Raw genomic sequence first — 57,671 nt, forward strand, 5'->3', positions numbered from 1 at the left:
TCTGAATTTGGGCGATACTGTAACCTTTAGCGGGTTTGTTGATCCGGTGGCGGCAATGTCTCGGTCGAATCTGTTGGTTCAGCTCTCTGTCTGGGAGAACTGCTCCTACACGCTGTTGGATGCTCGTTCTGCGGGCTTGAAGGTTGTCGCGACCGCCGTGGGGGGCAACCCGGAGATTCTTGAACCGGTAAGCCTGGTGAACCGTGACAGTAAGCAGTTGGTGCAGGATGTGTACCATGCCATGCGTACCCAGCTGCAGTCTTCTGCCTCAGATTCCTTCACCTGGATTTCGAATGAGCAGATGGCCGCTCAAACCGTCGCCTTGTACACCCGTCTTCTTGCAGGAGGAAAATAATGTCTTCTCACGCTCTATCGTCGCAGACGCAGAAGACGGAAGAACAGAAAGAAAGTATGCTCTCCCGTAGCGCGAACTACCTACGCGATAATGCGGGTGGTATTCGTACGCTTGATTTCCTGCTCTTCTTTGCTCTGATTTTTAATATTACGCTTCCGGGTATTAACCTATATCCATACCTCATCGTGATGGCTGTGATTGTAGCAGTCGGTCTTTCACGGAAACCACTCTACGATTTGGGGAATCACAAGAAGATTTTTGTTATTCTTGGATGCGCGATCGTATATCTATTGTGCGTTACAACTTTCCAAGAGCATAGTACTGAGGCTTTCGACTGGACACGCCGTATTCTACGCATTGTGCTTGTGACCCTTCTCGGGTACCTATTAGCCGATGGGCGAATCCATATTCGCTCTGCTGTGAGCGGATACTTCTTCGGTACGATTGTTAACGTTTTTGCATGGTTAGCTGGCGTTGGTACTCAAGGCTATGGCGGTGTGCTGACCGGCTACCTCGGCGATAAGAACGTGGCAGGCATGGTGTACGCTATCTTTGGTGTACTTGCGCTTTTAATTGCCCGCAATCGTGTTGAAGTTATTCTTTCCATCCTCTTTTCCTACGGTACTTTGTGGTTGACCGGTTCCCGAACCTCTTTGGGTGCATATACTGCCGCACTTTTATGGATTTTGATTGCGCCAAAGTTGAATTTCTGGTTTAAAGCTGTATACGGGTATCTCATTTATGTCATTCTGGATATTCTGACCCGTGATTATGCACAAACTGGCGCGTTCTCTGATCGTGCTGGTACTGATGCGCTCCGTGCTCGTATCGACGAAGCTGCTTTGGAGAAAGCCTCTCATACTGGGTTCTTTGGAAAGGGCCTAGGCGAAGCTATTGTTCCGATAGATAATCGTACTTGGATTTTCCATAACTCCTATGTGGGTGCATATGTTGAAGGCGGATGGCCGTGGCTCCTCCTCCTCCTTGCGCTTAGCGTTTTTGTGATTGTTGCTCTGAGGTATTCAAATACTGCTCCTAGCCGCACTAACCTTATTATCCAAGGTGCTGGTGTCGCTCTGCTGGTGTGCTCCTGGCGTTTGGGCGAGGTTTTGTACACCTGGCAGTGGTGCCTTGTTCTTGGCTTGGCAATCCGTGTTGCCCTGGTAGAGAAGGAAGCAATATCCCAGGGTATTGACGTGAAGGGTGCTGATTTGGATCTGGACTCGAAGATTAAAATTGGTAAGAAGTAGAGGTACGATGAGTATGGAAAACTATGATCTTTCTGTCGTCATTTGTGTACGTAATGGCGCCGAGGTTATCTCTCGCCAGCTCAATGCCCTGGATGCCCAGGTAACGGATAAAGCCTTCGAGATCGTTATTGTTGATAACGGGTCTGAAGATAATACCTGGCAGGTTCTTGAGGATTGGAAGAATAATCGGGAACATGCCGCCAAGAATATTGTTCTGGTTCATGGCCCGGAAACTCCCGGTATTCCCGCAGCACGTAATGCGGGTGTTCGCGCTACCTCCGGCCGTGTTATTGCATTCTGCGATGCGGACGATCAGGTTGTTCCGGGGTGGGTTGAAGCATTCTCTACTGTTCAAGAGAACGAACTTGCAGGCGGATGGATTCGTAACTATTACCCCGAGGGAACTACCGGTCCCGATATGTTCCCCAAGGGTCTGATCGCAACCACTTACCTACCCCATATCGGCAACGGTAATTGCGCTATCACCCGCGCTACCTTCTTCCGCAACGGTGGATATGATGAATCTCTGCCCCGCTACGGATACGAGGACGTGGAGTTCTCCTGGCGCCATCAGGAACGAGGCGGTGTCATGCGTTTTATTCCTGAAGCTACCCTGTATTTCACGCCGTCGGAGGGTAAAGCATCAGTTCGCAAGAAATTTGCCCTAGGCACCGGTCGTGTGATGATGGCTCGTCGTTTTCCCAAGTACGACTCGAACCAGTACACCTTCGGATCTACGACGGTAGATTTCTTGAAGAATCTGACTCAGAGTGTACGCGTAGCCGCTCAGAATCGTCCCGCGCTTAAGCGACAGCTGTCCATTACGGTTGCCTCCGCTGGTCGTGTGTGGGGAACCCTGAAGTACTCGGGTAAGAACCACTATCCGCAGCCGAAACTATTGACGGAGAACGATGCCTAAAGAACTGTACATCGCCACGAATAATGGCGATATGGGCGGCGGTGAAATGATGCTCATGGCGCTGGCTCGTCAGGCCCGCTCTCTGGGCTACGCCGTGACCATTGTGGGGCCGGCTCAGCCCAATCAGCTGATCGAAGCCGCCGCCGATGAGGGATTCCGTCGTATTGCTCTGCCCGCCACGAACCGTGTGCAGTATATGGCGTCCCTGCGCGCCTGGCATGCCCGCCATAAGGATAAGCTGCTCTGGTGCAACGGTCTGGTGCCCGCTGTAGCAACCGGGGGGCGTAAGAACCGCATCGTGCACCTGCATCAGCTGCCGCAAGGGCTCAACGCTAAACTGCTGCCCTTTGCACGACGAAAGGCACTGACCACCCTGGTGCCCAGCCGCTTTGTCCAGGAATCCGTGCCCGGCAGCGAGATTTTCTCGAACTGGGTTGCCGGTGTGCACGCGGATCAGCCGGAGGTTCGTAAGAACACCGAGCCGTTGCGTATTGGCTACCTGGGTCGGCTGACCACCTCCAAGGGTATTGTGACCCTGTGCGAGGCGTTTGAACAGCTGCGCAGCGGCGCTCGTGCCTACTCGCTGGTTATTGGCGGCGAACCCGTCTTTGCCAGCGAAGAGGATACCGCCGAGGTCAACCGCGCCCTGGAGACCGTCGCTGAGCATACCGAACGCCTGGGCTGGACTACCCCCGAAGAGCTACTCTCCCGCGTGGATATGCTGGTGGTTCCTTCCATTGCAGTGGAGTCTTTCGGGCTGGTGGTCGCCGAAGCAATGAGCGCTCGTATCCCCGTAATCGTTAGCGACGCTGGCGCTCTACCCGAGGTGCTGGACCTGCCCGAGCGAGTATTCCCGGCAGGTAATGCGCAGGCACTAGCTGAGCGTATTGCTTCTCTGGGTACTCAGATTGACGACCATGCGGAGCAACTACAGGAGAATATTTCCGCCTCTTTCTGGCGCTGGCAGGAGCATTTTTCTCCCGAGGCAGCACGCGAGAATGTGCGTGCAATCCTTGAGCGCTTTCTATAAAATAAGGGTACGCACCCACGGCGGGTGCGTGCCCTGACCTGGGGTTTAGCTCGAACACCCGGTGCACGAAGAATACTCACTCCGTGCCTTTCGATCACTACTCACTCTTTCCAAGGACAGCCATGACCGAGAATACTCACCGCTACAAGGCGGCAGTTATTATTCCCTCCCGAGGCGGTGCAGACCTGCTGCACTACCCGTTGGATGCTCTTGCCGCCCAGACTGAGAAGGACTTCCAGGTTATTGTTGTCCTCGATGGGGATATTGATAATAGTGAAGCGCTGGTTAACCGCTATATTCAAGAGGGCAAGCTCAATCTGAGCACCATTGTCTTCCCCGAAAACCGTGGACGTGTGGCAGCCCTGAACGCCGGTCACCGCGCCGCAAATGCCGATATTCTCATCCGCTGCGATGATGATTTGCAGCCGGCTGAAGACTATGTGGCGAACCATATCCGTCTGCACCGCATCTACGACGGTGTCATTGGAACCCTGAACAATATCTTCCCCGACACCCCCTACTCCCGTGTCTACGGCAACTACCGCGACGCACGCTTTAAGGAGGGAGCTACCTCCGCTAAGCCCGAAGACCGCTGGGTGTACTGGAACGGCAACTCCTCAGTCTCCGCGCGTTTCTTCGAGAAGGTCGGTGGCTTTGACACCGCCTACCGCCGCTACGGCTGGGAAGACGTGGATATGGGAAAGATGATTGCCGACGCCGGCGGTAAAATTACGATCTCCGACGAGGTCGAAGTCAAACACTACGCCGAGGCAACCACCACCGCTGTGCGTGCTCTGCGTGCCCTGCACTCCGGTAGCGCTCGCAGTATCTTTGTTGCTAAGAATGGCGACGAGGCTCACCCGGCACCGAATCCTCAGGGCGCCTGGGGGCTTGCAGTCAAGACCCTGGCTCGTTTCACCAATGAGAAGACCATTAAGCGCCTGGGTGATAGCGTAGATAAGGTACTGCTCAAGCTACCTGAACAGGTTGCCGAGAAGCTCGTGGCTTTGCAGGTGGAGGCGGCTGCCTACGCCGGTGTGCACTACCCCGAGCGCGCCCAGAAAATCTTCTAGCACTCATTTTCCTTCCACTCACTCTCAAGGAATAGAAACACTCATGTCTATATCGCAGCTGCTGGCAAAGGCCGCCAGGGGTGCAGAAACGGCAATCCGCCGTTATGTGCCCCTAGTGCGCCCTGAAGCCAGCGAAGATATCGCCATCGCCCACGATTACCTGACCCAGCGCGGAGGCGCCGAACGCGTGGTGCTCGCCATGCACAAGGCATTCCCCGAGGCGACTATCTACACCACGCTCTACGACCCGGAGGGTACCTTCCCCGAGTTCAAAGACGCGAAGATTGTCACCAGCCCGCTCAATCGCGTGTCCTTCCTGCGCAAGAATCACCGTATGGCTCTGCCTCTGCTGCCCATCGCTTCCTCCCTCTTGAAGGTTCCCGCGCAGCGCGCTGTGGTATCCACCACCGGTTGGGCGCACGGTTTCAATTTTGCGGCGCGCAAGTTTATCTACTGTCACTCGCCCGCCCGCTGGCTCTACCTGAGTGATCAATACCTGGGGGAGAAGAGCACCGGCCCCGTCCCCCTGCTGTTGAAGACTCTTCGCCCTGCGCTAACCGCCTGGGATAAGCATGCAGCGTCCAAGTCTTCCTGCTATGTGGCCAACGCCAGCGTGATTCAGCAGCGTATTCACGATGTGTACGGTAAGGAAGCTCCCGTTTTCCATCCGCCGCACTCGGTGGATATTAATGCTCCCGTAGAGCCCCTGGACGGTCTGGAAGAGTTTACGAAGGATGAGGACTACTTCCTGATTGTTTCGCGTCTGCTGCCCTATAAGAACGTGGATAAGGCTATTGAAGCCTGCAACGCCACGGGCGCTAAGCTGCTAGTGATTGGTCGCGGTCCGGAGAAGGAAAACCTGGAGGCTCTCGCCGGTCCCACCGTGCGCATTGCTTCCGGAGTCAGCGATGCTCAGCTGCGCTACGCGTATCGTCATTGCCGCGCCCTGCTGGCTATCTCCTATGAGGACTTCGGCATTACCCCTCTGGAGGCGGGCGCGAGCGGTAAGGCCGTGATTGCCTACCGCGCTGGTGGTTTCCTCGACACTATTGTGGAGGGCGTGACGGGTGTCTTTATTGATGAGCCCACCGTAGAGCAGCTCTCCGCAGCGATTGAAGCCTTTGACCCCGATGTCTGGGATGACAAGGCTATTCGCGCACATGTGGATCAATTCTCTCAGGAGCGTTTTATCCGCCGTTTGCGTGACTATGTGGCGGCACTGCCCGAAGAAAACTAAATACCAGCTGACAGAGGGGGAGGGCACCGATACACGGTACCCTCCCCCTCTTTATATGTACGGCAGTATCTAGTCTGCGATCTGCAGCAGACCCTGCTCAAGCAGCTGAGGAATGAACTCGTCCAGGCTGCTTTCAATCTCTTCCACCGGCACATCCACCATCTGGCTAATCCACACGGATGCCTCAGGCATGCTGGCGGGCTCTTCAAAAACACCCCACATAATGGATGCGGGCCCGGCCAGCACGGAAATCATATTAGTGTTCAGATCCGCCACATAGCTGGCTGTTTCCGAGTCCTGATTAATATCCTCCGAGTGTACATAGGCAATATGCTCGGGAAAAACATAACGGGTGTTCTTATCAGCCATTCTTGCCCCCTATGCCAAAACGTTCAAAGAATTTTGCGCGAACCTCAGCCTTTGTGGGTTCGTGTCCTAACTGCATGGCCAGGTGGTCACGATTGACCACAAAAATAGCTTTGAGCGTGCGCAGCTTATCACCCAGGGTAGGCGCCGAATAGATACGCCCCAACCACTGCTGATAGGCCGGGATAGGCTGCGAAGCTGACTTCCAGAGCAGGTAGTCTCTATCGTGGCGGTAATTCTCCAGCATACCGGTGGCCGCCGCATACGCCAGGGAAGAATCTAGCTCGGCGGCTCGCTGACGCATTCGCGCCCAATCACCCAGAGAAAGGATAGAGCGCAAATACTCAATATCGGAGCTATATTTAGCCGCAGCCCGGGCACGATGTAGCACCACAATCACGCGGGCATCCAGCACCGAGGGTACCCAGCAGGGCTTGTGCGCAATCATCACCGGCCTGCGGGCAGTCCACAGCTGCTCAAAAACACGGCTATAGCCGCCACGGCGGCCTAATCCGGGAAAGAAGCGGTGAATATCAGTCAGACCCCACACCGGGTGGTAGAGGGTCATCGCGTGCTCAAAGACGGAACCGGTTTCAAAATGAGCCTGGATTTTCCAGCCGTCTTCCAACAGCAGATCTACAAAGCGTTGAACATGGGAGGGTCGCACCAGAATATCGGCGTCGGTGCTATAGCGGTTGGGCCGGTAGACTTCACGATCGAAAGCGTAGCCTTTGACATGCAAAATATCGACGTTGTGACGGTCGGCCATACGCTGAAAATAGGCGTGAGCAAGCATAATCCGAGCTTTAAGCGGGGCGCTAGTATCTTCAGCCACGAGAGTGTCCTTAGGATGAATAAGTGTCTTATCTAAGTATAAAGGGTGGGTACCCGGTTCGAACCAGATACCCACCCCTCATGCAACAGTTCTAGAATAATTCCCTTAGGACTGAGTCTTCTTCTTGCCGTCCTTGGAATAACCATAGTAGGTTGCGTAACCAACATAGCTACTTGCGTAACCGAAACCGTAGTAGGAGTTACCCAGACCGCTACGCGGAGCACGGTTCAGGACCACACCGAAGAGGTTAGCGTTCACCTTGTTCAGCACGGACACAGCCTCGGTCATCTGCTCGCGATGGCTCTTGCCCACAGCACCCACCAGGATCACGCCGTCCACGGAAGTGGAGAGCAGCGACGCATCGGTCACCGGCAGCAGCGGCGGAACGTCCAGGATGACCACGAACTCTTCAGAAAGTTCCTTGATCAGCTGGCGCATCTTATCCGAGCCCAAGAGCTCCGCGGGGTTCGGGGGGATACGACCTGCGGGCAGGATGAAGAGGTTCTCTTCTTCCGCCGCGGGCAGGACAGCGTTAGCGATATCCACCTGGCCTGCCAAAACCTGAGTCAGACCCACCTTAGCGTTGAGCTTAAGCTTCTTGGCCACGGTCGGGCGGCGGAGGTCGGCGTCAATGAGGATGACGGGCTGACCTGCTGCTGCCATAGCGCGTGCCAGGGAGAGCGAGACGGTGGACTTACCTTCACCGGGCACCGAGGAAGTGACAATAAAGGAGCGCGGAGGAGTATCAATATTGACAAAGCGCAGGTTGGTACGCAGCTGACGGATGGACTCCTGAGCAATATGGTCATCGCTCTTGCCTTCGGCAATAGCGTCCTCGGTCAGCTCGTCACTGACGGGCATAACGCCCAGAATGCTGCTCTCGGTTGCCTTAATAGCGTCATCGCGGGTACGGATGCGGCTATCCAAGGCACGGCGCAGGAAGATTGCTGCATAGACTGCTGCAAGACCAGCACCAGCACCGATACCGGCATACTGCATGGCGTTGACCTGGATCAGCGCGGGGGTGGGGCTTGCATTATCCAGCGGAATCACACGGACAGAGGAAGCGTTTCGGACTGCAGAAGAACCTTCAGATTCATTGGCGGTAGAGGCGGAGGAACCGTCAATTTCCGAGATGTATTCAGCGGTTGCACGCAGAGCGCCGTTAGCAAGAGCGCGAGCCTGCTCGGGGTTAGATGCCTTCGCAGTCACCTCGATCAGTGCACCACGACCTTCACCCACACCTGCAGTGAGCGAACCCTGAATAGCACCAACGGACATATTGGCAAGCTCAGGGCTAGAAGCCTTCATCTTCTGCGCAACGGACTGAGAAGTCACAATGGCTGAATAGGACTGCGCACGTTCACGTGCAGCGGAAGAACCGGAGAGGACATCCACGGTACCGGAGGAACCGATCGTCACGTAGCCGGATGCCTTTGCCTGATAAGTCTTCGGCTGCATTGCTGCGTAGCCGTAGCCGAGCAAAGTGCCGACAATAATGCCCGTTACCAGCAGCCATAGATTGGCCCTGGTAAGGCGAACAAAATCTAAAATGGTCATAGTCTGAGAATACTCCAGAGATTAGAGAAGCAAAAGTGTTCGAGTGATGCTAGGAAAGCAGACCCAGCAGGTACTCACCGTAGCCGCTCTTACGCAGAGGCTCGGCAATGGTGCGCAGCTGCTCATCGCTCATCCAGCCGTTACGCCATGCAATTTCTTCCGGGCAACCGATGGACAGACCCTGACGGTTCTGCACGGTGCGGATGAAATTCGTGGCATCAGCGAGTGAATCGAAGGTTCCGGTATCCAACCAGGCGGTGCCTCGCGGGAGAACCTCAACCTTTAGTTTACCTGCATCCAGGTAGACACGGTTAAGGTCGGTGATTTCCAGCTCGCCGCGCGGGGAAGGCTTAATTTCCTGAGCGTGGCGTACTACCGCGTTGTCGTAGAAGTATAGGCCCGGGATAGCGTAGTTGCTCTTGGGGTGTTCGGGCTTCTCTTCAATGGAAAGCGCATTGAAGTTCTCGTCGAACTCAACCACACCGTATGCCTTAGGATCAGCTACGCGGTAGGCAAAGACGGTTGCACCGTCCTTCTGATCGTACTTCGCCAGCTGGGTACCCAGACCCGGGCCGTAGAAAATATTATCGCCCAGCACCAGAGCTACAGAATCATCACCAATAAAGTCAGCGCCCAGAATAAACGCCTGCGCCAAGCCATCGGGGGAAGGCTGTACCTTGTACTGTAACTCAATACCAAAGCGGGAGCCATCGCCCAGTAGACGCTGAAACTGCTCCTGATCCTGCGGGGTAGTAATAACCAGAATCTCACGAATTCCCGCCAGCATCAGAGTGGACAGCGGGTAATAAATCATCGGCTTGTCGTACACGGGAGTGAGCTGCTTGCTAATGCCCTGAGTGATGGGGTGCAAACGAGAACCGGTACCGCCGGCAAGAATAATGCCCTTCATAGTTCTTCTATTGTGTCATGTTTTACCTAGTGAATGCGCGAAAAATAGGTGTGTTATGAGATAAAATCTAAGTTATGTCTCACATTCTGGTTACCGGCGGCGCCGGATTCATTGGCTCAAACTTTGTTCACTACCTCGTCGACAATACCGATCACACCGTGACCGTGCTCGATAAGATGACTTACGCGGCAAATAAAGCGTCCTTGGCGGGTCTGCCTGAGAACCGTGTCAAGCTGGTCGTTGGCGATATTGCTGACCGTCAGCTGGCTGACGAGCTCGTTGGTCAGGCAGATGCCGTGGTGCACTACGCCGCGGAGTCTCACAATGACAACTCCCTGAACGATCCCGAGCCCTTTATTCACACCAATCTGATTGGTACTTTCTCCCTGCTGGAGGCGGTCCGTAAGCACGGTACCCGTTACCACCACATCTCCACCGATGAGGTCTTTGGTGACCTGGAACTGGACGACCCGGCAAAGTTCACCGAAACCACCCCCTACAACCCCTCCTCGCCCTACTCCTCGACCAAGGCCGGCTCGGATCTGCTGGTGCGCGCATGGGTTCGCTCCTTCGGTATTGAAGCAACCATTTCGAATTGCTCCAATAATTACGGCCCCTATCAGCACATTGAGAAGTTCATCCCCCGTCAGATCACGAACATCCTCTCCGGTCTGACCCCCAAGCTCTACGGCGAGGGCTTGAATGTGCGCGACTGGATTCACGCATCCGACCACTCTTCGGCGGTGCACACCATCCTGGAAAAGGGTCAGATTGGCGAAACCTACCTGATCGGTGCAGACGGCGAAGAGAATAACATCACCGTGCTGCGCACCATCCTGCGCCTGATGGGTAAGGATGAGAACGACTTCGAGCACGTGGTTGACCGTCCCGGTCACGACCTGCGCTACGCCATTGACGGTAGCCGTCTGCGCGCAGAGCTGGGCTGGGAGCCCAAGTTCACCGACTTCGAGTCCGGTCTTGCCGACACCATCGCCTGGTACACCGATAATCGCGCATGGTGGGAGCCGCTGAAGGCAGAGGTCGAAGCGAAGTACGCAAAGGCTGGCCAGTAATGACCAAAGAACTGAAGGTCACGACGACCGACATCCCGGGTTTGCTCATTATTGACCTGCCCGTGCACGGGGACAACCGCGGATGGTTCAAGGAAAACTGGCAGCGCGAGAAGATGCTCGCAGCCGGCCTGCCCGATTTCAACCCGGTGCAGAACAATATTTCCTTTAACGCTTCGGTCGGTACCACTCGCGGTATTCACGCAGAGCCCTGGGATAAGTACGTATCCGTGGCAACCGGTCGCATTTTCGGCGCCTGGGTTGATCTGCGTGCCGGTGATTCCTTCGGCACCGTGGTGACCGTTGAACTGGGTCCGGATACCGCTATTTTCGTGCCGCGCGGCGTGGGTAATTCCTTCCAGACTCTGGAAGAGAATACCGCCTACACCTACCTGGTCAATGACCACTGGTCGGCGGATGCAGTGAGCGGTTATAGCTTCCTGAACCTGGCGGATGAGACCGTGGCCATTGACTGGCCTATTGACCTTTCCCAGGCTGAGCTGTCCGAGAAGGATAAGAACCACCCGCGCCTGAACGAGATTGAGCCCCTGCAGACTGATCCGATTCTGATTGTGGGCGCGAACGGTCAGCTGGGCCGTGAGCTGGTTCGTCAGCTCTCCGAGGCAAATATTCCCTATATTGCTACTACTCGCGAGCAGCTGGATATTGCGAATCCGGCTCAGTGGAAGGAAGCCTTCCGCTGGCGTTCTCTGCGCGCGGTGATTAATGCTGCTGCGTACACCGCGGTGGATGCTGCTGAAACCCCCGAGGGCCGCGCGGCGGCTTGGGCTGCGAATGCTCAGGGTGTTGCTGCTCTGGCTGCGGTATGTCAGGAAGCGAACCTGCCCCTGGTGCATATTTCTACCGACTATGTCTTTGATGGATCCCTGCCGGTGGGCGAGGAGTACTCGGTGGAGCACCCCATTGCGCCTCTGAGCGTATACGGTGCCTCTAAGGCAGCCGGTGAGGCAGCTGCGAGTGCCTGGGCTAAGCACTATGTGCTGCGTACCAGCTGGGTTGTTGGCGAAGGTAAGAACTTCGTGGCAACCATGGCTTCGCTGGCTGAGCGCGGCATTGACCCCGCTGTGGTCTCTGATCAGGTGGGTCGCCCGACCTTTACCCAGGATCTGGCGGGTGCTGCCCTGCATCTGCTGCTGAGCGGAGCCGAGTACGGTACCTATCACGTGTCCAATACCGGTCCGGTGATTTCCTGGGCTGATTTTGCGCGCGCTGTGTATGAAGGTACCGGTCACGACCCGGCTCGTGTTTCGGACACCACCACCGCTGAGTACTTTGCTAATGCTGAGGTGTTTGCCCCTCGCCCGGCTAACTCGGCAATGGATCTCTCCAAGCTCATTGCTGCGGGCTTTACCCCGCGTAACCACGCAGATGCTCTCACGGAGTATCTGAACTAATACGAATGTAGGTTAGCCTGTTGGAACAGGCTAACCTATATTTTAGCTATCTTATCCATTAGATGGACATATGATGAAAACAAAAATCACTCACATACTTTCTAAGCACTCATTTCAAGTATTTTTCCTTCTTCTTTTTCTTGAAGTTGTAACATACTGTCACTATTTTGTGGGTTTAACTGCTGTTAATGGTGATATTAACGGTCATTATTTTACCGATTCTTATTTTTGGTGGAATAATGGTGGTCTCTTTAACCCCCCGGAATGGGTACCCTATACGTGGATGGGTCGTCCGGGTGGGGTCAACCTGCAGGATGGATCCTACGTTCTACCTCAAGGTGTCGCAAATCTTATTTCTCCTTGGACTCCTGGGGTAGCTGCAATTCTTTCTGCATGCACGACGGCTTTCGGCGCGTGGGGAATGTATCTGCTGATACGTCGCTTGGGCAAATCGCACGGTCTTGCGCTCATCGCTCTGGTAGCTCAGTTTTACGCTCCGCAGATTTTCTCTAATGCACAGTTCCTAGATTTCCATCGTGGCGCTGCGTATACTCCTTGGATTCTATTGATTTGCTCTCCTTTGTGGTATTGGGAGAAGCGCTGGGGTGTCCCACTTGCGGTTCTAATCCTATGGCAAACTTTCGTTGGCGTGTACCCCGGTATGTTGATTGGTTCAGGCCTTGCTATTCTGGCATGGTCTATTGCTTGGTTCCTTATACAGAAGGAACGTTCGTGGGTTCTGCGATTGTCCATATCGATTGTGTTTGGGGTTGTTCTTTCTATAGCTAAAGTTGCCCCCGCGTTACTGCAGGGCACTGGCGTCCGGGATATAACTCCGCAGCGTATTTCTACCACGGTGGCGAATTTTGGTACGTTCTTCTTCCCCTACGATAATTCAGCGCTCACATCCGATATCTCGATGCGCTCTTTCTTTATCGTGATGCCGGTTCTCTTCGGTTTGCTCTTCTTGACTCGAAAGATGGAGAACCTGGCACCGGTCGTCTCTATGCTGAGTGTATCTATCGTTTTGCTGGCTGGATCAATTTTCTGTGAAGACCTGCTGATGAAGATTCCCGGTATTAACCTAAGCCGTTTTATTGCAAATGACTATAAGCTGGCTTTCATTGAGTCTTTGATGATTCTTGGGCTCTTTGGCCTAGACCGTCTTGTATCTGGGCAGTATTCTGCCAAGGATATACGCATTCGGGCAGTTATCTTCGGTTTTGTTATTTTAGGGGCAGCTCTTACCCTGAGCTTCCCTAGTTCTGCAGTGCGCAAGGCAATCTTTGTAGTTCCTGGTATTGTGTTTGCGCTACTTTTGCTGGTCGTTGCAAAGTACAAGAGTTCTACTTCGAAGAATTTCCTGGCGGGGCTTCTGGTTGTTTCGCTTATCTCCGGTGTATATGGTGCTTACTCTGTAACGAGTACCTGGGCTTCTAGTAAGTCTAAGGTGCAGACCAATATTTTTGGTCAGCCTTTGTCTCAGGTGATGTCTCAAGGGCATCCGTGTAATGGGGTCTATGAACGACGTGGGTCTCGCGTTGTCGTTACTGGAGACCTTGCACATGACACTCTTGGGCTTATTGGAAGTATTACCTGTGTGGAGTCAACAGCGGGGTATGCCAATATTCAGGGCAGCCCGGTGCTGACAGATCAGATGGCGCAGATGACTGGAGAGAATTCTCAAGATTGGATTAAATTCTACAGCGCACCGGGTGCTGTCGTTCCCCTGTCTGATAACTTCCCCCAAGGACTATCTGATAGTTGCCTTAACGAGGGAACCTGTGGTTCTCTTGAATTTAAATCTACTGAGTACAAGCAGCGCGGTGCTGTTTCCTATGATGTGGTTTCTCATAAAGATCAGCTTGTTGTGCTGAATGAATCGTACTATAAGGGTTGGTCTGCTCAGCTCTGTGATTTGTCTGGGCAAAGCTGTCGCTCTGTAGAGACTAGCTCTGGTCCTGGACATGTCATTCAGCTCTCTTTGCCTCAGGGGGAGTACAAGCTAAACCTTGAGTATCATCAGCCGCATAGGACTTTTTTCCTGTCCACTTTCTGGATTGCTCTTCTGTTGCTTCCGATTACTTTCTTTATTCCTGCTCTCAAGCGTAAGGAAGGTTAAAATTTGTTGCGATTTTCTAATCTAGTGTAGTTCTGCATACCCTATCCTGCCGGTATGTCTCATGAACGGCTCGTAGTAGGAGGGCACTGGTTACCCTTTTCTAAGGTATTACCACTCAGATCGGGTGGGCGGGCTGGCTCTGGCCGCGTAACGGTATTGATCAGGTGGGCAATCCCTAAGGTGTAGAACCATACACTCGCTAAATATCTGGGCCAGAAGGTATAAAGCCGGTAAAAGATAGGGGGCGGGGCGGTTATATAACCGCCCCGCCCCCTATGCGTTTAAACCCGGTAAGGTTCTGAAATATTAGCCTTGGAAGGGAGTAACCGAGATGATCTTCGCGCTCATTTCGTTACCATTGGGAGCCGCGTAGGTGACGGTCTCGCCTTCCTTATGACCCAGCAGAGCCGCACCCATGGGCGACTTCTCGCTGAACACACGCAGATCGCTACCTGCAGGCAGGGTCTCCTCAATCTCGCGGGAACCCAGCAGGAACTTCATGGTGCGCGCACCAATCTGTGCCTCAATCACCATGCCCAGAGCAACCACGCCGTTATCCTTGGGCGCGTCGCCCACCTGAGCGGTTTCCAGCAGGTGCTTGAGTTGCTTAATGCGCGCCTCATTCTTGCCCTGCTCATCGCGGGCAGCGTGGTAGCCGCCGTTCTCACGCAGATCGCCCTCATCGCGAGCCTGAGCAATACGATCCACAATTTCCTGACGGTAGGGGCCCGAGAGGTACTCCAGCTCCTTGGTCAGCGAGTCAAAAGCTTCCTGAGTGAGCCATGCGCCGTTTTCAGCCATTAAATCTCCAAAAGGTAGGGCGCCAGAGGGCGCAAGGAACCCCGCAACGGGGTGATACAAAGATACTGCACACCATTTTACGTGCAGGAGAAGACTATATCGAATATTCACCGGCACGTGAACACTTCGCGGCAGTAAATATCGGTATTCGTATGCTCAGCACCGCAGAGAGACAGCAAAGATGACGATTTATGAACCGCTATTACGCCCTAAGACAGCCCTCCTGTAGAAACAGGGGATAAGGAGCCATAAAAGAGTACAATAGCCACAGATACTCCACGAGACACAGCACAGGAAGAGACACCCATGCACGATCTAATCGGCCAGCTTAAAACCCTCAACGCAGCCCTACCCACACGCGACGATGCACCGGCTCTCGCCGATGATTATAGCGGTCTGCGTATCCTAGCAGTGCACGCCCACCCCGATGATGAGTCCTCCAAGGGTGCGGCGGCAGCGGCAGCCTATGTGGCACGAGGCGCCCGCTATATGGTGGTCTCCATGACCGGCGGCGAGCGCGGCGATATTCTCAATGAGCAGGTTGCCTCCAATCCGCGCGCTCATCGCGACTTGCCCGGTCTGCGTCGTAGTGAAATGGCTGCAGCTCGCGAGGCACTGGGTATTGAGCACCGCTGGGCAGGTTTTGTGGACTCCGGTCTGCCCGAGGGTGACCCGCTGCCCCCGCTGCCCTATGGTTGCTTTGCCTCCCTGCCTCTGGAACAGGCGGCAGCGCCCTTGGTGCGTCTGGTGCGTGAGTACCGTCCGCATATTATTCTGAGCTATGACGAAATCGGCGGCTACCCCCACCCGGACCACATTATGAGCCACAAGGTCGCTGTGGAGGCTTTCCAGAAGGCAGGCGACCCGCACGCCTATGTGGGCGAGGGGGAACCCTGGCAGCCGCTCAAGCTTTACTACGATAAGATTTTCAGCCCCGAACGCACCCTGGCTCTGCATGAGCATCTGCTCAAGACCCGCGGTGAGAGCCCCATGGCTCCCTGGGTTGAGAATATTGCCGCTCGCCTGGACTCTGCGCCTAAGCACCGCACTACCACCCGCATTCCCAGCTTTGACTACTTTGAGAAGCGTGATGCGGCTCTGCTGGCTCACGCTTCCCAGGTGGAGCCGCACGGTGTGTTCTTTGCTGTGCCCACCGAGGAGCTCAAGGATGTCTGGCCCTGGGAGGATTACAGTCTGATTGAGTCTCTGGTGCCCACCCCCGCTAAGGATGGGGGAGCGGAGTGGTGCTTTGCCGAGGGTATTGATTACTCGAACCCGAATCTGCATCTGGCTTCTTATAGCATCTAGGCGTCCTATAGTCTCTAGGGTTCCTAGTGCATCGCTTCTCATCATCGCATGATAATAGCGAATGAGCATTCTATAGCCCGCGTATTCTCTATGCGGGCTATAGTTTTGCCTATATTCGGGCAGGGCGCCCTGTATAGAGCGTGCGATAAAATAGAGGACTATGAGCACTATTCTGCAATCCGATATTTGGGCACGTTTCCAGCAAGTCAATGGCCACACCGTTATCCGTCGCAGCGGTGAGGGCTGGTCCTATCTTGCCACCGTAGAAGGCGGCGCCACCGGTAAATACCTCTACGCACCCTACGGCCCGGTTGCTCAGAACGCTCAGGTTTTCGATGCGGCCCTTGCTTCCCTGCGTGAGGAAGCCAAGAAGCAGCACTGCCTCTTTGTGCGCATTGAACCCACCCAGGAGCAGATCTGGGGCATGGAAGCACCGCGCGAATTTTTGGTGTCCCGAGGCGCCCGCCTGGCACCGCGCCAGGTGCAGCCTGCCCACACCCAGATTATTTCCCTGGCGGGTACTGAGGACGAGATCCTCAAGGGCATGAAGTCCACCAACCGCAATCTGCACCGCAATATCCACAAAAAGGGTGTGGTGATTGAATCCTCGCAGAACCCAGCGGATATGCCCATTCTCTTTAAATTCCTGGCGGAGACCGCCGACCGTAATGGTTTTAACCGTCAGCAGGATGATTATCTGAGCCTGGTTGCTGAGACCCTTATGCCTGCGGACGCCGCGAGCCTGTACATTGCCTACCTGGTGACAGAAGACGAGAAGGGCGAGAGCAGCCGCGAACCCATTGCCGCCGCTTTTGTCTACGACTCGGACGATACTCGCGTCTACGCTCATGCTGCCGCCTCTTTTGAGCACCGCAAGCTCTCGGCGGGTATCCCCCTGGTGACCACCTTTATTCTGGATGCCAAGGCTAAGGGACTGAAGTATGTGGATCTCTTCGGTATCGCCCCGGAGAATGAACCCGACCATGAATGGGCGGGCTTTACCAAGTTTAAGAAGTCCTTTGGTGGCGAGTCGGTAGAGTATCCGGGTACCTGGGATGTGCCTGTATACTCCCTGGGCTATGAGGCATATCTGGCGGTGTATAAGGCTCGCCCGGTTATCTCTGAGAAGCTTGGCACTCTCAAGAGCCGCCTGAAGAAGCTGCTGAAAAAGTAGAATAGAGATTCTTTAATACTCCATTTACTCTAAAAAAGGGGCACCCCGTAACGCACGGGGTGCCCCTTGTGAATCTCACCAGAGGAAGAATTACTTAGTGTGAGAGAGAATCTCACGCATGCGGCTAATCTGGTGCTCAGCCTCAATGGTGCGCACGGTACCGCTCTTACCGCGCATAACCAGCGACTGGGTGGTCACAGTGTTCTTGTTATAGCGGACACCGCGCAGCAACTTGCCGTCGGTAATACCGGTAGCTGCAAAGAAGCAATTATCAGTGGTGACCAAATCGTCGGTGGTCAAAATAGCGTCCAGGTCCAGACCGGCTGCCAGTGCCTTCTCACGCTCGGCATCGTCGGTGGGAGCCAGACGACCCTGAATAATACCGCCGGTTGCCTTAATAGCGCAGGCTGCCACAACACCCTCGGGGGTGCCGCCGGTACCCATCATCAGGTCCACGCCGGTACCCTCGCGGCAGGCAGCAATAGCACCCGCAACATCGCCGTCCAGAATCATGCGGGTACGTGCACCGGTGGCACGGATTTCCTCAATGAGCTTGGCGTGGCGAGGACGATCGAGCACGCACACGGTCAGCTGGTTAATGCTCTTACCGGTTGCCTTAGCCACCAGGTGCAGGTTCTGCTTGACCGGCAGACGCAGATCCACCAGATCTGCTGCCTCCGGGCCGGTGACCAGCTTCTCCATGTAGAACACAGCGGAGGGATCGAACATGGTGCCGCCCTCGGCAACAGCAATAACGGAGAGTGCGTTATCCATACCCAGAGCGGTCAGGCGGGTACCGTCAATGGGGTCAACCGCAACGTCGAAACGGGGACCGGAACCATCGCCCACGTTCTCGCCGTTAAAGAGCATGGGTGCCTTGTCCTTTTCGCCTTCGCCGATGACCACGGTGCCGTTGAAGGAGACCTGAGAGAGGCGGTAGCGCATGGCGTCCACGGCGGCGCCGTCTGCCATATTCTTATCGCCTACGCCCACGAGCGGGCCGGCGGCGATGGCTGCGGCTTCGGTGGCGCGCACCAGTTCCAGAGCGAGGTTACGGTCGTTGAGGTGTTCGTATTCTTTGGTCATTGCTCACCTTCGAGGTTAGGCGCCGGCACGCACGCTCTCGGGCTTGAGGCGGCGCTTGAAGGCGCTATTTCTTCCATCATAGCCCTACGGGGGCGCTTGGAGAGGGGAAAAGAGCGAGTTTTGGGCTGTGATGTACTTGTTTTCAGAAACTGGTACTCCCGCCCTGACATGTGTTCAGCTAGGGGATAATGTGGGTTCCGGCGTGCTAGCGACCGGTGGCTACCATTAGAAAGGGCTCGCTTGGCTGCACCCGCGTGTATTGAAAATATAGGTACGGAGAGAAGAAGAGAAAGGGTCGCCCGTACTCTATATGTGTACCGGTTAGAAACCCGCAAAATTGCCCTGTGCTTTTGATAATAAAGGCGCATCAACCTTAAGAAAATACCCTCTACTTCCCCTGGATTTCGCGGAAGATAAGCCGCGCGACACGGGCGGACATAAATATAGCTCAGCACACATTAGCGCTAAAATAGAAGGGTGTTATCGGGCTTTTGAGCCGCGTTTTCTACCGGAATGAGGAACTATGGGTACTTTGAGCGGTCTAACCCAGCCCACCCCCGCGGTGGCATGGAAAATGCTAAAAGAAGGTAATGAACGCTTTGTGGAGGGTCGTCGCGACCACCCCAACCAGGATGCCGAACGCCGCTCCCAGCTCTCGGGCGGCCAGTTCCCCTATACCGTGATCTTCGGATGCGGTGACTCCCGCCTGGCAGCTGAGCATATTTTCGACCTGGGTCTGGGAGATGCCTTCGTGGTGCGTACCGCCGGCCAGGTGATCGAAAACGGTGTGCTTGGCTCCATCGAATACGCGGTGGAGGCCTTTGAAACCCCCATTATTATGGTGCTCGGCCACGACTCCTGCGGTGCGGTGACCGCCGCGCGCGATGCCATTGAATCCGGTGAAATGCCTCCCGGTTTTATTCGTAATCTGGTGGAGCGCATTATCCCCTCGGTGATTTCTCCCGCTCTGCCGCCCAAGGCCCACGTGAACGATATGGTGCGTGAGCACACCCGCCAGACCGCTATTCGTATTACCGAGCAATCTTCGATTATTTCCGATGCGGTGCTCTCCGGTAAGGTTGCCGTGGTCGGTGTCTTCTACCACCTGCACAGCGGCAAGGCGGAGTTGGTCTTTAGCTCCCAGGATCTATCCCTGCCGGATGATTTTGATATGGCGAACCCCTCGACCCAGTCCCTGCCCATTGTTGATAAGAAGCAGCCGAAGATTGTGTTCTCTCCGGTCTGGGGCGAGAATCCTTCCCCCTGGGGTCTGTAAGTCTCATAGCGATATATTCAGCGGGCGTGCCCACCAAGCGGGTGCGCCCGCCGCTCTTTAATCCACCTGTGGAGAGCTAAGAGTATAAAGCCACTCAAAGCCACATTAAAGACCCCAAAAATGTTGCTTTGGAGCGTTTGGACGGTGCCATCCCACAGGTGCGGGAGATGTTCTGAGGTAGCCCTAAAAATTTTCCAAATTTCGGCTCAAATCTATGTGACCTGAGACCAAGAAAAGACTATGCTTGAACTATGGCTGAAAACATTGAATACCGCATTGAACACGACACCATGGGCGAAGTTCGCGTTCCCGTCGACGCACTCTACCGCGCACAGACTCAGCGCGCTGTTGAGAACTTCCCGATTTCCGGTCAGACCCTGGAGTCGGCACATATCCGCGCACTTGCACTGGTCAAGAAGGCCGCTGCAACCGCTAATGAAGAACTGAAGGTGCTCGACGCTGAGCGCGCGCAGGCAATCCGCGAGGCTGCAGACGCCGTAGCCTCCGGCGAATACGACGCGCACTTCCCGATCGATATCTTCCAGACCGGTTCCGGTACCTCCTCCAATATGAACACCAACGAGGTTCTGGCAACCCTGGCAAGCCGCGCACTGGAGTCCAAGGGCATTGAGGTTCACCCCAATGACCACGTGAACGCATCCCAGTCCTCCAACGACGTCTTCCCCACCTCCGTACACGTTGCAGCAACCGAGGCGCTGGTCAACAACCTGATCCCCGCACTGGAAGTACTGGCTGAATCCCTGGAGAAGAAGTCCGTAGAGTTCAAGGACGTCGTTAAGTCCGGTCGTACCCACCTGATGGACGCAACTCCCGTGACCCTGGGTCAGGAGTTCTCCGGCTACGCAGCAACCGTACGCTACGGCATTGAGCGCATTAACGCATCCCTGCCCCGCGTGGCTGAGGTTCCCCTGGGCGGTACCGCAGTGGGCACCGGCATTAACACCCCCGCTGGCTTCTCCGCTCGCGTGATTGAGCTGCTGGCTGCCGAGACCGGTCTGCCCCTAACCGAGGCACGCAACCACTTCGAGGCACAGGCAAACCGCGACGGCCTGATTGAGGTATCCGGCCAGCTGCGCACCCTCGCCTACGGTCTGATGAAGATCTGCAACGACCTGCGCTGGATGGGCTCTGGCCCCAATACCGGTCTGGGCGAAATCTCCATCCCCGACCTGCAGCCCGGCTCTTCCATCATGCCCGGTAAGGTCAACCCCGTGATCTGCGAGGCTGTCATTATGGTTGCCGCACAGGTCATCGGTAACGACACCACCATCTCCCTGTCCTCTACCAACGGCGCATTCGAGCTGAACGTGGGCATCCCCGTTATGGCAGCTAACCTGCTGCAGTCCATCCGCTTGCTCTCCAACGCATCCCGCGTGATGGCAGAGAAGATGGTGGACGGTCTGGAAGCTAATGTTGAGCGTTGCCGCTTCCTGGCAGAGGCATCCCCCTCCACCGTGACCCCGCTGAACAAGCTGATCGGTTACGAAGCAGCAGCAAAGATCGCCAAGTACTCCGTGGCTCACAAGGTCACCGTGCGCGACGCTGTCATCGCTCTGGGCTATGTTGAGCGCGGCGAGGTCACCGAGGCTCAGCTGGATGAGGCTCTGGACGTCACCAAGATGCTCGGCGAGTTCTAAGAATAGGCTCTACACCAAGTATCTAGCCCGCGCTCGGCTCAGCCCTGGTGGCTAAGCCTGGCGCGGGTTTTCTCTACCCTGTGGACCCTAGAACCAATTCACGGAGAACTTTTAGGTAGCGGCTACCTAAAGAGCTCACCTCAGGCGCACAATAGGCGTACAATAAAAAGCCTAAGTCGTGCTAGTTCACCCGGCGCTATTCACCTGCCACTTACGCAGATGCTCATAGCGTACCCGCCACACAGGCCGGGTCGGTGAACAAGAGATCTTCAGGAGAATCATGAACCCTTCTGCCACCAGCAGCTATCCCAAACATCTGGGAGTACTCGTCGACGGCAACCGCCGCTGGGCAAAAGAACGGGGATTGAGCACCAGAGAGGGCCACGCCGCAGGAGCCGCCCGAGTCGTTGACCTGCTGCACTGGTGCGCAGAACTGGGCATTGAAGATGTCACCCTCTATCTACTCTCCACCGAAAACCTCAAGCGCCCCGCCGAAGAGCTCGTGGGGCTCACCGCAGTCATTGAAAACCTGCTCGATCAGCTACTGGCCGCACAGACCGGCCCCATTTACGCGGTGGGTAACCTTTCCCTGCTACCCGATGGCTTGCGTGAGCACCTGGAAAAGACCATTCGCCAAAGCTCCAGCACCCGCGGTGTGCGCATTAACCTCGCCGTGGGCTACGGAGGTCGTCAGGAAATTGTGGACGCCGTCAAGGAATTGCTACGCGATGCGGCCCGCGCCGGAACCGATTTCAAGAGCCTTGAACAGAGCCTAAGCACCGAGGATATTGCCTCCCGCCTGTATACTCGCCACCTGCCCGAACCGGACCTGCTGATTCGCACCTCCGGGGAACAACGCCTCTCGGGCTTTTTGACCTGGCAGAGCGCCTATAGCGAGTTCTACTTCTGCCCGGCTCTCTGGCCCGATTTTAGCCGCGAAGACCTGGTATCAGCGCTCGAGGATTATTCCCGCAGGCACCGCCGTTTCGGCTCCTAAATATCTCTATTCTTCCCGCAGATGTGAAGGACACACCGTGTACTCCTATGGACATGAACTCTTAGCCACCGGCCGCTATGTTCCCTTCGGGATGCTGGTGATATATATGGCGCTCGCCTGCACCTTTGGCATGTGCCTATGGATTGAGGATGTTCGGGAGCACCGGCTGCGCCGTATCTACACGCGCCCCTGGGCAGCCGCTGGCTGGGTGCTGCTACCCATAATCGCTCATCTCGCTGGGGAAACGTCACGTGCTTTTGGAACCCTGGCAGGTTCAGTCTCCCTATGGTGCGCCTATGCCCTGCTTCGCTGGCTGTCAGCGGGGTCCCTGGGCAGGGGAGATGTGACCTTGGCGGCGGCTCTGGGCGCGCCCCTGGGATTTATAGGCGCCTCAGGAAACTCTTTTACCGGTTTCCTTTACCCCCTGCTCATAGCCACCCTGATTACCTTTGTGCTGGGCGGGCTCGCGTCCCTATGGGTGCTTGCGCGCGGTAGGAGCGCTAAAACCCGCATACCCTTTGGCCCCTTTATGATTGCCGGAGCGGCACTGACGCTCATTGCCCTCTAAACACCGGAATTCTTTGCAAGGAGAGATATGCCCACCCCCAAATATATTCTTGATTTACGCGAACATATTGGACACGATTACCTCTGGCTGCCCGGAGCAACCGCCGTGATTCGCCGAGAGAGCGACAGGAAAATTCTGCTGGTACGCCGAGCCGATACTGGAGCGCTGACCCCCGTCACTGGCATTGTGGATCCGGGCGAATCCCCGGCGCTGACCTGCCTGCGCGAGGCGCAGGAAGAAGCCAATGTGCACATTCGTGTGGAACACCTGGTGCAGGTTAAAGCCGACCCCGCCATGGAATTTTCCAATGGCGACCGCTGCCAATTTTTGGACCACACCTTCCTGTGCACCTACCTGGAGGGTGAGGCATGTGTCAATGATGAAGAATCCACGAGCGTAATCTGGGCGGATATGAGCGACCCGGTGCAGCGAGCGCAGCTTTCGCCTCGTATGCTCGACCGTATTGATGCGGCGCTGAATTATAATGGCCACTGCCGTTTTGGGCTGGAGGAAGAACCGCCCGTCTATAGCGACTAAAGACTTAAAAATATATCGGGGGTGCGGTACCTATTGAGTACCGCACCCCCGATATATTTTCAGCTCATACGTGTCCTAAAGATTAGGGAACATATGCCTGAGGCTCAGAAGAAGACTGAACCGGAGCGGGACGGGAAGACTGAACATCGCCGTTTTCTGCCTTGAGCTCGGCAACCTTGGCACGCAGAGCAGCGCCCTTATCTACAGCCGACTGGCGCAGATCCTTGGCGAAGGTACGCAGATCCTCCTGAACCTGAGCGCCGAAAGCATCCGGAGCCGAACCCAGAATACGCAGAGCCAGCAGACCCGCATTGCGCGCACCATTAATGGACACGGTTGCTACCGGCACACCGGCGGGCATCTGCACAATCGAAAGCAGAGAATCCATACCGTCCAGGGTCTTAAGCTGAACCGGAACACCAATGACCGGCAGGGGAGTAACGGAAGCGAGCATACCGGGCAGATGCGCCGCGCCACCTGCACCGGCAATAATCACGCGAATACCGCGCTCAGCTGCCTTCTTACCGTAGGAAATCATATCCTCGGGCATGCGGTGAGCGGAGACAACATCTGCCTCGTAGGGAATACCGAATTCTTCCAGCACGGCAGCAGCCTGCTCCATGACGTGCCAATCGGAATCCGAGCCCATTACAATACCAACAATGGGAGCGGAAGAATCATAGGGGGAAGCCATTACTAATCCTCACTGATAGATTTTTCTTTAAGTCTAAACCCAACGCCCGCATTCCTTGACGAAGCGGGCGTTGAATTCACTGATTTTTATAGGGGGCGACCGTCGCGAATAATCGCGGCAGCATTAGCCGCAGAGTGGCGCAGCTGCTGCAGATCAGCAAGCTTACCGGTGATATTCACGTGACCGATCTTGCGGCCCGGGCGCGGTTCCTTGCCGTAGAAGTGGATCTTCGCAGCGGGCTCAGCACCCATAGCCAGAGGGTAGACGCCGAAAATATCCTCGTTCTCGCCGCCCAGGTAGTTCTTCATAATGGCGACTTCATCCTTCAGGGACGTATCGCCCAGGGGCAGATCCAGTACAGCGCGCAGATGCTGCTCGAACTGACTGGTCACCGAGCCGTCTTGAGTCCAGTGGCCGGTATTGTGCGGGCGCATAGCCAGCTCATTAATATAGAAGCCCGCAGGGGAGCCGGGAACCTCAAAGAGCTCAGCAGCCATGACACCGGTAACACCCAGCTCGGTAGCAATGGTAATAGCAGCATGAGCAGCGGCCTCGGCAATCTCAGCCGGCAGCTCCTGCGCCGGGGCAATGACCTCATCACAAATGGAGTTGACCTGAATGGTCTCAACCACCGGCCACGCGCGCACCTCGCCGCTTTCACGACGAGCTACCAGAGCCGAGAGCTCACGGCTAAAGGGAACCTTCTCCTCAGCCAGCAGGGAGGTGAAATCGGTGCGCTCGGGCAGCTGATCAAACCACACGGAGGCGCGCTCAGCAGCCTCTTGAGGGGTATCGAGCACCAGCACACCCTTGCCGTCATAGCCGCCGCGCGGGGTCTTGAGTACCACGGGCCAGCCAATCTCATCGCCAAATGCCAGCAGCTCATCCAGAGTCTTCACCTCAGCCCAGCGGGGGTTGGGCAGACCCAGACGCTCAATAGCCTGGCGCATCAGCAGCTTATCCTGAGCGTATTGCAGGGCATCGGGAGCGGGCTGAACATTCACACCCTCAGCAATGAGGGTGCGCAGGTACTCACCCGGCACATGCTCGTGGTCAAAGGTAATAACATCCTTGCCGCGCGCAAACTCGCGCAGAGCATCCAAATCCTTGTAGTCACCCACGGGCGCGCTACGCACAGCAGCTACAGCACCCACCGTGGGGGTCTCCGCCAGAATATGCAGATCAAAACCGCAGTTCGTTGCCGCGGGAGCCATCATGCGAGCCAGCTGCCCGCCACCAATTACGCCGATTACCGGTCCAGTTATTGAGTACGTCACGTTCTCTAGTGTACCCGGTGCGAGGGGGTCTGCGGGTACCGGTGACCAGAATACAGATAGCGACATACCGGCTTGAGGACCCTGAGAAAGATAGAAAATACGGTGTGCTTAGCCAGCTGAGTGTACTAAAATCGGTAGGGTAGGTTTTCTTCAGTATGTATTTAGCTGTACACCGTACACTTGCACTATCTGTAGAAAACCCGCACCGGTACCATCCGGGAATCTATCGACGCACTCATCTAAAGAACCGACGCTGGAAAGCTAGCTTTTCCGGCAGCCAGCAGAATGGACACAGCTATGGCAGATAACGCCCCCGAACAGAACACCGTGCAGAACTCAAAACTGCGCCAGATTTGGGATAAATACGCCATAGAGCTGCTCAAATTCGGTACCGTCGGTGGCGCCGCCTTTGTGGTGAACTCCGTGGTCGTGTGGACCCTGATGAACACCATCATGCAGGATGCCCACACCAAGGCAAAGGTTATTGCAAGTATTGTGGCGACCATTTTCTCCTGGCTCGCCAACCGTCTGTGGACTTTCCGCGAAGACCGCAGCGAGAACTGGAAGCGCGAAGCCATTGAGTTTGGCATCGTCAATATTCTGGGCATTCTGGTCGAAGCCGGCTGTGTTGCCTTCTCCACCTATGTGCTGAACCTGCGCACCCCTACGGCTTCCTTTATCTCCGGTACGATTATTGGTACCATTCTGGGTACGATCCTGCGCTACTTCCTCTACCGCTTCTGGGTGTACGGCGCCCACCGCAAGCAGGCTGAGGAAGAAGGCGAAACCGAAGAAGAGCGCATTGGTCGCATTCTGGAGGAAGCGACCGAGATAATGACCGGTTCCATCCCTAAGGTTCAGGCACAGAACGCCTCGCAGAGCGCTCGTGTGCACATTGAAACCGAGGACGAACCCAAGACCATATAAATCGTGATATATCAAAGACCCGCACCCTGAAGAATCAGGGTGCGGGTCTTTGAGTATCTAGAGGCTTTAGAGAACCAGCGCCTGCTCAGCAGTCAGCAGAGGCTCAATCTCACTCGGGCTAAAGTTAGCCGCCGGATCGCAGATAACCACGGCACGAGAAGTGAGCATAATTGCCAAAATAGTTTCCATACACTTCACAATCTCTGCCGGAGTGTCAAAGGACGCCTCAGCCGGCAGAGCGTAGGCAAGAGCCTCAGATGCCGGCAGTTCGTTGGCACGAGCGCACACGCGGCTCCAGAAGACCTCCTGTGTGGTCTCTTCCTCATCCACCCGTGCGCTTACCGGAGCGGGCACGCTCATGAGCACATCAGACTCGCTGCGCACCAGGGCACAATAATCCAGAACTTCCTCAATAGAGCCCTGCTCAAAGAGCTCCAGATGACCCATAAAGCGCATTGCCAGGGGAGAACGATCTACCGCAACGGCATAGGCGGGTAGTGCATCGAGCTGCGGATCAGGAATCTGATCCGGCTCATAGACAATCACAGCAACGGGCTCATTATCAATGGAGCTAATCTGCGCGCCGGCACGTAGAGATGACAAAGCCAGAACCACCGAGCGCCAATGCAGCACCGGCGCGAAATAAACACCCTCTTCATCATTTACCTCAGTCTGGGAGACGAGGAAATTCGTGCTCTTCTCCACCCAGTTCATCAGCACACGACCCGAGAGCTCAATGCGCTCGCCATAGCGCGAATACCAAATCAGCGCAGGGCTTTGACGGGCTGCCAGGGAGGTACAAAAGGAGGCGAAGGATGCGGGGTAGGTACTCATAGTTTTAGTCTACGTGCTCGGAGGTTTTTTTGCTCGGTGCGCGCCCGCACCTGTGCCCGGTGCGGGAAAGAGGGAGCCGGGCTCAAAGCTCTGAGTACTGTGTGCGTGAGCGTCACGGACGTAACAAAGTGTCATATTTTGGCACTTTTAGAAAATTTTGGGCTGCTTCACAGAGTTAATTAGTGGAGCAATCGTGAATATATTGTGAATATATATACAGAAATAGCGAATGCATCTATGATGCAGCTCAAATATCAATCTATAAAAGCTGATATGAGGGAGGGAAGCAACCCAAGAAGGTGCGGTGTGCAATGGGTAAAGATACCCGTCAGAGCGCTAGATATCAGCTGCCGGCTGGTTTGAAGGATAGACTGAGAAGCAATCTCTCGCTAAAAGCCCAGCTAAAGGCAAACTAAGTTTCAAGTACGCAGTGCCCAAGCTCATACCTACACCCAAAGCGTATAAAAGTCCAGTTTGACGCATGGGCGTGTCGCACCTTTATTATCTATATATCAGCTATTTTAAGTGCGCACAGCTCGCGCCTTGAAAGCTCCCAAGGAAGCAGAGAACGAAAGGAAGAGGTAGGGAAGAACCGCAGACGATACGTCCCCACCCAAGAGCTACCATGCAATCCCAGTACTCCCTCGAAGAGCAGGCAACGCTCTTCCTCGCCCTCGCAGACGAGGAAGACGGCGCCACCGAAAAGAAACTCCCCGACCCACCCGATACTCCCGCAGAATACCCCGGCACCGACGGAACGGTCTGGGAGAGCATCCGCGGCATATTCAGCCTGACCGGTGAAGAAAGCAATGACGCTTGGGTCTCCGATGCTCTCTGCGCTCAAACCGACCCCGAAGCCTTCTTCCCCGAAAAAGGCGGGTCCACCAAAGACGCCAAACGCATCTGCCAGATGTGCCCCGTGCGCCAAGAATGTCTACAATATGCAATGGAGAACGATGAGCGCTTCGGCATTTGGGGAGGACTCTCCGAACGTGAACGCCGTCGCCTGCGCAAGCAGAACAACTAGAACCCGTACGGGTACATACGAAAGGCACCCATGACTCAACCACGACTGTGCTCGCGTCAAACCTGCACCCGCGATGCAAGCCTGACCCTGACCTACTCCTACGCAACCAGTACTGCAGTCATTGGGCCCCTGAGCGAATTCCGCGAACCGCATGGCTACGATCTATGCGAGTTCCATGCCGAGCGTCTGACCGCACCCCAGGGCTGGGAAATCGTGCGCACCGACACTCCCCAGCTCTAAAACGTTATATCTACGCGCTCGCTTCAACGCGCAGTGACCGCATATCGGACAAAAATTCAAGCAAGACTTTAAAGAACCTTCCCCCTAATGAGGCGGAAGGTTCTTTATCTATGAGAGACTAAGAGGACACACTCAAACACAAACACGCAACAGAAGGACACGCATGCCCGCACAGCGCCCCGCAAAGACCGGCTGGAATAAACTACGCCCCGCCGTCAGTCGCGCCAGCGCACAAGAACTCATCGAGGCACGCCGCGCCATCGGCCCCAACGCACCCGCAAGCACCGGTACGCACGTCGGCGCCCAAGAAAAAATCTACGCCGAAGCGCCCGATATAGCTCGCGAACCCGATATCCCCACCGGAGCCATCCCCGTGGTTGCCGCGCGCAGTAGCCTTGCCGAACGCGGAGTGGGTCAGCGCGTGCGATCCTACACCAGCGTGAGCACCGGCTTTATCCCTCTGGTGCGAGATGCTGCCTCCGAACCCAAAAGCCCGACTCTGAGCACACTGAACCAGCAGACCCAGGCGCGCAAAGAACAAAATGCTGCCCAGGAGGCGCAGCGCCAGCAAGAAGCCCTCGAAGCGCTCATGCAGGCTCGTGAAGAGGCCAAGGCCTCCAGCAGCCGTTGGAAAACCGAAACCACTCACGGTGCTGTCGCTGAAGAGAACCCGCTGGAGAACCTAAACCTTGCCGGGGATAGCACCCCCGAAGCTCAGGAAAGAGCTGAAGCACGCGCCGAGGCGGTACGAGACCGTCCCCGCTTCCTGCGCCTGCGCTCCTTTGTCATAGGCGCAGCGGTACCGATTCTGACCCTCATGCTCGCTATTCGCGCCATTGCCTCCAGTGCATTCCTCTGGCTGGAATACCGCCGCCCGGGCTTCCCCGCCGATGACTACGGCATGGATCTGACCGAGCGTATGCGCCTGGGCTCCTACGGCCTGGACTATGTAACCAATCTGGCGCCGCGCACCTACCTGGTGGGCATTAGCGACACCGACGGACACCAAGCCTTTACCCCGGCAGAAGTGGCGCATATGCACGATGTCAAACGCGTGCTTTTTGTAGCCACAGCATTCGCCGTACTGGTGCTGGTTGTGGCGCTGCTCAGCTCCATGAGTCTGCGCTATCGCGCCCCCGGCACCATTCGCCGTTCCCTCTTCGCCGGCGCCTGGAGCACCCTGGGAATTATTCTGGTTGGCGGTGTCGCGGGGCTGCTGAGCTGGGAATGGCTCTTTGAAAACTTCCACAAGCTCTTCTTCCCCCAGGGCAATTGGCAGTTTAGCTATAGGGACACCCTGATTCGTCTCTACCCGCCGCAATTCTGGGTGGATGCGGCTATCACTATCCTGGCGATTGTGCTGCTGATCTGCGCCCTGGTTCTGCTGAGTACCTGGCCCACCCGTGCACGCGTGCAGCTTGCCGATATGCGCCGTCAGGAGCGTATTGACCTGAGCCGCCGCCTCAAGAGCGCTCAGGGCGAGGCAGAAGCCAGCGAGGAAGCCTCAGAACCGGTAGAGGCAGAAGCAGCTCTACCCGATCTTGCAGAAGGCGAGATTGTGCCCGAAGCGCCCCTGATTGTTTCCGGCCCGGGAGTGAAAAACTCCTAAGCCACACTCAACACAAAGCCCCGGTCTGTATCAGACCGGGGCTTATACGCGCTCTGGAGACTAAATCCAGAACTTAAACCACATGTGGTTATACCAATAGGTGTAAGGGATGGTCTCGCCACTCCACAGAGGCCAGAAATAAGCGCTAATAAGCAGTACCAGCGCCAGGTATCCAGCAACAGCAGCCACACCCACACGACGATGCTTCACACTCGATACGCTCGTGCCCAACACAGTGCCCAATACACCCGCCAGAATCAGCAGAGCAAAAGGCTCAAAGGAAAGGGCATAGAAGTAGAACATGGTGCGCGTGGGGTACATAAACCACGGGAAATAACCGGCAGCAAAGACCAATAGCAGAGCACCAAAAGCCCACGAACGCTTGATAATCAGCAGCGCCAGAGCCGCAACAACAGCGGGAATAAAAGCCCACCAAATCGCCGGGTTACCAATATTCAAAATCGCCGAAGAGCAGGAATCCACCGCGCAGCCCGCATCCCCCAGTTTAGAAGACTCATAGTAGTAGGAGGTCGGGCGACCCAGCACCAGCCACTGCCACGCCTGAGAAGAATAAGTGTGAGGGCTACTCAAACCGGAATGGAACTTAAAGGCTGAGGCATGGTACTCCCAGAGGGAACGCAAATCCTCGGGCAGCCACATCAGGCCCTTACCCGGGTTCTCTTGAGCCCAATGCCTAAAGTACGCATTCGAAGACTGGAACCAGCCCGCCCACGTGCTGATATAGACCACCAGACCGGTACCAATCAGGGCGAAGAACGCGGGAACACCGTCACGCAGGGCACCGGCAGCCAGCCAGCTCTTATAACCCAGAGCCCGGCGAGCCTGCACATCCCAGATCACGGTCAACAGACCCAAGACGGCAATAAAGAAGAGAGAATTCCACTTCACGCCCACCGCACAACCGGCAGCAATACCTGCGGCAAAACGCCAGAAACGGAAACCCACACCCGGACCAAAGAAACTCTGCGGCAAAGTACCCTTATTGGCCTGTACCAGATCCACGGTGCGCTGGGCCAAAATACGGCGTGAACGCTGACGATCCAGCAAAAGTAGTACAAAGGTAGCCAGCAACCAGAACATCTGGAAAATATCCAGCAGAGCCAAACGCGACTGAACAATCATCAGGCCATCCACCGCGCCCAGCAGAGCAGCAATAGACGCCACCGTCACCGAACGGAAAAGCAACCAGCCGGCAAGAGCAAGCAGAGCCACCGCCAGGGTACCGGTCAGCGCCGCACCAAAACGCCATCCCAGGGGATTATTATCGCCAAAAAGCATCATGCCAAAGGCAATCATCCACTTACCCAGCGGCGGGTGCACCACATACTCGGGCTGATCGGCAAGAATCTCAGTTCCCGGATGACCCGCCACAAAAGCAGCATTGGCCTCCTTAGTCCAGGAGAACTCCACACCGTAGTGCAGATAGGAATAGCCATCCTTTGCATAATAGGTCTCATCAAAGACAATCGCATTGGGAGAAGCAAGATTGACAAAACGTAGGATACCGCCCAGAAGCACAATCAAAGCCGGCGCTAGCCATGCATAGCGCGGCAAAGAAGCCTTAGCGACATGAAGCCGGTCTAAAAGAGCATCAAATTGATACACTACCGGTGCTGTACGGGGCGTTTTCACGGAAGAAGAAATAGAACTCACTCCCTAATGCTAACCTAAGTGCCCGCGCTCCCCGCTCATCTAGAGGGTGCCGGATGGCTAAAGCCAAAAATATTACAATAGAGGAGTGACCGCAGAACAAATCGGCGCAGACACTACCGGCCTCCACGCGCCCGAGGCACTAGAATCATCTGAAACCCACCAAGCAGCACCCGAGACCCGCACTGACGGCACCGGTCAGCTGATTCTGGGCGGAACCCCCATTGGCAACCTGCAGGACGCCAGTGAACGTTTACGCGCAGCCCTAGCTAGCGCCGATATTATCGCGGTAGAAGACACCCGCAAACTGCGCACCCTCGCCGCAGGACTGGGCGTACACACCAGCGGTCGCGTGCTCGTTAACCACGACCACAATGAAGAAGCCCGCAGCGCCCAGCTGGTGGAGGCTGTTGCCGCAGGACAGCACGTTCTGCTGCTCTCGGATGCCGGAATGCCCACTATTTCCGACCCCGGCTATGTTGCCGCCTCCGCTGTAGCCCAGGCGAACCTGCCCGTAACCGTTATTCCTGGCCCTTCTGCGGCGCTCACCGCACTGGCTCTATCGGGACTGCCCACCGGGCGCTTTACCTTTGAAGGCTTTTTGGCACGTAAGGGAAGCGAAAGAAGCCGTCGTCTGCGCTCCCTGGCAGATGAAGAACGCACCATGATTTTCTACGAATCCCCGCACCGTACCGCAGCCACCCTGGCTGATTTTGCGCAAGCGTTCGGCTCTGAGCGTCGCGCCGTGGTGTGTCGAGAACTGACTAAACTGCACGAAGAGGTCATTCGCGGCAGCCTGGCAGATCTGGTGGCCTGGGTCGAAGAAACCCAGATTCGCGGCGAAATTGTGCTGGTGGTTGAGGGCGCTCCTGCCCCTGAAGCGCCCGAGGCTGAAGATGTACTCTCCCAGGTGCTGGCGCGTGTAGAAGCCGGCGAGCGCCTCAAGAGCGCCTGCGCGGCCGTGGCGGCAGAAAGCGGAGTCTCCAAGAGGGACCTCTACGAAGCGGCCCTTGCAGCACGCAATAGCTAATATATTCACCACAGACTTTTGAACTCTAAGGATCCACTATGTGCGATAGCAGCGTAGAACTTACCCAGGAGTATCTGGATTCCCTGGCGGCGCTGAGCGGATACACCATGCCCAGCAAGCGCTCTCTGACCGGCACCCTTTTTGATAACGGGTGGCAGCTTGAAGAAGGCGAAACCCCCGAACCCTACCGTGCCCACCACTACACCGGTATCGCAGAAGAAGCCAGCGGTGAGGGCACCCGACGCCGCTCCACCACCGGCGAGAACGGGCGCAGCCGTAACCTCATCTTCCCTCCCGCCCCGGCGCCCCTGCCCTACCCGATTGTGGATAACCACACCCATATGGATCTGCTGGATGGGGAGGTAGAAATTAGCGCTCGCGATGCCCTGGATACCGGCCAGAAGCTCGGTATCGCGCGCATTGTACAGGTGGGTTGCGATGTGCCCTCCTCGCTCTACGCCGTGGCGGCAGCCCACGCTGACTCTCGCGTGCTGGCGGCGGTTGCCCTGCACCCCAATACCGCCCCCGAGCTGGCAGCGGAGGGTAAGCTCGATGAGCACCTGGCTGTGATCGATTCCCTGGCGGCAGATGCCCGTGTGCGTGCTATTGGTGAGACCGGTCTGGACTATTTCCGTACCGGTGAAGAGGGTCTGGAGGCTCAACACTATAGCTTCCGCGAGCATATTCGTATGGCAAAGAAGCACGGCATTGCCCTGCAGATTCACGATCGCGATGCCCATGAAGATGTGGTGCGTATTCTGGATGAGGAAGGCGCACCGGAGAAAGTGGTCTTCCACTGCTATTCTGGCGGTCCCGAGCTTGCTACAATCTGTAATGAGCGTGGCTGGTATATGAGCTTTGCCGGTACGGTCACTTTTAAAAACTCACTCGCTCTTCAGGAATCTTTGGCGATGGCTCGCCCGGAGCTGATGCTGGCTGAGACGGACGCACCGTTTTTGACCCCGCATCCTTTCCGCGGACGCCCGAACGCCTCCTATATGACGAACTATACGGTTCGTTTTATGGCCGCTCACCGAGGGGATGACCTGGAAGCTCTATGCCGTCAGATTGCTGAAAATTCTCACGCCGTCTACGGAGATTGGGACTAAATGGCTACCGTAGATATTATTGTGGGAGTTCCCGGTGGACCCGGTTGGTACCCCGTTCACGAAATGGCTCAGATGCTGGGACGTTATACCGGGCAAGCCCCGATTCATATTGACCCGAGAGCATCCCTTAAGTCCCTTCCAAAGATTCTGGGGCGTCTTCCTCGAATCCGCGGCGGGAATCGTAGTGCTATTGTGATTGCAAGTGACCCCGGTCAGCTCTACGCTATTGCGCAGCTTCCCTATGCTCTCAAACGCTATAAGGCTATCTACGGTTGGGTAATTGATAGCTTCTGGGATGATCGTATCCCCGCCATTGCGCTGAATAATACCTACACCACAATTTATGTTGCGGATAAGGACGACCTGCCCGATTGGCAGGCTCGCGGCGTCAAAAACCTGGGAGTTCTGCCCTGGGGCACCGACGTGTGGTCTTCGTACTCTGAAAATCTATATATCTCTAAACCTGTAGATATTGTGCGAGTTGGTCGTCAGCCTGAAGTGTATGACAACGATCAAAATAGTGCCCAGCTGGCTGCTGAACGAGATATGAGCTTTATGGGACGCCCTCCCTTCGGAGAGAGTGATGAGCAATCTGCTCAAAACCTCTCGCAGGCGTACTCCAATGCTAAGTACTTATTGGCGTTTAGCACGAAGGTAAGCCCTCAAAAGTACACTCATCCCACCAAGGAATACATTACGGGGCGCTGGACTGATGCTCTGGCTCACGGTATTATCGTTGCCGGTCAGGTGCCGGCAACGACCACCAGCCGCGAGCTGCTCTGGGACGGTGCAACCATCGAGATTGATCCTTTTAATGCTGAGACCGGTATGGATACTCTTGCCGAGCACGTGAGTCGGTGGAACGAAGAGAAGGCTCGTTACAATATGCGCATGGCGCTGGCGAAGCTGGATTGGCGTCACCGGTTCAAGGTGCTGCTGGATAATGCCGGTATTAGCTCCGAATCTTTGGAAAAGGATTTGCGAGAGATGGCTCAGCAGAGCTAAGAAGATTTCCTTGCATTCTACACACCCTAGTACTGGTTTAACAGTGGTGGGATGCTGTAGAATGGGGGATTGTGCTACCGCAGGTAGCGCGAGCCAAGGCGAGGGCAGCACAGACTGCCGTAATCGACGAGGTGGCAAAGGGTAACTCCGGCGCCATACACTTGGCGCATAGAACACTAAAGAAATGGAGACACCTATGTCTGAGATTAAGCTGGTTGCAGAGCCCCGCGTTGACTTCGGTAAGGGTTACGCACGTCGTATCCGCGTTGCAGGCAACATCCCCGCCGTGATCTACGGTAAGGACGCAGAGCCCAAGCACATCATCCTGCCCGGTCACGAGACCACCCTGGCAGTTCGTGACCGCGACGCAGTGCTGGTTATCGAGGTTGAAGGCGAAGAGATCAAGGCAACCGTTCAGGAAATCCAGCGCCACCCCATCCGCCCCGAGCTGCAGCACATCGACCTGCTGTTCGTAAAGTAAGCTCAGCGGACTTTAAACGCGCTCTAGACTCCGGCACCTAAAAATGCAGGAGCTAGATATTAGGGCATAGCCCGCACCCGATAGGCGGGTGCGGGCTATCTCTTTACCCACGCTCTTTTATCCCCAAACTCTCATAACCCTTAACCCTTCAGACACCTCGGCATCTAAGGACACACTATGGCAGATACCTGGCTCATTTTTGGTCTGGGCAACCCCGGCAACCAATACGAAAAAACCCGTCACAATATTGGTCAGATGGCTCTGGACGCCCTCGCCCGCGAAATCGGTGGCTCCTTCCGCAAGCAGGGGACCACCGGCGCGGTCACCTGCGAAGGACGCCTGGGCTACGGCGGCCCCAAGGTTATTCTTGCCAAGTCCCTGGGCTATATGAACACCTCCGGTGGCCCGGTCTCGGCGCTGACAAAGTTCTACGGTATTGACCCGGATCATATTATTATCATTCACGATGAGCTGGATATCCCCTTCGACACCGTCAAGCTCAAAAAGGGCGGGGGAGATAACGGCCATAACGGTCTGAAAGACATTACCAAGGCGCTGGGCACCAAGGACTACTACCGTGTACGCTCCGGCATTGGCCGCCCGCCTGGACGCATGGAAGTCTCCAGCTTCGTACTCAAGCCCTTTAGCAGCACCGAAGCTAAAGATTTGCCCTTCCTGATCGATAATTCCGCCGAGGCAGCTCGCATGATTATTACCGACGGTCTGCTGGCGGCACAGCAGAAATTCCACGCCGCCTAGGGAACTTAGTGAAGGCGCCGCAGGGAGCTACGCTGTGAGCAAGTATGCGCCCGAACTTAGGGAACGCTACTACACGCGGCGCCTCCAAAAGGAATAAGCTAGTAAAATATGCCGTTATTAACTCCAGAGACTATCAGGAAAGGCCGGTCATGACCCAGTACGCAACCCCGAGCAATATCCCGCTCACCGATGAGGTTGTCCGCGCCCTGCGCGCCGACTTCCCCATTCTCTCCACCGAGGTCAACGGCCAGCCCCTGGTATACCTGGACTCCGGCGCCACCAGCCAAAAGCCCATTCAGGTGCTGGATGCCGAGCGCAACTTCTACCTGCACGCCAACTCCGCCGTACACCGCGGCGCACACACCCTGGCGGTTGAGGCAACCGACCTCTTTGAAGAGGCACGCCGCACCGTCGCCGAGTTCGTGGGGGCTGAAGAAGAAGAGATCGTCTGGACCTCTAACGCCACCGAGGCGCTGAACCTGGTCGCCTACGCCATCGGTAATGCCTCCCAGGGCATTGGGGGAGAAAAGGCACAGCGTTTTGCCCTGGGTGAGGGGGATGAAATCCTCACCACCGAGCTGGAACACCACGCGAACCTGATTCCCTGGCAGATCCTGGCTCAGCGCACCGGCGCTACCCTGCGCCACGTACCGGTGACTGAAGACGGTCAGCTGGACTATGACGCAGCAGCGGACCTCATCAATGAGAACACCCGCATTGTTGCCTTCACCCATGTTTCCAATGTCACCGGCGCAATTACCGATGTGCCGCTCCTGGTCTCCCTGGCACAGAAGGTCGGCGCGATCACCGTACTGGACGCCTGCCAGTCCGTACCCCATATGCCCGTAAACTTCCACGAGCTGGATGTAGACTTCGCGGCATTCTCCGGCCACAAGATGCTCGCACCCACCGGTATTGGCGTGCTCTACGGCCGCGCCGAGCTGCTGGAGGCCCTGCCTCCCTTCTTGACCGGTGGTTCCATGATCACCCGCGTGGGTCTGCAGGACGCCGAATATATGCCCGCACCTACCAAATTTGAGGCCGGTACCCAGCGTGTTTCCCAAGCTGTGGCACTGGCTGAAGCCGTGCGTTACCTGCAGCATATCGGTATGGAGAATGTGCTGGCATGGGAGCATCACCTGGCGGCTGAGCTGGTTGAGGGCGTGAAGAATATTGAGGGCGTGCGCCTGCTGGGCCCGGTAGACCCCGCTAAGCGTGCCGGTCTGGTAGCCTTTGCCCTGGACGGCGTGCACCCGCACGATGCAGGCCAGCTGCTGGACACCAAGGGTATTGCCGTGCGCGTGGGTCACCACTGCGCCCAGCCCCTGCACCGTTGCGCCGGTGTGGGCGCCTCCACCCGCGCCTCCACCTATATGTACAATACGACCGAGGATGTGCAGCGCTTTATCCAAGAGCTGAAGACCATCCGCCCCTACTTCGGTCTCTAAGATTTAAACGACGCTAACACTACAGAAGAAGAATTATGTCTCTTGAAGCCCTATACCAAGATATTATTCTGGAGCACTCCAAGCAGCGCACCGGTGACGGCCTGATCGAGGTGCCCGCCGGTCACCGCAGCGCCGATAACCACCAGTACAACCCCACCTGCGGCGATGAAATTAACCTGCGCCTGGTGCTCTCTGATGAGCTCAAGGATGGGCAGCCCGTCGTTGAATCCATCTCCTGGGAAGGCGACGGCTGCTCGATCTCTATGGCTGCCGCCTCCGTGCTTTCCGAGATGGCACCGGGTATGACCGTGGATGAGCTGCAGAGCCACGTGGATGCATTCCGCGAGATGTTGCGCTCGCGCGGTAAGGTCACTCTGGATGAGGAAGAGTACGGCGATATGGCCGCTTTTGCCGGTGTGTCCAAGTTCATGGCTCGTGTCAAGTGCGCTATGCTCTCTTGGGTTGCCGCTGAAGAGGCTTCTCGTGAGGCGCAGACCAAGTAGTCTTATATAGAGATAGATAAAGCTCCCCGAAGGAATGATTCACATTCCTTCGGGGAGCTTTATTGTGTCTCTAGTAGTCTGCGCTACAAAGTCTAGACGGTCTCCAGGCTCTCAGCGCTAATCAAACCCTCGCGCAATACTCGACCGGTCGTCTTTTCATCCTCGAGCAGGCGCATGAGGCGGCTCAGAGCCTCAATAGCATCGTGCTCAGCTTCTAAGAGATTGACCACCTTGCGCAGCTTGGTGCTGGAGGTGTGCTGGGTATAGGGGAAGTAGTGTACGCGAACGCCCACCTCGGCAAAGCGACGTTCCAGAGCCTCACCCTTGGGGGTGCCCTTCCAATCGTCGCCCTTAAAGAACACATCAAAGGGCTTCTTAGACCAGGTGGCAAGCTTATCCGAGGTGGTCTCTACATGTACCTCGTCCACATAATCGCAATGGGAAACAATGGCTGCACGCTCCTCAATAGGAACCACGGGGCGGCGGCCCTTGGTCTTTTCCAGCACATCATCGTGAACAACACCGGCAATGAGGTAGTCGCAATTTTCCTTTGCCTGGCGCAGAATATTCAGGTGTCCGTAGTGGAACATATCGTAGGCGCCGGCAGCGTAGCCAATAATCATGGGGTCCTCGGTGATGGTTGGAAATAATATACGGCGGGATTCGGAAGAGCCGTGATTTTAATGATAGAGGAAAACAGCGCGGGGCGTGTGAGCATAGGGGCTCAGACACCCCGCCTGTCTCCTGTCAATGTCTGGGAGCTTAGCCCTGAATGGACAGCCACTTCTCAGCGGAAGAAGCCAGAACCTTCAGCACACGACCCACCTGAGGCTCAGCGGCTGCGGCAATCTTCTTACCCACCAGGGGGATGGAGCACTTAACCTCGCCGGACAGATCCACGCGGGTCTGCTCGCCCTGCGCTACCAGCTGCTGGGTTGCGGTGGCGCTCACGGGCATGCCGCTGACCTTAACCTCGGAGGTGACGGTGCGGGAACCATCGGCTGCCGGTGCGCTGACCGAATCAACCTGGGTCATCTGCACGCCCTGGGAAACGAACTTCTTAGCAACATCCGGCACGCGGTCTGCGGGAATGGTGCGCACGGTGGTCGCTGTGAACGCGCCCGCCTCATCGCCACTGATCGAGAAGCTATTGAACTCTACAGCAACCTCAGCGCACACAAAACGCGCGAAATCTTCGCTAGCGTAGGCGTGAGCAACCTGCTGCACGGACGCATTGACCAGAGTGGATTCATTAACAGCCATGGGGCCTATCCTTTACATTCAGTCCCGCGGCGCGGGAGAGTCTATACCGTCTCCAAGCATAGCCTCTCAAGCTGTGAACGCGCTGTAAATGCGGGTGCTTGGGCACTCGAAATAGAGGCAGCTTAGGCAGCCGGTGCCAGAGCATTAATACGCGCCATCTCCGCCTTACCATTGCGGTGCGCGCGCCATGCCTGACGCAGACGAGCCATATAGCCTTCCTTGCGGATCTGCTTACCCTCCAGCAGGGCGTTCAGACCTTCGCCCAGCTGACGAGCGGAAATCTCGGGGGAGGGAACATAGGGGTGAGTGCTCTGGAACAGGCTCGGGTTAGCCAAAGCCAGATTGAGCTTATCGAAGAGATCCTGACGGCTATCAACCACTACCGCCTGGCCCTGCTCCTCCATCATGGCGGCGAAGGGAACCTGGTGGTTATCTACAACCTCATCGAACTCGGCGCGGCGGGGAACAACCAGGGGAATAGCGCCCACGCGGCGCGCATCCTTAATGGAGCCCGGGCCGCCCTGGACCAGCACCACGCGTGCGGTGGCATAGTAGTCCAGCAGCTCTCCGGCGGGCAGAAGCTTGAGGTTATCACCGCGCTCAATGGGAGCGGTGTGACCGTGCTGAATCAGGCAACGAACCTGCGGGTTTTCTTCCAGGTAGGCGTCAACCCAGCGCAGCAGGCGGTCGAAATGATGGTAATCGGTACCCAGAGAAACCACCAGGTCGTAGGTTTTGACCGGGATGGCAACGGGTGCAACGGAAGGGGTGAAAATCGGCAGGTCGAACTTGGCGGTATCAACACTGACCTGCGGGAAATTTTGAATAGACATCAGCCTATTCCTCTCTATGTATTTATCGGTGATGATGCACGGACAGAGTTCGGAAGTGTCCGCCGATACCCACTGACAGCCTGGGCAAGCCGGAAGAGCCTGCGGCTACTGAGGGTGCGAAAAGATGATTCCGGGGTGAGTGGAATAATCCCTTCTATCTCGCATTGTACTCTCTGAACACCCAGCTGCAAGTTCGGTTAATGCAGTGGTTAGTAAGGGAGTACTATGCGACATCTACTGTGGTGAAGGCGCCTCATAAAAGATTAACCCTCCACCTCAAGTATAGAGCTTAAAGTGGAGGGTAATCAATGCGTTTCGGCGTAGTGGAGGTAGAGTGGACTGTGAGAGTGACCACAGATACTCGACCAGGTCACAGGCTCCGAAGGTGCCGATGAATCCTAGAAAATCGGGTGAATAACCTGAGCCTCCGGGAAATTCTGCTGAGCCGCAGAAGACTGCACCATCACCTCATCGGCAATCACATACAGCATCTTGCCCGTCATCGTCGGCAAAGTCGGACGATCATAGCACTCAATATACTGGCTCTTGACCCCGCGCAGCTTAGCCACCACAAAAAACGGCACCGCCACACCCGCACCGGCAGAAACCACCGCATCCGGGCGCTCCTTAGCAAAAACCTTGAGAGCCAAAAAGAAATTACGCACAGCGTTCTTCAGATTACGAGTGGTCGGATAATACGCCCAATAGGTACGCTCATCTTTCAGCGCCGACTCAACATCGGGCTGCTGGAAACTAACCCACACCCGCTCATAGGGCTCCCAAGCGGGCATAGTCGCGGTCAAATGCTTAAGATGGCCGCCGCTACTAGAGACCAGAAGAATCTTCTTCTTAGGAGCAGAAGACTCAGAAGCAGAATCAACCGCATCCGGAAGCTGCGGAGAAACCATTCTTATCCCTTCCTCTCATCGGGAATAAACACCAATAAAATATCCGCCCGCTGCAGAGTTCGCAACTGAGAGAGAAGCTCGCGCAATTTAGCGCGGGAAGTACGCCGAGAAATAGGCACCAGCACAGCCCCGGCAGCATCGGCAACGCGCAGAGACAGTGGCAATAGCAAGTTCTCATCCAGCTCCAGAAGCACCGGCATAGGCTGAGCGGACAAAAACTCCTCAGGGCTCACCTGCTCAAACACCTCGCGAGAAAGATCCGCATCAGCAAAACGCGCATAGGAACCATCTAATTCCCGACGCACCCAGGTAAAAAGACGAGGCACCAGAGCAGCAGAAGGCGCATCCTCACTTACCGGCATAATCGCAAGACCCGCCAGGCCGCTAGAGGACAGACGAGAATCAGCCGCACCCACAGCACGCAGCAACAGCTGAGCATCGCGCTCGGCACGCTGAGCGCGGAACTCAAACACCGGCACACCAAACTCCAACGCACGATCCACAAAACGCACACGCGGATTCACACGATCAAAAGCATACGCAAGTACCGCACCCAGCAGCAGACCCAGCACGCCACCGGCAATAGCCAAAGGCACGCGACCCAGGCTCGAGGGCTTAGAAGGAATAGAAGCGGAAGAAACAATACGACCACCCGTAGTAGCGGTCAGTTGCACCTGAGCCTTCTGAGCCGAAGCCTTCTGAGCCTCCTCGGTCTCCTGAGCCTTTGCCGCGGCGCTCGCCTGAGAATCCAGCTGCTTGACACGCTCATCCACCAGAGACTGCACCGACTCCTTACGCACCTGCAAATATGCCTCAGAAAGAGCATTTGCATACTGAGCCGCACGCTCAGCATTGGGGGAGGATGCCTCAAAATCTAGCACGGAGGTCTGAGAAGTACCCGTAACCTTCACCTGGGACTGGATCTTCTTGACCAGATCCGCCTCGGGCACATCCACACCGCGGGTGCGCAAGGCCACCGCCGCACGAGTAGCCACCTGAGCAGAGGAGGCAATACGCGCCTCGGTCGCAATATCCACCTTCAGGGAATTGGCACTCGCCGTACCGTTCGGGTCGGTCACCAGGGGGTAGACCACTACCGTTGCCTTGGCGCTAAATTTCTGGGGCTGAGATTTCGCGTAGGCGAAACCAGCACCCACACCCAGTACTAGGCAGAGAGCTACAATCCAGCTATGGCGCCATACGCGAGAGAGCTGAGCTCTCAAAGACACCGTTGCGTTCTTAGGATCCGCAGAAGATTCCATCATTTCGTCCTTTATCCCACCTTAGGCTTTCGACCCGCGTCGGGAAGCCAAAAAATCACTCAAACCAATATACTCGCGCGCCACCCAACAGAGCGCCGCATAACTGACACAGAAAATCACCGCATAAATGACCAAAGACTTTAGTCCCTGACCGTGCCAACTCAAACACGCCACAGCCAATACGCTTGGAACCCCCGCAGCCAGCAGCAGCGTAGGTGCCATCTGAGCCCAGGAGGTACGGATACCCACCAGCGTGAACACCTGATAACTCGCCAGAGCCGTATCAACCAGAATCGCCGAGCCCCAGGCAATCACAGCCCCCCACATGCCGAAACTGGGCACCAGGGAAAAATTCAGTACCAGGGCAAGCAACAGAGCCGCAAGTTTATTGCTCAGCTGCCATCGGCTCTTACCGCTCATCAGCAGCAGCGATTGCACACCGCCAGCACTCATAGAGAGCATAACCGCCGGAGCGATCACCCATAAAATCGGGGCACCGGCACTAAAATCACGGCCAAAAACGCTCAGCAGAGTGGGGCCAAAAAACGCCAGAGTCAGATAAAAGGGCCACGCCAGCAACGTCAGTACACGAGTGGTCGCCAGGAAAATATCGCTCGCACGCTTAAGATTATCGACCGCCAGAGCCGCACTAATGGCAGGACCCGTAACAATACGGCACGTGTGTTCAATCATAGTGCCCACGCGCACACAGCGGTTAACCGCACCGTAAATACCTGCCGCCACCGGACCGGCAAAAGCACTGACGCACAGCACATCCACCCACTCCAGGGCGGTCTCCACCAGGGCAGCGAAACCACGCGCCGCACTAAAAGACCAGAAGGAACGGAAATTCTCCGCCGCGGCATAGGAACCGGAGGCATCCGCGGGCTTGGGTTCTACAGGTTCAGCGAGAGCCACGCCCATAAAGCGATGGGTTAGCAGCCCAGCAGCAGCGCAGACCGCCAAAACCGGCAGGGTCCACGCTAAGGTCAGCGCAGGAAGTACAGAGACCTGAAGCTGGGAAGCACCCCACGCCACCACCGCAAAAACAGCCACCAGACGCAGAGTCGGCAGCAGCACATTCTGCAGCAGAGTAAAAAGCACCACCCGAGATAAACCACGCAGCGCACCAAAACACAGAGTCATGACCGCAGCCAAAGGAATACAGGGAGCAGCCAGCAGCAGAGCATTATGCGTAGCAACCGGCAGATCAGATAACAGGGCGTAGAGGATCACCCCGGCAGCCAAAGCACACGAAAAAATCTGAACCGGCAGGCTCGCATAGTGCAGCAGACGCGGCAGCTGGCGCACACGACCCACAGCACGCTGCGCCGAAAAAGTACGCACCAAACCCGTATCCGCACCAAAAACCGTCAGCGAAGTAGCCAAGGCAAAAAATGCCATGAGATTAAAAAACTCACCCGCTGCCGCAGCACCGGCACCATTAGAAACCACCAGGGTCGTCACAAAAGCAATAGCCGCACCGTACATAACGCACAGGGACGCCAAGGAACCGCTCTTAGCCAAAGACACAGCGATCCTCCTTCATCTCAGGCGCATGAACCGCACGCACACAGGCGGTAGAAGTCAGCAGCAAAATACTCAGCTGTGCAATATCAAAACTATAGAAAATGAAGACCACAGCCGCGCACACGCTCACACTGTGCAGCCACCACGCCACCACCGGATGCTCACCAAAAGCACGATACGCCGACCAGCCTGACATAATACTGCCCAACACCCACAGCACAAAGAAGCCCAGACCCACAAAACCAAAACAGAACATGAGAGTCCATAAATAGCCCTGAGTACCCATCGACACACCCACACTAGGTGCCATACGGGGAGTACCGTAGCCCAGAATGGGGGACTGCAGAGTGGCCTCCCAAGTCAGCTGGTAGAGGGTTGCGCGACCACCGGTGGAATCAGAATAATCCTGACGACCCAGCACCGCATCTACCGTACCCGAAGCAAAAAGAGCCACAATAGCAGCCACAATAGCAGCTACACCCCAGGCAACCGCACGCCAACGAGCCGCCAAAAACTGACGGAAAAGCACATAAGCGCAGCACACACCCAAGCCAATAAACATACCGCGATTACTGGTATAAATAGCCGGAACCGTAGACAGACCCATAGCAATCAGCAGCAGAATTTTATGACCAATACGGCGCGTGATAGTAAAAATCGCCAGCATCACCGGAGTTAGCAAAGTATAGGCAAGACCCCAACTATTTGCATAGGGGAAAGGGGCCGAAGGGCGCTTATAGGGCTCCGGAGCACCCCAGGGAAACTGAATCTCAGCCAGAGGCGGTTGCATATAATCACGCACCAGAGGATTACGCATGAACCCCGAGGGCACAACAAAACTCATGGGAGTCTGCAAGCGGAACTCGGGGAAAAGAACACCCGCCCAACCGAGCACCACCAAAGTACCCCACAGAGTCGCCAAACCGCCCAACAGACGGCGCAGAGTCAGAGTCTGCGGAGCATTATAAAGATAGAGGGCATACACCCCGGCGCTGGCAATATTAACCCAGCGCAGCCCCCAGGCAATCAGATCCGTGGAGGACCGCAGAGCCAGAGCACAGACCAGCACCCACAGAATCAGCGCACCCCACATCCACAGGGTGCCGGGCACACGAATACCTCCGCGCACCGCCATATACGCCACCATAATCAGCGCAAGAATCGGAGGAGCAATCTGCAACACACCCAGCGCCCACAGCAGAGGAAAACCGTAGAGAAGAGCCAGCAGAGGCCACGCCGGCAAATCCTCCCGGGGACCTGAGCTCAAAACACGAGCCGCCGGTAGAGACAGAGCGGAAGAAGCGGGATGAGCAGAATGCGCTCGCTGGGAAAAAGGCAGAGCTTTGGGCGCGCCAGAAGCCGCCTCGGCACTAGCCGAGACGGTCGAACCCGAGGGCTTATAGACCCTAAAGGGTGGCGTGCTCGCCACCTGGCGCATCATGATAGCTATCCCTTTCTACAGAGAATTTAGAGACCACGACCGGTCTTCTGCACGGCATCCAAGAGCGTTTGCCCCTTAATAGCACCGCTTGCCACAACCAGAGCCGCCCACGCACGCAGCTGACGCGGATCGCGACGAAGAGCAGAACGGGCATAAGCTACAGCCTGGGAACGGTGACCCAAGGAGGCATGAACAAAAGCAACCTGACCGGCAATACGTGCCAGACCGCGTGGATGCTGCTCAAACTCGGGGAACTTACGCAGCATATAGCTCAGGCCATCGGCCATAGCCTGCCACTTACCGGCAAAGAAGGACTGGCGATCCCACAACACACCAATCAGCGGCTCCTGCACCGAATAGACGCTTCCAAAGCGGGTGGCGCGCAGCAATAAATCATAATCCTCGCCATAAGAAGCCGGAAGCTCCTCATCCACCAGACCAATGGGTGTATTAGAGGTACCGACTAAATCCTCGCGACGATATAGCAGCGCCGACGGGTGAATCTCCGTAATACGTGACCCCAAAAAATCCTGGAACGAGGCGCTCTTAGGAGCCAGGCGCACAATATCCTGGCCGTTGGTACGCACACTAATACCCGAGGCAATAGCCACAGCCTGCGGGTGCTGCTGCCATAAAGCCACCTGCTTGCTCAGCTTAGAGGGCATCCACCAATCGTCATCATCGCAAAAACCGATCAGCTGGCCGCTAGCGGCCAGAATACCGCTATTGCGGCCGCCGGCAAGACCACCGGTACGCGTATTGGAAATGATACTCAGCGAACGGTCAGCGGGGATAGTGAGATCCTCAAGGCGGTCGGGCTCCACACGGTCAAAGACCACCAGAACCTCAACATGCCCGGGATAATCCTGAGCAAAAATAGACTCAACGGCGGTTCGCAGCAGCTGCGGGCGTTTACCATTGGTTGCAATAATAGCGGAAACAGAAGGATACATATACACTCCCGGTGGTTGGGTGAGAGACAAAGGATTAGCGCTCAGCGCTGCGGCTTAGCGACACAAATTTACGGCGCATAGATACCAGCACCGTGGCAGCATTCGCTGCAAAAAGCATGCCATAAACCAGCACGAAAAGCGGACCGAAACCCCAGAATACGAAGACCCAGCATAGGGTACCGGCATCCATATGCAGATTCACAAAAGAACGCAGAGTACCGCCCGTAGAAGGTGCTGCAGTCTTGCGGGTGCGGCGCAACTGCTCGGCAAGAATCTGGCTCATAAAATGACCGGCGGTCAGCACGCTAAAAGCCAGAGGAATCCACCACAGAGCCCAAGAGGCGGGCATCCAGGCCTCGGGGGAGAAATGCTGAGGAAAGCGAATAAAACCCACCAGCACCGCCACATGAATACAGGGGGTGCGGATAGAATCCACCACATGATCCAGCCACTCACCGGCAGGGGAGGAGGCGCCCGTTACACGAGCCACCTGACCATCCGCAGAATCTAAGGCATAGCCCAACGCCAGCAATAATGCAGCGAGCAGACCCACAGGAATAGAAGGAGTGGCGAGCATGAGCAGCACAATACCGCATGCCGAGACAGCAGCACTGAGCGCAGTAACACCATTGGGGCCAATACCCAGAGCTACAGCCGAGGCGGCAAAAACACGCGCCACGCGGCGATTGACCCAGCGGGTATAGGCGGGCACACCGGCGCCGGATTTCTGGGCGCCATTAAGCTGCTGAAGAGTCTGTCGGAAAACAGACCCGCGGGAGGATGAAGACATAATGCTCTCTTCACATATCGGTGGTGGGTGCTCAAGGATGGGCTATATCTCGGGCCGGAAGTGAGAATAGCCGATGAGCGTAGAGGAAAGTATATCCTCTACACCCAACTATATAGATATACACCCCGTGTACTCAAGATAAAACGCTCTATGATGATGTGGGCTAAAAACTCACTGACTAGATAATAAACCCTCTCATGTGGCTTTGACGGTGCTCTCAGAGTAGGTGTTCTGGGGGCTGACGGTAGCTGCTGCTTGGGAAGTATAAAAATACTCGTATAGTCGCCTGCAATCAGTACTAAGGTGCCGGTGCGCTCTCTCTACAGAGAGAACACACCGGCACCTTTAGCACGGAGGCTTCAGCTATACCTTAGCCCTCTTCGCGAGCAATGGGCTGCTCGGGCTGAGGCTGATCCTGCGCAGGATATTCCTGCTCAGCGGGTGCATCATCCGCAACCGGAGTTGCCTCGGGCTGAGCCTTTTCAGGAACTGAAGAATGCGCAGTCATACCGAAGCTCACATTCGGGCTGCGGCGCCAATTCGCCTGAACCTGAACAGCAATGACATTCTCACCCTCGTGCAGATACTCCGCGGGTACCGTCACCTGCTCGGTCACACGTTCGGCGAGAATATCCGGAGCAGCAGTGGCGTACATATGCGGGCTCAGGTGGCCTTCGCGCAGGTTCTTACGGAATACCTCATGACCGTTGACATAGACAACAATGCCGTCATCTGCCCAGGTCATCAGCTGCAGATTCGAAGCAGCCTGCTCAGAGTTAAGCTGCACCGAGCGGCGAGCGTAGAAGCCCAGCTCCTGCTTATAATGCTCTGTCTGACGCTCAACCACGGTATTAACCGGAGCATTACCCCAACCCAGAGGCGCCTTACCACTCAGCCACATCTGGTCCTCGGGTAGATCCGCGCGCCACTGATCCTCGCTTGCGCTATTCCAGGAAGCAACAGGCTCAGAAATAGTCGTGCGATAGAACCACTCTTCATCCCCGCTCAAAATACTGGTTACGCTCTGAGTATTGACCGCACGCGGCCCCTCAGCTGCGGGCATCACCGGGGTGCGACCCAGCAGCGAGACAGCAGCCAGGCTAAAGCTCAGATTGGGAGAGCCCGCCCAGTTTGCCTGCACCTGGGCGGCAATCACATTGGAGCCCTCCTGTAGATACTCGGCGGGAACCTCCACAATTTCGGTAGAGATGCCCTTGGAGGAATCCGGAATAGCGTTGGCGTAGGAGTTATAGCGCACCTCGCCCTCGCTCAGATTCTTACGGAAGACCTCGTGGCCATTGACATAGAGTGCAATGCCATCATCAGCGCGAGTAATCAGCTGCAGAGGCACCTGCGACTGAGCCTTGGTTAAGTGGACACTGCGGCGAGCGTAGAAGCCCAGGGAATCCTTAGGACGCTCCAGCTGGGTCTTCAATCCAGATGCATTACCCCAGCCGAAGGGAGCCCAAGCGGGCTTCCACGTCTCATCCCCGCTAAGCTCCTTCAGATTCTGAGTCTTCCAGTCGGAAGGCATATCGGCACTCACCGGGGTGTAGAACCACGCCTCAGAGCCATCCAGAATCACGCGGGTCGCATCCAGTTCACGAAGGACTCCGGGAGCCAGAGCCGGCAGGGTTGCCACCGGAGTGGATGCCGAGTAGTTACCCACAGGATCCGCTGCACGCACAAAGTATCGTGCATTGGGCTCATAGGGCAGACGAATCGAGGTGGAATAGGTCGAAGCAATCACACGATCATTACGCAGAATCTGGTAACGGGCCTTCTGATCGCCGACCTTCTGCCAGCTGAGCTTGTCATAGGCGGTACGGGTCAGACCGTCCAGCTCATGCTCAACCTTCAGATCCCCAGGAGCCTCCGGGGCAGTTGCGTCACGCTGAGCGTAGCGGGCGAAACCGACGGTCTCCTGCATACCGTAGGCACCCAGGGAAGACTTCACATCGCCGCCAACCCAGAGCACACCGCGAGAATCCATAAAGGAAGCCCACACGCCCTGACCGTATTGACCCACCAGCTTCGGATCAAACTCCGGCATATACTGCCCGGACTTCGTATCAAATGCACCCACGAGGCGAATCGTATCAACCTGGTCATTATCAGACCACGGGTTGTTGTAATTGCTCGTACCGTGATAAATAAAATCACCGCAATGGCAGGAACCATACATGGTGTTAGTGTTCGAATCCAAAAGCAGGCCCTGGAAATCGCCACCGGCACGGGTTACAGAACTATTCAAACGATAGGACAGCTCCGAACCGCGATACTGGGAAATAATATGCTCCGTACCGCCAGTCCACACATTCTCACCGTCAAAAGCCACCGCGTGCTGGTAACCCCACTGCTTGCCTTCCTTTGTCAGACCATTCTGAGGCAGAGCAGCACGATCTTCAGCCTTGATGCTACGGTCCGAGGGCGCCCAATCCCAGGGCTGAGAAATATAGACCTTACCGTCCGTATTTGCTTGACCCTTCAACGCCGCAAGACGGAAAGAATGACCCTCTACATCCGTATCCAGCTGCGTAAAATACCCCGCAATATAAATCTCAGATTCATCCGGACGAGCGCTAATAGAGGTCACCAAACCAACCACACGAGGAGTCCAGGTCGAATCCACTCCCTGAGAGGAAATTGACAGGCGCAACAAATTTTCTGCAGCGACCGACGTGTTCTGATCCTTCGCGTGGGTGAAAACACCACCCACATACAGATGATCGCCCGCAATAGAAAGGGAACGCCCCTGAGCAATTGCGTTATTTGCCTTAGAGAGAATCGGCCAGGATGCATCGAGCTCACCGGTGGTCGCATCTACCACCGCAAAACCCTGCAGGTTCTTGCCATTGACATGGGTAAATTCGCCCGCAATAGCCAAACGGTTATTCGGCAGGGCAGCAAGAGCCTTCACCTGACCATCCAGACGCAGGTTAAAGGAACGAACAGGCTCCTGAGAATCCACATTCAGCGCCCCAATATAGGGCATATCAATATGCTCTTCGGTATTGGCAGAGTTTTCAAGGTACTTAAAATCGCCACCGAGAAAAACCGTATCGCCAATCTGGGCAAACGCCTGAACGCGAGTATGGAACTCGTTCTGGCTCCAGGTTTTACCTTTATTATGAGGATCAGTACCCGGTGTCGCAGCATCCTTGCTCGTACGCCAACGAACAGGCTCAGAATAGCTATTGGGCAAAACACGACGTTCAAAACCAGACGTACCCGAATCAGCAATGCTCTGATGATCTAGATCCGCCTGCATAAGGCGAGGGCGTAGATACATCTGAGTAAAGGCTAGAGGGACACCTTTATCTTCCATACGGATAAAAGAGGTATTGCTCATGAGAGTATCCGATGGGTAGCTCTCAAAGAGATTACGTTGAGTTGCGTCTCTGTACGGAATGTTCGTTCCGAAGGTAAATCCTAGGGAATAATTTTTGGGAGATAGATGGGTAAAGGAAATATGGTTTAGCCCATTCGACGTATTGATATCAGAAATATACGGTATCGCCCAAAGAAACTGCGATCGCACATTCTTGAGGGAAAGAATATCCTCCTGAGAACCCTCAACCGAGCTCTGCATAGAGATATTGCCCCACTGATTGGCAGAACGTAGAGCCCAAGACCAACGCTCGGTGTGAGTGCGCTGCACCTGAACATCCTGCCACGCGGTACCTTCCGGGTTGAGAGCACGGCGAATACGCACACCGTCCTCCAGATCATCCGGACGGATACCCATACCCTCAGTGTCATTATTGAGCAGAGCATTCACCGTGGTCGAAGGCAGCTGAACAGGGGAGAAAGCCTTCGCACTATCAACACTTTTGGGAGTTCCATCAGCATTCTTAAGAGAAGGGTAACCGGGGTTATTCTCCCACAGCTCGCTGGGTGAACCCTTACCCGCATAGCTCTCGGACCAGCCCTCGCGGCCTCGACCAATCAGAACCCAGCCGCCGCCGTCATATTCCTGATCGCAGAAGAATTGCTGCGGCTCAGACATCTGATCGGTCAGCAACCAATAGACGCCCGATGTTGCCTTGGGGTTCAGCTGCTTAATTTCATAGCAGGATGCCGCGGCGTGCGCTGCATCGTGCCCGTCGTATACGGTCTCATCCGCCTGGGCAATGCTCCCACCGGTGGGAAGCAGAGGTAAAGCCAGGGACAGACCGAGCGTACCTGCCAGAAGGGTACGCCATTTTCCTCGTGCCATAGGAATCTCCAATGTAGGTTTGGTTATGAACCGGCAGCCTGTGCCGGTTGAACCGAAGTTGAGTGAAAATATTGGTAGATATGCTCAGGTACCCGTCGACAGTTTATTGGTACCTTTCATAACTATTTTAGCAATCCGGGTTATTCGGGAAGTCGTGACGCGCTATTTTCATCACGCCATTTTCCGACACCAGAGTGTAAATATTCAGAGAGCGAGAAGGGGAACCCGAGGTATCAATAACCTGGCCGTTACTATCCTTAATAACTACCTTTGAGGAATCCAAACATACTTCCATAATCTTCGCCGGCTGACCCTCATAGGTCGTATCGGCAATACGCGGGGTACCCACCACGGTAGACTGGCCCTCATAATGCCAGCCGTTCTGAGCGTACTCTACAGCGGACATTAAAAACTCTTCGCGGGCTGCACCTACAGAGAGCGCAGAAATAGCATCAATGGTGCTCTGATCCAGGCTCGGAGCGTTACGCTCGGCGGTGCTACCCTCCGGGTTATCTTCCGCGGGAGTGGTGGATGTCGGTGCCGGGGAGGTTTTGACCTCGCCCAGGGTCTTCTCGTAGGTATTGACCAGCTGGGTGCTCTGCTTAACCTCGGGCGCATCAACAGCGATGGTGCGGCCCGAATCCTTGATCTCCTGGGCGCCCTCATAGGTGTCCGGGGGAGAAGAAACGCTTGCGCTTGCCGAGCCGGATGCTGCCGGTGCTGCAGAATCCTTAGTTCCGGTAGAAGCACCCGGGGTTGCTTGGGAAGCCGCGGGCGAAGAAGCTGCGGCAGAAGATGCCGCGCTAGAGCTCTGAGAGCTTGCGGTAGAAGAACTGGGGGAAGCGGATTCCTGCGAGGGGGAGCCGCAGGAGGATAGTACAAGAGCTAATCCTAGGGAAGCAATCCCCAGAGTCGAAGGTATACGATGCATAGTGAACCTATTCGATGTTTGAAGAAGAGCGAATACACCGCATTCCCGCCCAAAGGCAGAGAAACGAGTGTATTCAGTATAAAACCTTGAATACCCCGTGCGCACCCAAGGCTATGCACAGGGAAATAATCGTGCGGGTAGCACTAGGGCGAGTGTAAAAGCCCGTCCTGCTGCCTTGCATCTAATACAGATAGATAGAGAGAAGACAATAGAGAGTGGGCTTTACACAGCATAAGCACTAGAGCTTAGGAACTCATGGGCACAGTCGAGACGGAGTAATTACCCGCGCTATCAATAGTGCGCACCGCATAGCGTGCACCATCGCGATGAGCCACGGTGTAATCGGTACCGGTTACAGTAGCAATCACGCGATCATCGCGCATCACCTGATACTGTGCGCCGGGCACAGCCTTCCATGAGATTCGATCTTTATCTCCCGTGCGGGCAAGCGAGGCGGAACTCGGGGTAGCCGGAGGGGTCACGTCGCGCGGTGCGAAGCGTGCGAATCCGACGGTGCTTTGTTCGCCGTAAGCGCCCAAAGAACGGATAATATCGCCACCGGCCCACAGATTACCGCGGGAATCGGTAAAGGACGCCCAGACACCAAAATCGTGCGGCGCATTGACTCGGTGCTTGCCCTTAAGAACAGGGTTGAACTCACCAATCATTTCACCGCTGTCTTTATCGAACGCGGCGATCAGTCGGATGGAGTGCACATCGTGGTAGGAGCTATCCCAGGGCTGCTGGGATTCACCGGTACCGCTGTAGAGGACATGTCCACAGTGGCAGGAGCCGTAGACGTTCGAACCGGATAGGCTCAGGCTCTGGAAATCGCCGCCTTCACGCGAGATCGCCTGGGAGGTTCGCGCATGGTCGCTCTTGCGGTAGCTTGCGATCAGGTGCTCGGTGCCGCCGGTGAAGACCTTATCCCCGGTGTCCTGCACGGCGAATTGGTAGCCGTACATAATGCTCTTGTCCTTGGGCGTGTAGGACAGTTCCCAACTCCAGGGGATATTGGAGGCGTTGGTGCCGTTCATTGCTGCCAGACGGAATGCGCTCTTGGAGTTGAGCTGGCTGAAGTAGCCCGCAGCGTGTACCACGCTATTATCTGCCGAGGCGCTAATGCTATTGACGGTTCCGTTAAAAATCGGGCGCCAGGAGCGGTCCACTTCGCCGGTGGAGAGCTTAATGCGCGCCGCACCTCGAGAGTAAGCGGCATTGGGTGAGGTATGCCCCTTTACATGGGTGAAGTTACCTGCAATGTAGAGGTAGTCGCCCTGCACCTGCATGCTCTTGACCTGCACGGGGGCGGTGGTGCCGCGGCGCTCAAGCTGAATATCCCAGCTCTTATCAATGCTGCCGGAGGTGGCATCCAGAATCGCAAAATGGTTGACCGCAACACCGTTGACTCGGGTGAACTCGCCGCCAATAGCCAGACGATTACCGGGCAGAGCCACCATGCTTTTAACCTGACCGTTGACGGTGGGGCGGAAGGTCGTGACTAACTCGCCACTATCCACGTTATATCCGGCAATATTCGCCTGGTCTACACGGGCACCGGCAGCTGACTCAACATAGGCGAAGTCGCCACCGGTAAAGACGGTATTGCCCACCTGGGCAAAGCTCTGTACCTGGGTGTTGAGCTCGGTGTATCGACCGGTGTACGTTTCTTCACTGGTGCGCCATTTGACCGGCATGGTGTAGCTTTCGGGTAGGGCACGGCGATGAGATGCCGCGCTACCGTTCGCGCCCAGGGAGCTAAAACGCAGATCCTTCTGAGTCAGGCGAGGGCGCAGATAAATCTGGGTAAAGGGTACGGAGAATCCGGTGGTTTCTGCCTTGTGGTAGATATAGGACTGGGGGCTGTCGATTCCGTATTGCATGTCGTAGCCGTAGGCGAAGCCGATTTTGTATTCATCATTGGGGTTGGCGTACATGCGCAGGGATTGCTTGCCTTCCACATCGTACATGCGGGAGGTTTTTGCCAGACGCGTGTTTTGGCGTCCGCCAGGATCGACAAAGCTGAAGGTGCCCCAGCGTTCGGGCCAGCTCATGGCCCAGGTCCACTGCTTGGCTTGTTCGCGGTGGGCGCGCACTTCCTGCCAGGAGGTGCCCTGTGTATTGTAGGCGCGGCGGAAGCGAATACCGTCCTGCTGATCCTTGAGCTTGGCGCCGTTCATGAGCGCATTGATGGTGGTGCTGCTTAGCTGCACGGGTTTGAAGGCGCTGACGCTTTGGGGGTTGGTGTAGAGCTCTGCGGGATCGCCTTTACCGTTGTAGCTTTCGGTCCACTCTTCGCGGCCGCGGCCGACCATGACCCAGCCACCGCCGTCGGTTTCTTGGTCGCAGTAGAAGCGTTCAGGACCGGACATTTCGGGGGTGTAGAGCCAGTAGGTGCCGGAGCGTGCGGCGGGGTTGAGCAGTTTTGCTTCGTAACAGCTTGCGGCTGCGCGTTCGCTGCTGCTTCCGTCGTGGCTTTCGGGTGCGGCGGTTGCAGGCAGAAGCGGTGCGATGGTGAATGCGGCGCCTAGTGCGAGCGCGAATGCGGTCCATCGCGTCTTCAGGGAAGTACGCATTATTCTCTTTTCAATCGGTGATATAGCAGTAGCGTACCACGCGAAAGTTTAAACCTTTGGGTGAAACTATAAAAATTCATTGAGCTTTAGTTTACGTTTAATCACTCGCGGTGCGTGAGTGTTGATGTTCGCCCGGCTGAAAGCTTAAGCGCGGGTGGCGTTGGTCGGTGGGGGAGTATCCTTGAGGGGTAGTTTTATTCTTCTCTGGGAGGTTTTTCGTGGCTGAGCGTGTGCATCATTTGGAGGCTATTTCGCGTGTTGTACGTTCTAATCCTCGGTATGCTGCGGTGGTGGATGCCGCCTCCCGTTCCGCTGCGCAGCGTAGCTCCCGCGCGCTGATTGGTGCGGTGGCTGGTGTTCAGGCGCCGCTGCTGGCGGATATCTCTTCTGCGTTGGATCAGCGTGAGACCCTGTTTGTGATTGCACCGACGGAGCGTCAGGCTGAGGATATGGCTCATGCTTTGCGTGCTTTTTTGCCGGCGGAGGATATTGCGTTGTTCCCGGCGTGGGAGACGTTGCCGCATGAGCGTCTGTCTCCGCGCAGCGATACGGTGGGCGCTCGCTTGCAGGTTTTGCATGCGCTCACTCATGATGATCAGCACACGCCGCGTGTGGTGATTGCTCCGGTGCGTGCCGCGATTCAGCCTCTGGTGGCTGGTATTGAGAACCTGGAACCGGTGCATTTGGTGCGCGGTGAGGAGTATGAGTACAAGGCTGTTATTCGTGCCTTGAACGCTGCCGCGTATTCGCGGGTTGATTTGGTGGCTAAGCGCGGTGAGTATGCGGTGCGCGGCGGTATTATTGATGTTTTTTCGCCGACGGCACGTTACCCTGTTCGTTTGGAATTCTTTGGTGATGAGCTGGATGAAATTCGCCTCTTTTCGCCCAGCGATCAGCGTGCTTTAGGTGCGGATGCACCGCACCCGAGCGAGGTAACTCTGCTGCCCTGCCGCGAGTTGTTGATTACTCCTCAGGTGCAGAGCGCTGCGGCGCGTTTCCGTGATGAGTACCCGGCGTATTCTTCGATGCTGGAGAAGATTGCCGGCGGTATTTATGTGGAGGGCATGGAGTCTTTGATTCCTCTGCTGGCTCCGCGGTTGAATTCTGTTCTGTCTCTTCTGCCCTCCGGTTCGCTGGTTATGGTGGCGGAGCCGGAGCGTGTGGCTGCGCGCGCGGAGGATTTGTGGGCGACCAATAGAGAATTTTTGAATGCTGCGTGGGCAACGAGCGCGGAGAATGAGGAAGCTGTGACTCCGGTGGATATGCCGGTGGCTGATGCTGGTTTCCGTGAGCTATCGGCGATTCGTTCCGAGGCGGCTGAGCTGGGTCTTGGCTGGTGGGAGTTGAGCGAGCTGGTGACCGATGAGTCCCTGATTGCTGACGCCCTGGAGGATGGTGTGGATAGCTTTAGTATTCCGGCGCAGGCGGCTCCTTCCTATACGGGTTCGACTGAGTCGATGCTGGTGGATATTGGCGCCTTGGTGCGCGATGGCTGGTCGGTGCTGATTGCGACCAATGGCGCGGGTTCTGTGGCGCGTTTGGCGGAGCTTTTTCAACAGGCGCAGGTTCCGGCGGCTTCTTTCCGTGGGGAGTTGCAGCCTGGGCTGGTTGAGCTGGCTCAGGCGCCTGCACGTGCGGGTTTCCGTATGGAGCAGCAGCGTTTGGCGCTCTTTACCGAGGCGGAGGTTTTGGGTCGCCGCGGCACCTATGCCCCGCGCGGCAGCGCTCCTAAGCTTAAGCCTCGTCGCCGTCGCGCAGCGGTGGATCCTTTGGCACTAAACCCTGGTGATTATGTGGTGCATGAGCGTCACGGTATTGGCCGTTTTGTGCAGATGGAGTCCCGCCCGGTGCCCGGTGCGAGCCCTCTGGCTAAGGATGCTCCCAGTCGCGAATATCTGGTGATTGAGTATGCGCCCTCGAAGCGCGGTGGCGCACCGGACCGTCTTTTTGTGCCCAGCGATCAGCTGGATTTGATCTCGCACTATGTGGGCTCGGATACTCCTGCCCTCTCGAAGATGGGCGGTAGTGACTGGTCGAAAGCTAAGAGCCGTGCCCGTAAGGCGGTGCGCGATATTGCGGCGGATTTGGTGAAGCTCTATTCGGCGCGTCAGGCTTCTCGCGGTCATGCTTTTAGCGAGGATACGCCCTGGCAACGTGAGCTGGAGGAATCCTTCCCCTATAACGAGACCCCGGATCAGCTCAACGCCATTTATGAGGTGAAGGCGGATATGGAGCGCGAGGTGCCCATGGATCGCCTGATTTCCGGTGACGTTGGTTTTGGTAAGACTGAGGTTGCTGTTCGAGCGGCGTTCAAAGCTATTCAGGACGGCAAACAGGTTGCCGTGCTGGTGCCGACCACCCTGCTGGCTCAGCAGCATTTTGAGACCTTCACCGAGCGTTTCTCCGGTTTCCCGGTGCGTGTGAAGGTGCTCTCCCGTTTCCAGAAGGCGAAGGAAACCCGTCAGATTACCGAGGAGATCGCTGCGGGCACGGTGGATGTGGTGATTGGTACGCACCGTATCCTTTCGGACTCTGTTCAGTTTAAGGACTTGGGCCTGGTCATTATTGACGAGGAGCAGCGCTTTGGTGTGGAGCATAAGGAGAAGCTGAAGAAATTGCGCACCAATGTGGACGTGCTCGCCATGAGCGCGACCCCCATTCCGCGTACCCTGGAAATGTCCCTGACCGGTATCCGCGAAACCTCGACCTTGGCAACCGCGCCTGAGGAGCGTCACCCGGTGCTTACCTATGTGGGTCCGCGCACCGATAACCAGATTATTGCCGCGATTCGCCGCGAACTCATG

The 57,671-nt window shown here is 56.1% G+C and carries 50 protein-coding genes (2 of these 50 running past the window's edge); 28 read left to right on the forward strand and 22 right to left on the reverse strand.

Features of this window, described 5'->3' with window-relative positions:
* From Q4P78_RS03615 to Q4P78_RS03640, 6 genes are all read left to right on the forward strand, one after another.
* Positions 1-355: the final stretch of a glycosyltransferase gene (locus Q4P78_RS03615; RefSeq protein ID WP_303338952.1), read on the forward strand. It extends 773 nt beyond the left edge of the window; only the last 355 of its 1,128 coding nucleotides appear in the window; its start codon lies off the left edge, out of view; the stop codon is at positions 353-355.
* Complete coding sequence (locus Q4P78_RS03620; RefSeq protein ID WP_303338953.1) at positions 355-1,605, forward strand: hypothetical protein; 1,251 nt, start codon at positions 355-357, stop codon at positions 1,603-1,605. Before Q4P78_RS03615 ends, Q4P78_RS03620 begins: the two co-directional genes overlap by 1 nt.
* A gap of 7 nt (positions 1,606-1,612) precedes the next feature.
* Positions 1,613-2,524, forward strand: coding sequence for a glycosyltransferase family 2 protein (locus tag Q4P78_RS03625; protein ID WP_303338954.1), 912 nt, complete (start codon positions 1,613-1,615; stop codon positions 2,522-2,524).
* Entirely contained in the window at positions 2,517-3,554 is a 1,038-nt protein-coding gene (locus Q4P78_RS03630; RefSeq protein WP_303338955.1) for a glycosyltransferase family 4 protein, read from the forward strand. Before Q4P78_RS03625 ends, Q4P78_RS03630 begins: the two co-directional genes overlap by 8 nt.
* A 122-nt stretch (positions 3,555-3,676) precedes the next feature.
* Entirely contained in the window at positions 3,677-4,627 is a 951-nt protein-coding gene (locus Q4P78_RS03635) for a glycosyltransferase family 2 protein (protein WP_303338956.1), read from the forward strand.
* Positions 4,628-4,670: 43 nt separating this feature from the next.
* Positions 4,671-5,864: a glycosyltransferase gene (locus Q4P78_RS03640; protein WP_303338957.1), complete on the forward strand. Its 1,194-nt coding sequence runs from the start codon at positions 4,671-4,673 to the stop codon at positions 5,862-5,864.
* Between the two features lie 69 nt (positions 5,865-5,933).
* Here the strand turns inward: Q4P78_RS03640 and Q4P78_RS03645 are convergent, their stop codons facing one another.
* The 4 genes from Q4P78_RS03645 to rfbA all read right to left on the reverse strand — a co-directional run bounded on the left by Q4P78_RS03645 (position 5,934) and on the right by rfbA (position 9,535).
* Positions 5,934-6,233 carry a PqqD family protein gene (locus tag Q4P78_RS03645; protein ID WP_303338958.1) on the reverse strand — a complete coding sequence of 100 codons (300 nt, stop codon included), beginning with the start codon at positions 6,231-6,233 and terminating at the stop codon, positions 5,934-5,936.
* Positions 6,226-7,065, reverse strand: coding sequence for a nucleotidyltransferase family protein (locus Q4P78_RS03650; RefSeq protein WP_303338959.1), 840 nt, complete (start codon positions 7,063-7,065; stop codon positions 6,226-6,228). Before Q4P78_RS03650 ends, Q4P78_RS03645 begins: the two co-directional genes overlap by 8 nt.
* A 105-nt stretch (positions 7,066-7,170) precedes the next feature.
* A complete protein-coding gene (locus Q4P78_RS03655; protein WP_303338960.1) occupies positions 7,171-8,625 on the reverse strand; it encodes a polysaccharide biosynthesis tyrosine autokinase in 1,455 nt (484 codons plus the stop codon).
* Positions 8,626-8,674: 49 nt separating this feature from the next.
* Positions 8,675-9,535 carry a glucose-1-phosphate thymidylyltransferase RfbA gene (gene rfbA / locus Q4P78_RS03660; RefSeq protein ID WP_303338961.1) on the reverse strand — a complete coding sequence of 287 codons (861 nt, stop codon included), beginning with the start codon at positions 9,533-9,535 and terminating at the stop codon, positions 8,675-8,677.
* Between the two features lie 74 nt (positions 9,536-9,609).
* On the opposite strand from rfbA, the gene rfbB reads away from it, so the two are divergent.
* The 3 genes from rfbB (at position 9,610) to Q4P78_RS03675 (ending at position 14,142) form a co-directional block, all read left to right on the forward strand.
* Complete coding sequence (rfbB, locus tag Q4P78_RS03665; RefSeq protein WP_303338962.1) at positions 9,610-10,608, forward strand: dTDP-glucose 4,6-dehydratase; 999 nt, start codon at positions 9,610-9,612, stop codon at positions 10,606-10,608.
* Positions 10,608-12,020, forward strand: a complete 1,413-nt coding sequence (gene rfbD, locus Q4P78_RS03670) for a dTDP-4-dehydrorhamnose reductase (RefSeq protein WP_303338963.1) — start codon at positions 10,608-10,610, stop codon at positions 12,018-12,020. The genes rfbB and rfbD overlap by 1 nt, the downstream gene beginning before the upstream one ends.
* Positions 12,021-12,090: 70 nt before the next feature.
* A complete protein-coding gene (locus Q4P78_RS03675; RefSeq protein WP_303338964.1) occupies positions 12,091-14,142 on the forward strand; it encodes a Tat (twin-arginine translocation) pathway signal sequence in 2,052 nt (683 codons plus the stop codon).
* Positions 14,143-14,448: 306 nt separating this feature from the next.
* Here the strand turns inward: Q4P78_RS03675 and greA are convergent, their stop codons facing one another.
* Positions 14,449-14,943 (reverse strand): transcription elongation factor GreA, encoded by a 495-nt coding sequence (gene greA, locus Q4P78_RS03680; RefSeq protein ID WP_303338965.1) that lies wholly within the window; start codon positions 14,941-14,943, stop codon positions 14,449-14,451.
* A gap of 306 nt (positions 14,944-15,249) precedes the next feature.
* Between greA and mca the strand changes: the two genes are divergently transcribed.
* Together mca and Q4P78_RS03690 are read left to right on the forward strand one after the other, a co-directional pair.
* Positions 15,250-16,251, forward strand: a complete 1,002-nt coding sequence (gene mca / locus Q4P78_RS03685; RefSeq protein WP_303338966.1) for a mycothiol conjugate amidase Mca — start codon at positions 15,250-15,252, stop codon at positions 16,249-16,251.
* A gap of 160 nt (positions 16,252-16,411) precedes the next feature.
* On the forward strand, positions 16,412-17,425 hold the full coding sequence (locus tag Q4P78_RS03690) for a peptidoglycan bridge formation glycyltransferase FemA/FemB family protein (RefSeq protein WP_303338967.1): 1,014 nt from the start codon (positions 16,412-16,414) through the stop codon (positions 17,423-17,425).
* Between the two features lie 90 nt (positions 17,426-17,515).
* Here the strand turns inward: Q4P78_RS03690 and glpX are convergent, their stop codons facing one another.
* The gene (gene glpX, locus Q4P78_RS03695) at positions 17,516-18,511 is read right to left on the reverse strand and encodes a class II fructose-bisphosphatase (protein WP_303338968.1); all 996 of its coding nucleotides are present in this window, start codon (positions 18,509-18,511) and stop codon (positions 17,516-17,518) included.
* A 523-nt stretch (positions 18,512-19,034) separates the two neighbouring features.
* Between glpX and Q4P78_RS03700 the strand changes: the two genes are divergently transcribed.
* The 5 genes from Q4P78_RS03700 (at position 19,035) to Q4P78_RS03720 (ending at position 23,547) form a co-directional block, all read left to right on the forward strand.
* The gene (locus tag Q4P78_RS03700; protein WP_303338969.1) at positions 19,035-19,787 is read left to right on the forward strand and encodes a carbonic anhydrase; all 753 of its coding nucleotides are present in this window, start codon (positions 19,035-19,037) and stop codon (positions 19,785-19,787) included.
* 251 nt (positions 19,788-20,038) lie between these two features.
* Positions 20,039-21,445, forward strand: a complete 1,407-nt coding sequence (locus Q4P78_RS03705) for a class II fumarate hydratase (protein WP_303338970.1) — start codon at positions 20,039-20,041, stop codon at positions 21,443-21,445.
* A 280-nt stretch (positions 21,446-21,725) separates the two neighbouring features.
* Positions 21,726-22,442, forward strand: a complete 717-nt coding sequence (gene uppS / locus Q4P78_RS03710) for a polyprenyl diphosphate synthase (RefSeq protein WP_303338971.1) — start codon at positions 21,726-21,728, stop codon at positions 22,440-22,442.
* 37 nt (positions 22,443-22,479) lie between these two features.
* Positions 22,480-23,010, forward strand: a complete 531-nt coding sequence (locus tag Q4P78_RS03715) for a prepilin peptidase (protein WP_303338972.1) — start codon at positions 22,480-22,482, stop codon at positions 23,008-23,010.
* Between the two features lie 27 nt (positions 23,011-23,037).
* On the forward strand, positions 23,038-23,547 hold the full coding sequence (locus Q4P78_RS03720) for an NUDIX domain-containing protein (RefSeq protein WP_303338973.1): 510 nt from the start codon (positions 23,038-23,040) through the stop codon (positions 23,545-23,547).
* Between the two features lie 82 nt (positions 23,548-23,629).
* On the opposite strand, the gene purE is transcribed toward Q4P78_RS03720, so the two are convergent.
* Positions 23,630-24,241: a 5-(carboxyamino)imidazole ribonucleotide mutase gene (gene purE, locus Q4P78_RS03725; RefSeq protein WP_303338974.1), complete on the reverse strand. Its 612-nt coding sequence runs from the start codon at positions 24,239-24,241 to the stop codon at positions 23,630-23,632.
* An 86-nt stretch (positions 24,242-24,327) separates the two neighbouring features.
* Positions 24,328-25,518, reverse strand: coding sequence for a 5-(carboxyamino)imidazole ribonucleotide synthase (locus tag Q4P78_RS03730; protein WP_303339101.1), 1,191 nt, complete (start codon positions 25,516-25,518; stop codon positions 24,328-24,330).
* A 297-nt stretch (positions 25,519-25,815) separates the two neighbouring features.
* On the opposite strand from Q4P78_RS03730, the gene Q4P78_RS03735 reads away from it, so the two are divergent.
* Positions 25,816-26,445: a GtrA family protein gene (locus Q4P78_RS03735; RefSeq protein WP_303338975.1), complete on the forward strand. Its 630-nt coding sequence runs from the start codon at positions 25,816-25,818 to the stop codon at positions 26,443-26,445.
* Positions 26,446-26,511: 66 nt separating this feature from the next.
* On the opposite strand, the gene Q4P78_RS03740 is transcribed toward Q4P78_RS03735, so the two are convergent.
* The gene (locus Q4P78_RS03740; protein ID WP_303338976.1) at positions 26,512-27,279 is read right to left on the reverse strand and encodes a TIGR03089 family protein; all 768 of its coding nucleotides are present in this window, start codon (positions 27,277-27,279) and stop codon (positions 26,512-26,514) included.
* 625 nt (positions 27,280-27,904) lie between these two features.
* Between Q4P78_RS03740 and Q4P78_RS03745 the strand changes: the two genes are divergently transcribed.
* The 3 genes from Q4P78_RS03745 (at position 27,905) to Q4P78_RS03755 (ending at position 30,155) form a co-directional block, all read left to right on the forward strand.
* Positions 27,905-28,306 (forward strand): WhiB family transcriptional regulator, encoded by a 402-nt coding sequence (locus tag Q4P78_RS03745; protein ID WP_303338977.1) that lies wholly within the window; start codon positions 27,905-27,907, stop codon positions 28,304-28,306.
* 30 nt (positions 28,307-28,336) lie between these two features.
* Positions 28,337-28,546 carry a DUF3499 family protein gene (locus Q4P78_RS03750; RefSeq protein ID WP_303338978.1) on the forward strand — a complete coding sequence of 70 codons (210 nt, stop codon included), beginning with the start codon at positions 28,337-28,339 and terminating at the stop codon, positions 28,544-28,546.
* A gap of 163 nt (positions 28,547-28,709) precedes the next feature.
* On the forward strand, positions 28,710-30,155 hold the full coding sequence (locus tag Q4P78_RS03755) for a TIGR01906 family membrane protein (protein ID WP_303338979.1): 1,446 nt from the start codon (positions 28,710-28,712) through the stop codon (positions 30,153-30,155).
* A gap of 60 nt (positions 30,156-30,215) precedes the next feature.
* Here the strand turns inward: Q4P78_RS03755 and Q4P78_RS03760 are convergent, their stop codons facing one another.
* Positions 30,216-31,730: a dolichyl-phosphate-mannose--protein mannosyltransferase gene (locus Q4P78_RS03760; protein WP_303338980.1), complete on the reverse strand. Its 1,515-nt coding sequence runs from the start codon at positions 31,728-31,730 to the stop codon at positions 30,216-30,218.
* 184 nt (positions 31,731-31,914) lie between these two features.
* On the opposite strand from Q4P78_RS03760, the gene rsmI reads away from it, so the two are divergent.
* The 7 genes from rsmI (at position 31,915) to sufU (ending at position 38,161) form a co-directional block, all read left to right on the forward strand.
* A complete protein-coding gene (gene rsmI, locus Q4P78_RS03765; protein ID WP_303338981.1) occupies positions 31,915-32,856 on the forward strand; it encodes a 16S rRNA (cytidine(1402)-2'-O)-methyltransferase in 942 nt (313 codons plus the stop codon).
* Positions 32,857-32,894: 38 nt separating this feature from the next.
* Positions 32,895-33,965 (forward strand): TatD family hydrolase, encoded by a 1,071-nt coding sequence (locus tag Q4P78_RS03770; RefSeq protein ID WP_303338982.1) that lies wholly within the window; start codon positions 32,895-32,897, stop codon positions 33,963-33,965.
* Entirely contained in the window at positions 33,966-34,970 is a 1,005-nt protein-coding gene (locus Q4P78_RS03775; RefSeq protein WP_303338983.1) for a glycosyltransferase, read from the forward strand. It abuts the gene before it with no gap.
* Positions 34,971-35,166: 196 nt separating this feature from the next.
* Positions 35,167-35,451 (forward strand): 50S ribosomal protein L25, encoded by a 285-nt coding sequence (locus Q4P78_RS03780; RefSeq protein WP_303338984.1) that lies wholly within the window; start codon positions 35,167-35,169, stop codon positions 35,449-35,451.
* 177 nt (positions 35,452-35,628) lie between these two features.
* Complete coding sequence (gene pth, locus Q4P78_RS03785; protein ID WP_303338985.1) at positions 35,629-36,210, forward strand: aminoacyl-tRNA hydrolase; 582 nt, start codon at positions 35,629-35,631, stop codon at positions 36,208-36,210.
* A 149-nt stretch (positions 36,211-36,359) separates the two neighbouring features.
* Positions 36,360-37,658 carry a cysteine desulfurase gene (locus tag Q4P78_RS03790; RefSeq protein ID WP_303338986.1) on the forward strand — a complete coding sequence of 433 codons (1,299 nt, stop codon included), beginning with the start codon at positions 36,360-36,362 and terminating at the stop codon, positions 37,656-37,658.
* Positions 37,659-37,693: 35 nt separating this feature from the next.
* A complete protein-coding gene (sufU, locus tag Q4P78_RS03795; protein WP_303338987.1) occupies positions 37,694-38,161 on the forward strand; it encodes a Fe-S cluster assembly sulfur transfer protein SufU in 468 nt (155 codons plus the stop codon).
* A gap of 92 nt (positions 38,162-38,253) precedes the next feature.
* Here the strand turns inward: sufU and Q4P78_RS03800 are convergent, their stop codons facing one another.
* The 12 genes from Q4P78_RS03800 to Q4P78_RS03855 all read right to left on the reverse strand — a co-directional run bounded on the left by Q4P78_RS03800 (position 38,254) and on the right by Q4P78_RS03855 (position 54,867).
* Positions 38,254-38,784: an adenylyltransferase/cytidyltransferase family protein gene (locus Q4P78_RS03800; RefSeq protein ID WP_303338988.1), complete on the reverse strand. Its 531-nt coding sequence runs from the start codon at positions 38,782-38,784 to the stop codon at positions 38,254-38,256.
* Positions 38,785-38,923: 139 nt separating this feature from the next.
* On the reverse strand, positions 38,924-39,424 hold the full coding sequence (locus tag Q4P78_RS03805; protein ID WP_303338989.1) for a DUF2505 domain-containing protein: 501 nt from the start codon (positions 39,422-39,424) through the stop codon (positions 38,924-38,926).
* Between the two features lie 122 nt (positions 39,425-39,546).
* On the reverse strand, positions 39,547-40,257 hold the full coding sequence (locus tag Q4P78_RS03810) for a glycosyltransferase (RefSeq protein ID WP_303338990.1): 711 nt from the start codon (positions 40,255-40,257) through the stop codon (positions 39,547-39,549).
* Positions 40,258-40,655: 398 nt separating this feature from the next.
* Positions 40,656-41,165 (reverse strand): UDP-N-acetylglucosamine--LPS N-acetylglucosamine transferase, encoded by a 510-nt coding sequence (locus Q4P78_RS03815; protein WP_303338991.1) that lies wholly within the window; start codon positions 41,163-41,165, stop codon positions 40,656-40,658.
* Between the two features lie 2 nt (positions 41,166-41,167).
* Positions 41,168-42,430 (reverse strand): Wzz/FepE/Etk N-terminal domain-containing protein, encoded by a 1,263-nt coding sequence (locus Q4P78_RS03820; RefSeq protein WP_303338992.1) that lies wholly within the window; start codon positions 42,428-42,430, stop codon positions 41,168-41,170.
* An 18-nt stretch (positions 42,431-42,448) separates the two neighbouring features.
* Complete coding sequence (locus tag Q4P78_RS03825; RefSeq protein WP_303338993.1) at positions 42,449-43,960, reverse strand: lipopolysaccharide biosynthesis protein; 1,512 nt, start codon at positions 43,958-43,960, stop codon at positions 42,449-42,451.
* Positions 43,947-45,398 (reverse strand): O-antigen ligase, encoded by a 1,452-nt coding sequence (locus Q4P78_RS03830; protein WP_303338994.1) that lies wholly within the window; start codon positions 45,396-45,398, stop codon positions 43,947-43,949. The genes Q4P78_RS03825 and Q4P78_RS03830 overlap by 14 nt, the downstream gene beginning before the upstream one ends.
* Positions 45,399-45,424: 26 nt before the next feature.
* A complete protein-coding gene (locus tag Q4P78_RS03835; protein ID WP_303338995.1) occupies positions 45,425-46,351 on the reverse strand; it encodes a glycosyltransferase family 2 protein in 927 nt (308 codons plus the stop codon).
* Positions 46,352-46,385: 34 nt separating this feature from the next.
* The gene (locus tag Q4P78_RS03840; protein ID WP_303338996.1) at positions 46,386-47,141 is read right to left on the reverse strand and encodes a CDP-alcohol phosphatidyltransferase family protein; all 756 of its coding nucleotides are present in this window, start codon (positions 47,139-47,141) and stop codon (positions 46,386-46,388) included.
* 370 nt (positions 47,142-47,511) lie between these two features.
* The gene (locus tag Q4P78_RS03845) at positions 47,512-51,360 is read right to left on the reverse strand and encodes a fibrinogen-like YCDxxxxGGGW domain-containing protein (RefSeq protein ID WP_303338997.1); all 3,849 of its coding nucleotides are present in this window, start codon (positions 51,358-51,360) and stop codon (positions 47,512-47,514) included.
* A 127-nt stretch (positions 51,361-51,487) separates the two neighbouring features.
* Positions 51,488-52,291, reverse strand: a complete 804-nt coding sequence (locus Q4P78_RS03850; protein ID WP_303338998.1) for a hypothetical protein — start codon at positions 52,289-52,291, stop codon at positions 51,488-51,490.
* Positions 52,292-52,536: 245 nt separating this feature from the next.
* The gene (locus tag Q4P78_RS03855; protein WP_303338999.1) at positions 52,537-54,867 is read right to left on the reverse strand and encodes a fibrinogen-like YCDxxxxGGGW domain-containing protein; all 2,331 of its coding nucleotides are present in this window, start codon (positions 54,865-54,867) and stop codon (positions 52,537-52,539) included.
* 239 nt (positions 54,868-55,106) lie between these two features.
* Between Q4P78_RS03855 and mfd the strand changes: the two genes are divergently transcribed.
* Positions 55,107-57,671, forward strand: partial view of a transcription-repair coupling factor gene (mfd, locus tag Q4P78_RS03860; RefSeq protein ID WP_303339102.1) — the 5' portion only. Its footprint extends 1,083 nt past the window's final position; only the first 2,565 of its 3,648 coding nucleotides appear in the window; the start codon lies at positions 55,107-55,109; its stop codon lies off the right edge, out of view.

It is taken from the genome of Rothia sp. (in: high G+C Gram-positive bacteria) (assembly GCF_030540545.1).
Taxonomy (GTDB): domain Bacteria; phylum Actinomycetota; class Actinomycetes; order Actinomycetales; family Micrococcaceae; genus Rothia.

Excerpts from the sequence above, each read along its gene's own strand:
- Q4P78_RS03620 (WP_303338953.1), top strand. The coding sequence starts at position 355 with ATGTCTTCTCACGCTCTATCGTCGCAGACGCAGAAGACGGAAGAACAG.
- Q4P78_RS03625 (WP_303338954.1), top strand. The coding sequence starts at position 1,613 with ATGAGTATGGAAAACTATGATCTTTCTGTCGTCATTTGTGTACGTAAT.
- Q4P78_RS03630 (WP_303338955.1), top strand. The coding sequence starts at position 2,517 with ATGCCTAAAGAACTGTACATCGCCACGAATAATGGCGATATGGGCGGC.
- Q4P78_RS03635 (WP_303338956.1), top strand. The coding sequence starts at position 3,677 with ATGACCGAGAATACTCACCGCTACAAGGCGGCAGTTATTATTCCCTCC.
- Q4P78_RS03640 (WP_303338957.1), top strand. The coding sequence starts at position 4,671 with ATGTCTATATCGCAGCTGCTGGCAAAGGCCGCCAGGGGTGCAGAAACG.
- Q4P78_RS03645 (WP_303338958.1), bottom strand. The coding sequence starts at position 6,233 with ATGGCTGATAAGAACACCCGTTATGTTTTTCCCGAGCATATTGCCTAT.
- Q4P78_RS03655 (WP_303338960.1), bottom strand. The coding sequence starts at position 8,625 with ATGACCATTTTAGATTTTGTTCGCCTTACCAGGGCCAATCTATGGCTG.
- rfbA (WP_303338961.1), bottom strand. The coding sequence starts at position 9,535 with ATGAAGGGCATTATTCTTGCCGGCGGTACCGGTTCTCGTTTGCACCCC.
- rfbB (WP_303338962.1), top strand. The coding sequence starts at position 9,610 with ATGTCTCACATTCTGGTTACCGGCGGCGCCGGATTCATTGGCTCAAAC.
- rfbD (WP_303338963.1), top strand. The coding sequence starts at position 10,608 with ATGACCAAAGAACTGAAGGTCACGACGACCGACATCCCGGGTTTGCTC.
- Q4P78_RS03675 (WP_303338964.1), top strand. The coding sequence starts at position 12,091 with ATGATGAAAACAAAAATCACTCACATACTTTCTAAGCACTCATTTCAA.
- greA (WP_303338965.1), bottom strand. The coding sequence starts at position 14,943 with ATGGCTGAAAACGGCGCATGGCTCACTCAGGAAGCTTTTGACTCGCTG.
- mca (WP_303338966.1), top strand. The coding sequence starts at position 15,250 with ATGCACGATCTAATCGGCCAGCTTAAAACCCTCAACGCAGCCCTACCC.
- Q4P78_RS03690 (WP_303338967.1), top strand. The coding sequence starts at position 16,412 with ATGAGCACTATTCTGCAATCCGATATTTGGGCACGTTTCCAGCAAGTC.
- glpX (WP_303338968.1), bottom strand. The coding sequence starts at position 18,511 with ATGACCAAAGAATACGAACACCTCAACGACCGTAACCTCGCTCTGGAA.
- Q4P78_RS03700 (WP_303338969.1), top strand. The coding sequence starts at position 19,035 with ATGGGTACTTTGAGCGGTCTAACCCAGCCCACCCCCGCGGTGGCATGG.
- Q4P78_RS03705 (WP_303338970.1), top strand. The coding sequence starts at position 20,039 with ATGGCTGAAAACATTGAATACCGCATTGAACACGACACCATGGGCGAA.
- uppS (WP_303338971.1), top strand. The coding sequence starts at position 21,726 with ATGAACCCTTCTGCCACCAGCAGCTATCCCAAACATCTGGGAGTACTC.
- Q4P78_RS03720 (WP_303338973.1), top strand. The coding sequence starts at position 23,038 with ATGCCCACCCCCAAATATATTCTTGATTTACGCGAACATATTGGACAC.
- purE (WP_303338974.1), bottom strand. The coding sequence starts at position 24,241 with ATGGCTTCCCCCTATGATTCTTCCGCTCCCATTGTTGGTATTGTAATG.
- Q4P78_RS03735 (WP_303338975.1), top strand. The coding sequence starts at position 25,816 with ATGGCAGATAACGCCCCCGAACAGAACACCGTGCAGAACTCAAAACTG.
- Q4P78_RS03740 (WP_303338976.1), bottom strand. The coding sequence starts at position 27,279 with ATGAGTACCTACCCCGCATCCTTCGCCTCCTTTTGTACCTCCCTGGCA.
- Q4P78_RS03745 (WP_303338977.1), top strand. The coding sequence starts at position 27,905 with ATGCAATCCCAGTACTCCCTCGAAGAGCAGGCAACGCTCTTCCTCGCC.
- Q4P78_RS03750 (WP_303338978.1), top strand. The coding sequence starts at position 28,337 with ATGACTCAACCACGACTGTGCTCGCGTCAAACCTGCACCCGCGATGCA.
- Q4P78_RS03755 (WP_303338979.1), top strand. The coding sequence starts at position 28,710 with ATGCCCGCACAGCGCCCCGCAAAGACCGGCTGGAATAAACTACGCCCC.
- Q4P78_RS03770 (WP_303338982.1), top strand. The coding sequence starts at position 32,895 with ATGTGCGATAGCAGCGTAGAACTTACCCAGGAGTATCTGGATTCCCTG.
- Q4P78_RS03775 (WP_303338983.1), top strand. The coding sequence starts at position 33,966 with ATGGCTACCGTAGATATTATTGTGGGAGTTCCCGGTGGACCCGGTTGG.
- Q4P78_RS03780 (WP_303338984.1), top strand. The coding sequence starts at position 35,167 with ATGTCTGAGATTAAGCTGGTTGCAGAGCCCCGCGTTGACTTCGGTAAG.
- pth (WP_303338985.1), top strand. The coding sequence starts at position 35,629 with ATGGCAGATACCTGGCTCATTTTTGGTCTGGGCAACCCCGGCAACCAA.
- Q4P78_RS03790 (WP_303338986.1), top strand. The coding sequence starts at position 36,360 with ATGACCCAGTACGCAACCCCGAGCAATATCCCGCTCACCGATGAGGTT.
- sufU (WP_303338987.1), top strand. The coding sequence starts at position 37,694 with ATGTCTCTTGAAGCCCTATACCAAGATATTATTCTGGAGCACTCCAAG.
- Q4P78_RS03800 (WP_303338988.1), bottom strand. The coding sequence starts at position 38,784 with ATGATTATTGGCTACGCTGCCGGCGCCTACGATATGTTCCACTACGGA.
- Q4P78_RS03805 (WP_303338989.1), bottom strand. The coding sequence starts at position 39,424 with ATGGCTGTTAATGAATCCACTCTGGTCAATGCGTCCGTGCAGCAGGTT.
- Q4P78_RS03810 (WP_303338990.1), bottom strand. The coding sequence starts at position 40,257 with ATGTCTATTCAAAATTTCCCGCAGGTCAGTGTTGATACCGCCAAGTTC.
- Q4P78_RS03815 (WP_303338991.1), bottom strand. The coding sequence starts at position 41,165 with ATGGTTTCTCCGCAGCTTCCGGATGCGGTTGATTCTGCTTCTGAGTCT.
- Q4P78_RS03820 (WP_303338992.1), bottom strand. The coding sequence starts at position 42,430 with ATGATGGAATCTTCTGCGGATCCTAAGAACGCAACGGTGTCTTTGAGA.
- Q4P78_RS03830 (WP_303338994.1), bottom strand. The coding sequence starts at position 45,398 with ATGATGCGCCAGGTGGCGAGCACGCCACCCTTTAGGGTCTATAAGCCC.
- Q4P78_RS03835 (WP_303338995.1), bottom strand. The coding sequence starts at position 46,351 with ATGTATCCTTCTGTTTCCGCTATTATTGCAACCAATGGTAAACGCCCG.
- Q4P78_RS03840 (WP_303338996.1), bottom strand. The coding sequence starts at position 47,141 with ATGTCTTCATCCTCCCGCGGGTCTGTTTTCCGACAGACTCTTCAGCAG.
- Q4P78_RS03845 (WP_303338997.1), bottom strand. The coding sequence starts at position 51,360 with ATGGCACGAGGAAAATGGCGTACCCTTCTGGCAGGTACGCTCGGTCTG.
- Q4P78_RS03850 (WP_303338998.1), bottom strand. The coding sequence starts at position 52,291 with ATGCATCGTATACCTTCGACTCTGGGGATTGCTTCCCTAGGATTAGCT.
- Q4P78_RS03855 (WP_303338999.1), bottom strand. The coding sequence starts at position 54,867 with ATGCGTACTTCCCTGAAGACGCGATGGACCGCATTCGCGCTCGCACTA.